48 protein-coding genes and 2 tRNA genes (2 of these 50 cut by a window edge) are annotated in these 57,671 nt (G+C 66.7%); 35 read left to right on the top strand and 15 right to left on the bottom strand.

Annotated elements, in window-relative coordinates:
* The 4 genes from M1D55_RS15975 to M1D55_RS15960 all read left to right on the top strand — a co-directional run.
* On the top strand, positions 1-881 hold the 3' portion of the coding sequence (locus M1D55_RS15975) for an aldo/keto reductase (RefSeq protein ID WP_456282571.1). Its footprint begins 178 nt before the window's first position; the window shows 881 of its 1,059 coding nt (coding positions 179-1,059); its start codon lies beyond the left edge, outside the window; its stop codon occupies positions 879-881.
* Between the two features lie 226 nt (positions 882-1,107).
* Positions 1,108-2,079, top strand: a complete 972-nt coding sequence (locus M1D55_RS15970) for an ABC transporter substrate-binding protein (protein ID WP_232205754.1) — start codon at positions 1,108-1,110, stop codon at positions 2,077-2,079.
* A gap of 199 nt (positions 2,080-2,278) precedes the next feature.
* The gene (locus tag M1D55_RS15965) at positions 2,279-3,175 is read left to right on the top strand and encodes an ABC transporter permease (RefSeq protein WP_023263787.1); all 897 of its coding nucleotides are present in this window, start codon (positions 2,279-2,281) and stop codon (positions 3,173-3,175) included.
* A 1-nt stretch (position 3,176) separates the two neighbouring features.
* Complete coding sequence (locus M1D55_RS15960; protein ID WP_006578408.1) at positions 3,177-3,971, top strand: ABC transporter ATP-binding protein; 795 nt, start codon at positions 3,177-3,179, stop codon at positions 3,969-3,971.
* A gap of 182 nt (positions 3,972-4,153) precedes the next feature.
* Here M1D55_RS15960 and M1D55_RS15955 read toward each other — a convergent pair whose 3' ends face one another.
* The 3 genes from M1D55_RS15955 to M1D55_RS15945 all read right to left on the bottom strand — a co-directional run bounded on the left by M1D55_RS15955 (position 4,154) and on the right by M1D55_RS15945 (position 6,624).
* Positions 4,154-4,426 (bottom strand): hypothetical protein, encoded by a 273-nt coding sequence (locus M1D55_RS15955; RefSeq protein WP_456282570.1) that lies wholly within the window; start codon positions 4,424-4,426, stop codon positions 4,154-4,156.
* Positions 4,423-5,835, bottom strand: coding sequence for a LutB/LldF family L-lactate oxidation iron-sulfur protein (locus M1D55_RS15950; protein WP_064573302.1), 1,413 nt, complete (start codon positions 5,833-5,835; stop codon positions 4,423-4,425). The genes M1D55_RS15955 and M1D55_RS15950 overlap by 4 nt, the downstream gene beginning before the upstream one ends.
* A 63-nt stretch (positions 5,836-5,898) precedes the next feature.
* Positions 5,899-6,624 (bottom strand): (Fe-S)-binding protein, encoded by a 726-nt coding sequence (locus M1D55_RS15945; protein WP_006578409.1) that lies wholly within the window; start codon positions 6,622-6,624, stop codon positions 5,899-5,901.
* Positions 6,625-6,875: 251 nt separating this feature from the next.
* On the opposite strand from M1D55_RS15945, the gene M1D55_RS15940 reads away from it, so the two are divergent.
* Positions 6,876-7,661 carry an IclR family transcriptional regulator gene (locus M1D55_RS15940; RefSeq protein WP_006578410.1) on the top strand — a complete coding sequence of 262 codons (786 nt, stop codon included), beginning with the start codon at positions 6,876-6,878 and terminating at the stop codon, positions 7,659-7,661.
* 117 nt (positions 7,662-7,778) lie between these two features.
* Positions 7,779-9,191, top strand: a complete 1,413-nt coding sequence (locus tag M1D55_RS15935) for an FAD-binding oxidoreductase (protein WP_064573300.1) — start codon at positions 7,779-7,781, stop codon at positions 9,189-9,191.
* Between the two features lie 130 nt (positions 9,192-9,321).
* Here the strand turns inward: M1D55_RS15935 and pbpG are convergent, their stop codons facing one another.
* From pbpG to M1D55_RS15920, 3 genes are all read right to left on the bottom strand, one after another.
* On the bottom strand, positions 9,322-10,551 hold the full coding sequence (pbpG, locus tag M1D55_RS15930; RefSeq protein WP_083492544.1) for a D-alanyl-D-alanine endopeptidase: 1,230 nt from the start codon (positions 10,549-10,551) through the stop codon (positions 9,322-9,324).
* Between the two features lie 403 nt (positions 10,552-10,954).
* Complete coding sequence (locus M1D55_RS15925) at positions 10,955-11,401, bottom strand: acyl-CoA thioesterase (protein ID WP_006578414.1); 447 nt, start codon at positions 11,399-11,401, stop codon at positions 10,955-10,957.
* A 52-nt stretch (positions 11,402-11,453) separates the two neighbouring features.
* Positions 11,454-12,329 carry a DMT family transporter gene (locus M1D55_RS15920; protein WP_456282569.1) on the bottom strand — a complete coding sequence of 292 codons (876 nt, stop codon included), beginning with the start codon at positions 12,327-12,329 and terminating at the stop codon, positions 11,454-11,456.
* Positions 12,330-12,906: 577 nt separating this feature from the next.
* Here M1D55_RS15920 and M1D55_RS15915 point away from each other — a divergent pair.
* From M1D55_RS15915 to M1D55_RS15905, 3 genes are all read left to right on the top strand, one after another.
* Positions 12,907-13,482, top strand: a complete 576-nt coding sequence (locus M1D55_RS15915) for a phasin family protein (RefSeq protein WP_043439695.1) — start codon at positions 12,907-12,909, stop codon at positions 13,480-13,482.
* Between the two features lie 282 nt (positions 13,483-13,764).
* Entirely contained in the window at positions 13,765-14,127 is a 363-nt protein-coding gene (locus M1D55_RS15910; protein WP_456282568.1) for a type II toxin-antitoxin system RelE/ParE family toxin, read from the top strand.
* Entirely contained in the window at positions 14,127-14,447 is a 321-nt protein-coding gene (locus M1D55_RS15905) for a helix-turn-helix domain-containing protein (protein WP_053821992.1), read from the top strand. Before M1D55_RS15910 ends, M1D55_RS15905 begins: the two co-directional genes overlap by 1 nt.
* 134 nt (positions 14,448-14,581) lie before the next feature.
* On the opposite strand, the gene lpdA is transcribed toward M1D55_RS15905, so the two are convergent.
* The 3 genes from lpdA to aceE all read right to left on the bottom strand — a co-directional run bounded on the left by lpdA (position 14,582) and on the right by aceE (position 20,952).
* A complete protein-coding gene (gene lpdA / locus M1D55_RS15900; protein ID WP_456282567.1) occupies positions 14,582-16,384 on the bottom strand; it encodes a dihydrolipoyl dehydrogenase in 1,803 nt (600 codons plus the stop codon).
* Between the two features lie 24 nt (positions 16,385-16,408).
* The gene (gene aceF / locus M1D55_RS15895) at positions 16,409-18,088 is read right to left on the bottom strand and encodes a dihydrolipoyllysine-residue acetyltransferase (RefSeq protein WP_456282566.1); all 1,680 of its coding nucleotides are present in this window, start codon (positions 18,086-18,088) and stop codon (positions 16,409-16,411) included.
* A 176-nt stretch (positions 18,089-18,264) separates the two neighbouring features.
* A complete protein-coding gene (gene aceE / locus M1D55_RS15890) occupies positions 18,265-20,952 on the bottom strand; it encodes a pyruvate dehydrogenase (acetyl-transferring), homodimeric type (RefSeq protein WP_006578225.1) in 2,688 nt (895 codons plus the stop codon).
* A 394-nt stretch (positions 20,953-21,346) separates the two neighbouring features.
* On the opposite strand from aceE, the gene M1D55_RS15885 reads away from it, so the two are divergent.
* The 6 genes from M1D55_RS15885 to M1D55_RS15860 all read left to right on the top strand — a co-directional run bounded on the left by M1D55_RS15885 (position 21,347) and on the right by M1D55_RS15860 (position 31,057).
* Entirely contained in the window at positions 21,347-23,980 is a 2,634-nt protein-coding gene (locus M1D55_RS15885) for a PAS domain S-box protein (RefSeq protein WP_456282565.1), read from the top strand.
* A 123-nt stretch (positions 23,981-24,103) separates the two neighbouring features.
* On the top strand, positions 24,104-24,736 hold the full coding sequence (locus M1D55_RS15880; protein ID WP_006578226.1) for a response regulator transcription factor: 633 nt from the start codon (positions 24,104-24,106) through the stop codon (positions 24,734-24,736).
* A 253-nt stretch (positions 24,737-24,989) separates the two neighbouring features.
* Positions 24,990-25,841: a bifunctional methylenetetrahydrofolate dehydrogenase/methenyltetrahydrofolate cyclohydrolase FolD gene (gene folD, locus M1D55_RS15875; RefSeq protein WP_456282564.1), complete on the top strand. Its 852-nt coding sequence runs from the start codon at positions 24,990-24,992 to the stop codon at positions 25,839-25,841.
* 147 nt (positions 25,842-25,988) lie between these two features.
* Positions 25,989-28,076, top strand: coding sequence for a M3 family metallopeptidase (locus M1D55_RS15870; RefSeq protein WP_023263712.1), 2,088 nt, complete (start codon positions 25,989-25,991; stop codon positions 28,074-28,076).
* Between the two features lie 104 nt (positions 28,077-28,180).
* The gene (gene xth / locus M1D55_RS15865; RefSeq protein ID WP_043437385.1) at positions 28,181-28,978 is read left to right on the top strand and encodes an exodeoxyribonuclease III; all 798 of its coding nucleotides are present in this window, start codon (positions 28,181-28,183) and stop codon (positions 28,976-28,978) included.
* 336 nt (positions 28,979-29,314) lie between these two features.
* The gene (locus tag M1D55_RS15860; RefSeq protein ID WP_083492513.1) at positions 29,315-31,057 is read left to right on the top strand and encodes a SulP family inorganic anion transporter; all 1,743 of its coding nucleotides are present in this window, start codon (positions 29,315-29,317) and stop codon (positions 31,055-31,057) included.
* 91 nt (positions 31,058-31,148) lie between these two features.
* On the opposite strand, the gene M1D55_RS15855 is transcribed toward M1D55_RS15860, so the two are convergent.
* Complete coding sequence (locus tag M1D55_RS15855; RefSeq protein WP_006579010.1) at positions 31,149-31,412, bottom strand: DUF1488 family protein; 264 nt, start codon at positions 31,410-31,412, stop codon at positions 31,149-31,151.
* Positions 31,413-31,625: 213 nt separating this feature from the next.
* Here M1D55_RS15855 and M1D55_RS15850 point away from each other — a divergent pair.
* A tRNA-Lys gene (locus M1D55_RS15850) sits at positions 31,626-31,701 on the top strand.
* Positions 31,702-31,803: 102 nt separating this feature from the next.
* On the opposite strand, the gene M1D55_RS15845 is transcribed toward M1D55_RS15850, so the two are convergent.
* Together M1D55_RS15845 and M1D55_RS15840 are read right to left on the bottom strand one after the other, a co-directional pair.
* Positions 31,804-33,183, bottom strand: a complete 1,380-nt coding sequence (locus tag M1D55_RS15845) for an 8-oxoguanine deaminase (RefSeq protein WP_456282563.1) — start codon at positions 33,181-33,183, stop codon at positions 31,804-31,806.
* 173 nt (positions 33,184-33,356) lie between these two features.
* Entirely contained in the window at positions 33,357-34,268 is a 912-nt protein-coding gene (locus M1D55_RS15840; protein ID WP_456282562.1) for a LysR family transcriptional regulator, read from the bottom strand.
* Between the two features lie 156 nt (positions 34,269-34,424).
* Here M1D55_RS15840 and M1D55_RS15835 point away from each other — a divergent pair.
* From M1D55_RS15835 to M1D55_RS15815, 5 genes are all read left to right on the top strand, one after another.
* Positions 34,425-34,500: transfer RNA gene (locus tag M1D55_RS15835), tRNA-Lys, on the top strand.
* A 236-nt stretch (positions 34,501-34,736) separates the two neighbouring features.
* Positions 34,737-35,729 carry a Bug family tripartite tricarboxylate transporter substrate binding protein gene (locus M1D55_RS15830; RefSeq protein WP_456282561.1) on the top strand — a complete coding sequence of 331 codons (993 nt, stop codon included), beginning with the start codon at positions 34,737-34,739 and terminating at the stop codon, positions 35,727-35,729.
* Between the two features lie 253 nt (positions 35,730-35,982).
* Complete coding sequence (locus M1D55_RS15825) at positions 35,983-40,842, top strand: NAD-glutamate dehydrogenase (protein WP_456282560.1); 4,860 nt, start codon at positions 35,983-35,985, stop codon at positions 40,840-40,842.
* Positions 40,843-41,051: 209 nt separating this feature from the next.
* Positions 41,052-42,860: an FAD-dependent oxidoreductase gene (locus M1D55_RS15820; protein WP_082928259.1), complete on the top strand. Its 1,809-nt coding sequence runs from the start codon at positions 41,052-41,054 to the stop codon at positions 42,858-42,860.
* Entirely contained in the window at positions 42,857-43,846 is a 990-nt protein-coding gene (locus tag M1D55_RS15815; RefSeq protein WP_456282559.1) for an aldo/keto reductase, read from the top strand. The genes M1D55_RS15820 and M1D55_RS15815 overlap by 4 nt, the downstream gene beginning before the upstream one ends.
* A gap of 49 nt (positions 43,847-43,895) precedes the next feature.
* Here the strand turns inward: M1D55_RS15815 and M1D55_RS15810 are convergent, their stop codons facing one another.
* Positions 43,896-44,174: a hypothetical protein gene (locus M1D55_RS15810; RefSeq protein WP_006576038.1), complete on the bottom strand. Its 279-nt coding sequence runs from the start codon at positions 44,172-44,174 to the stop codon at positions 43,896-43,898.
* Positions 44,175-44,294: 120 nt separating this feature from the next.
* On the opposite strand from M1D55_RS15810, the gene M1D55_RS15805 reads away from it, so the two are divergent.
* The 7 genes from M1D55_RS15805 to M1D55_RS15775 all read left to right on the top strand — a co-directional run bounded on the left by M1D55_RS15805 (position 44,295) and on the right by M1D55_RS15775 (position 47,437).
* Complete coding sequence (locus M1D55_RS15805) at positions 44,295-44,675, top strand: YkvA family protein (protein WP_231906246.1); 381 nt, start codon at positions 44,295-44,297, stop codon at positions 44,673-44,675.
* Positions 44,676-44,815: 140 nt separating this feature from the next.
* Positions 44,816-45,040 (top strand): DUF2188 domain-containing protein, encoded by a 225-nt coding sequence (locus M1D55_RS15800; RefSeq protein WP_023264595.1) that lies wholly within the window; start codon positions 44,816-44,818, stop codon positions 45,038-45,040.
* Between the two features lie 76 nt (positions 45,041-45,116).
* Complete coding sequence (locus M1D55_RS15795; RefSeq protein WP_006576036.1) at positions 45,117-45,326, top strand: DUF2188 domain-containing protein; 210 nt, start codon at positions 45,117-45,119, stop codon at positions 45,324-45,326.
* A gap of 58 nt (positions 45,327-45,384) precedes the next feature.
* A complete protein-coding gene (locus M1D55_RS15790) occupies positions 45,385-45,657 on the top strand; it encodes a DUF2188 domain-containing protein (RefSeq protein WP_456282558.1) in 273 nt (90 codons plus the stop codon).
* Between the two features lie 87 nt (positions 45,658-45,744).
* Positions 45,745-46,377 carry a sugar O-acetyltransferase gene (locus M1D55_RS15785; protein WP_456282557.1) on the top strand — a complete coding sequence of 211 codons (633 nt, stop codon included), beginning with the start codon at positions 45,745-45,747 and terminating at the stop codon, positions 46,375-46,377.
* Positions 46,361-46,969 (top strand): GNAT family N-acetyltransferase, encoded by a 609-nt coding sequence (locus M1D55_RS15780; protein ID WP_456282556.1) that lies wholly within the window; start codon positions 46,361-46,363, stop codon positions 46,967-46,969. Before M1D55_RS15785 ends, M1D55_RS15780 begins: the two co-directional genes overlap by 17 nt.
* Positions 46,970-47,002: 33 nt before the next feature.
* Entirely contained in the window at positions 47,003-47,437 is a 435-nt protein-coding gene (locus M1D55_RS15775; RefSeq protein ID WP_456282555.1) for a hypothetical protein, read from the top strand.
* A gap of 17 nt (positions 47,438-47,454) precedes the next feature.
* Here the strand turns inward: M1D55_RS15775 and M1D55_RS15770 are convergent, their stop codons facing one another.
* Positions 47,455-48,180 (bottom strand): acyltransferase, encoded by a 726-nt coding sequence (locus tag M1D55_RS15770; RefSeq protein ID WP_006576031.1) that lies wholly within the window; start codon positions 48,178-48,180, stop codon positions 47,455-47,457.
* Between the two features lie 425 nt (positions 48,181-48,605).
* Between M1D55_RS15770 and M1D55_RS15765 the strand changes: the two genes are divergently transcribed.
* The 4 genes from M1D55_RS15765 (at position 48,606) to M1D55_RS15750 (ending at position 53,332) form a co-directional block, all read left to right on the top strand.
* Positions 48,606-49,559, top strand: a complete 954-nt coding sequence (locus M1D55_RS15765; protein ID WP_456282554.1) for a glycosyltransferase family 2 protein — start codon at positions 48,606-48,608, stop codon at positions 49,557-49,559.
* 4 nt (positions 49,560-49,563) lie between these two features.
* Entirely contained in the window at positions 49,564-49,950 is a 387-nt protein-coding gene (locus M1D55_RS15760; protein WP_456282553.1) for a GtrA family protein, read from the top strand.
* Positions 49,943-52,009, top strand: coding sequence for a DUF6311 domain-containing protein (locus tag M1D55_RS15755; RefSeq protein ID WP_456282552.1), 2,067 nt, complete (start codon positions 49,943-49,945; stop codon positions 52,007-52,009). The genes M1D55_RS15760 and M1D55_RS15755 overlap by 8 nt, the downstream gene beginning before the upstream one ends.
* An 81-nt stretch (positions 52,010-52,090) precedes the next feature.
* Positions 52,091-53,332: an FkbM family methyltransferase gene (locus M1D55_RS15750; protein WP_456282551.1), complete on the top strand. Its 1,242-nt coding sequence runs from the start codon at positions 52,091-52,093 to the stop codon at positions 53,330-53,332.
* A gap of 107 nt (positions 53,333-53,439) precedes the next feature.
* Here the strand turns inward: M1D55_RS15750 and typA are convergent, their stop codons facing one another.
* Complete coding sequence (typA, locus tag M1D55_RS15745) at positions 53,440-55,260, bottom strand: translational GTPase TypA (RefSeq protein WP_023264592.1); 1,821 nt, start codon at positions 55,258-55,260, stop codon at positions 53,440-53,442.
* A 209-nt stretch (positions 55,261-55,469) separates the two neighbouring features.
* On the opposite strand from typA, the gene M1D55_RS15740 reads away from it, so the two are divergent.
* The 3 genes from M1D55_RS15740 to M1D55_RS15730 all read left to right on the top strand — a co-directional run.
* Positions 55,470-55,943, top strand: coding sequence for a MarR family winged helix-turn-helix transcriptional regulator (locus M1D55_RS15740; RefSeq protein WP_064577210.1), 474 nt, complete (start codon positions 55,470-55,472; stop codon positions 55,941-55,943).
* A 94-nt stretch (positions 55,944-56,037) separates the two neighbouring features.
* Positions 56,038-57,564 (top strand): AdeC/AdeK/OprM family multidrug efflux complex outer membrane factor, encoded by a 1,527-nt coding sequence (locus M1D55_RS15735; RefSeq protein ID WP_456282550.1) that lies wholly within the window; start codon positions 56,038-56,040, stop codon positions 57,562-57,564.
* A gap of 71 nt (positions 57,565-57,635) precedes the next feature.
* On the top strand, positions 57,636-57,671 hold the 5' portion of the coding sequence (locus M1D55_RS15730; protein ID WP_456282549.1) for an HlyD family secretion protein. 1,248 nt of this gene lie beyond the right edge of the window; the window shows 36 of its 1,284 coding nt (coding positions 1-36); the start codon lies at positions 57,636-57,638; its stop codon lies off the right edge, out of view.

Here is a 57,671-nt window from a genome sequence, read left to right as displayed (position 1 = left end):
AGACCTATGGCCGCACCGAGCAGATCGTCGGCAGCTGGCTCAAGCGCCAGCCGCGCGACCGCATCGTGCTGGCCACCAAGGTCGCCGGCCCGGCGCGCATGCCGTGGATCCGCAACGGCGGCGACCTGACGCCGCACAGCATTCGCGCCGCCGTCGACGAGTCGCTGAAGCGCCTGCAGACCGACTACATCGACCTGTACCAGATCCACTGGCCCGCCCGCAACGCGCCGATCTTCGGCCAGAAGCAGTTCGATCCGTCGCGCGAGCGCGCCTGCACCAGCATCGCCGCGCAGCTCGATGCGATGGCCCAGCTGGTGCGCGCCGGCAAGATCCGCTACGTCGGCGTGTCGAACGAAACGCCGTGGGGCATCGCCGAATTCGTCAAGCAGGCGGAGCTGCACGGGCTGCCGCGCATCGCGACCGTGCAGAACCCCTACAACCTGGTCAATCGCAGCTTCGAGCAGGGCCTGGACGAAGCCTGCTACCGCACCGGCGTCAGCCTGCTGGTCTACAGCCCGCTGGCGTTCGGCCAGCTGACTGGCAAATACCTGAAGGTCAACACCGCGCAGCCCACCTTCGACGCCTCGGCGCAGGGCCGGCTGACGCGCTTCCCGGCCGACTGGAGCCCGCGCTATCTGCGCCCCGAGACGCTGGCGGCCAGCGCGCGCTACGTCGAGCTGGCGCGCGCGCACGGCCTGTCGCCGGCCACGCTGGCGCTGGCCTGGTGCTATTCGCGCTGGTTCGCGCACAGCACGATCATCGGTGCGACCACGCTGGCGCAGCTGCAGGAAAACATCGATGCCTGGGGCGTGCGGCTGCCCGATGAGGTGCTGGCCGGCATCGAGCGGATCCACGCCGAGATTCATAATCCGGCGCAATAACACGTCCAGTGGATCGGCCCGGAAACCCGACCTCGGTGGGGGTTCGACACCGCGCCGCAACAAGGCACCGCGGGCCGGGGAAGTGGTATCCTCGCGGGCTTGACGCCGCCCCGCGGCAGGTGCGCGAACCGCGCGCGCCGGCCGGCGATCCACTGCAACCACCGAGGCACAGGGGCGGCCGACCCGAACGAAACCCACAACCAAATATTCGAGGGGAGATTCGACCATGACCATGCTGAAAACTTCGACCAAGACCCTGCTGGCCGGCGCCGTTGCGCTGGCCCTGCTGCACGGCGGCGCGGTGAACGCGCAGACCGTCAAGGTGCTCTCGATCGTCGATCACCCCGCGCTGGACGCGATCCGCGACGGCGTGCGCGCAGAACTGAAGACGGCCGGCTACGACGCGGACAAGAACCTGAAGTGGGAATACCAGAGCGCGCAGGGCAATACCGGCACCGCCGCGCAGATCGCCCGCAAGTTCGTCGGCGACCAGCCGAACGCGATCGTCGCGATCGCGACGCCGGCCGCGCAGGCCGTGGTCGCCTCGACCAAGACCGTGCCGGTCGTCTACTCTGGCGTCACCGACCCGGTCGCGGCACAACTGGTCAAGGGCTGGCAGGCCAGCGGCACCAACGTGACCGGCGTGTCCGACAAGCTGCCGCTGGACAAGCAGGTCGCGTTGATCAAGCGCGTGGTGCCCAAGGCCAAGACCGTCGGCATGGTCTACAACCCGGGCGAGGCCAACTCGGTCGTGGTGGTCAAGGAACTGAAGACACTGCTGGCCAAGGAAGGCCTGACGCTGAAGGAAGCCGCCGCGCCGCGTACCGTCGATATCGGTCCGGCGGCCAAGAGCCTGGTCGGCAAGGTCGACGTGATCTACACGAATACCGACAACAACGTGGTGTCGGCCTACGAGGCACTGGTCAAGGTCGCCAACGAATCGAAGGTGCCGCTGGTGGCCGCCGATACCGACAGCGTCAAGCGCGGTGCGATCGCGGCGCTGGGCATCAACTACGGCGATCTGGGCGTGCAGACCGGCAAGATCGTGGTGCGCATCCTGAAGGGCGAGAAGCCGGGCGCGATCCCGTCCGAGACCAGCGACAAGCTGGAGCTGTTCGTCAACACGACGGCCGCCGAGAAGCAAGGCGTGACGCTGTCGCAGGACCTGATCAAGGAAGCCAAGCAGGTCATCAAGTAATGACGCCATGACGACCCGCCGCCCGGCTGCCGGCACGCCGCGCAGCGGGCGGCTGGCCGGCGCCACGCCCTACCCGGCCACGCGCCGACGCCGCTGGTTGCAGCCTGCGGCCCGCCCAGGCGCTTGATCCGCCGGCGGCCGCCGCGCCAGTCAGCACGCCCGGCCACCGGCGGGCGCGCATACCGCAACAGGATTCACCATGTCCCTCTTCTCCCTTCTGGGCGCGCTGGAGATCGGCCTGATCTTCAGCCTCGTCGCCCTCGGGGTGCTGATCTCCTTCCGCATCCTCAATTTCCCCGATCTGACCGTCGATGGCAGCTTTCCGCTGGGCGGAGCCGTCGCGGCCACGCTGATCGCGATGGGCCAGGACCCGTTCCTCGCCACGGCGCTGGCCATCGTCGCCGGCGCGATCGCCGGCCTGATCACCGGCTGGCTCAATGTCCGGCTCAAGATCATGGACCTGCTGGCGTCGATCCTGATGATGATCGCGCTGTACTCGATCAATCTGCGGATCATGGGCCGGCCCAACGTGCCGCTGATCACCGAGCCGACGATGTTCACGGTGCTGCAGCCGGAATGGCTGCCCGACTTCATGCTGCGCCCGCTGGTGCTGGTGGTCATCGTGATCGTCGCCAAGCTCGGCCTGGACTGGTTCTTCTCGTCGCAGCTCGGGCTGGCGATGCGGGCCACCGGCGCCAATCCGCGCATGGCGCGCGCGCAGGGCATCGCCACCGGCCGCGCCACGCTGGCCGGCATGGCGCTGTCGAACGCGCTGGTCGCACTGGCCGGCGCGCTGTTCGCGCAGACTCAGGGCGGCTCCGACATCTCGATGGGCATCGGCACGATCGTGATCGGCCTGGCCGCGGTGATCATCGGCGAGACGATCCTGCCGGCCCGCCGGCTGATTCTGACGACGCTGGCCGTGGTGCTCGGCGCGATCCTCTACCGCTTCTTCATCGCGCTGGCGCTGAACAGCGATTTCATCGGCCTGAAGGCACAGGACCTGAACCTGGTCACCGCGCTGCTGGTGACGGTCGCGCTGGTGCTGCCGGCCACGCGCAAGAAGCTGTTCGGCCGCAAGGCGAATGGAGGCTGACATGCTGCGCGCACAAGACCTGAAGCTGACCTTCAATCCCGGCACGCCGATCGAGACGCGCGCGCTGCGCGGGCTGAGCCTGGAGATTCCGTCGGGCCAGTTCGTCGCCGTGATCGGCTCGAACGGCGCCGGCAAGTCGACCTTCCTGAACGCCATCAGCGGCGACCAGATGGTCGATGCCGGCACCATCACGATCGACGGCAACGACGTCACGCGCAAGCCCGCCTGGGACCGCGCGCCGCTGGTCGCCCGCGTGTTCCAGGACCCGATGGCCGGCACCTGCGAGGCGCTGACGATCGAGGAAAACATGGCGCTGGCGATGGCGCGCGGCTCGCGCCGGGGTTTTCGGCCGGCGCTGAACCGTTCGTCGCGCGAGCTGTTCCGCGACAAGCTGCGGCTGCTGAACCTGGGGCTGGAAAACCGGCTGACCGACCGCATCGGCCTGCTGTCCGGCGGCCAGCGCCAGGCGGTCAGCCTGCTGATGGCATCGCTGCAGCCCTCGCGCATCCTGCTGCTCGACGAGCATACCGCCGCGCTGGACCCGAAGACCGCGGCCTTCGTGCTCGAGCTGACCGCCCGCATCGTCGAGGAAAACAAGTTGACCACGATGATGGTGACCCACAGCATGCGGCAGGCGCTGGACTACGGCCAGCGCACCGTGATGCTCCACCAGGGCCAGGTGGTGCTCGACGTGTCGGGCGACGAACGCAAGGGCCTGGACGTGCCGGACCTGCTGCGCATGTTCGAGCGCAGCCGGCACGAGCAGCTGGACGACGACGCGCTGCTGCTGGGCTGATTTCGCCCCTGCGGCGCGACCAACGTCATTCCCGCGCATGCGGGAATCCAGCGGCTTTAAAAGTCACTGGGTCCCCGCATGCGCGGGGACGACAATGTGGATTGGCAAAACGAACCCCGGCCTTGGCCGGGGTTTTTTTGTTGCCGTGTGGATGGGAACTCAGGGGCTCAGGGGCTCAGCACTCAGGCCGTCGCCGCCTTCGCGAGCCAGCGCTCCAGCTGGTCCGTCACCGCGGAGCTGGAAAACGAGCAGCTGTCCTGGGCAAACACCGCCGACATCTCGAGGCGGCGCAGCAGTTCCTCCATCGCCTGGCCGAATACCGGCGGCAGCGTCAGTGCCGGCGCCTGTTCGCGCCACACGCGCACCAAGGCGTCGGCGGGCAACGTACCGGCACGATGGCGGTCCAGCGCTTCTCGCATCGCGCGCAACGGCGCCTGGTTGGCGGCATCGCTCATGCCTTCGCCCTCCTTTCCTTGTAGAGATCGCGGAAGGTACGGCCGCTGGGCGCGGGCATGTCGCGCGTATCGGTCCAGCCGCGGCCGCCCAGCGGCAGCTTGGCGATGCGTCCGTCGTTGCGGCCCATGCGCGACAACACACTGGCCCCCAGTCGCGTGGCCAGCGCATACAGCCCCGGCCGCTTGGCGACATAGCCCCAGGCGCGCAGCGCCCAGCGCTCCTGCCACGGCCGCATGCCGCGCTCCATCTGCTTCTCGCGCAGCTTGCGCAGCAGGTCCGACAGCGGGATCGAGGCGGGACAGACGCGGTTGCACTCGCCGCACAGCGTGGCCGCCTGCGGCAGGTCGATCGCGTTGCCCAGGCCGACATAGCTGGGCGTCAGCACGCTGCCCATCGGCCCGGGATAGACCCAGCCATAGGCATGACCGCCGATCTTCTGGTAGACCGGGCAGTGGTTCATGCAGGCGCCGCAACGGATGCAGCGCAGCATCTCCTGGAAGTCGCCGCCGATCAGGCCGGTGCGGCCGCCATCGACCAGCACGAAGTACATGTGCTCGGGGCCGTCCTGCTCGCCGGGCGCGCGCGGGCCGGTCAGCAGCGAGAAATAGTTCGAAATCGCCTGGCCGGTCGCCGAGCGCGGCAGCAGCCGCATCACGGTGGCCAGGTCCTCCAGCGTCGGCAGCACCTTCTCGATGCCGGTGACGGCGACATGCACGCGCGGCATCACCGTACACATGCCCTCGTTGCCCTCGTTGGTCACCACCGCGACCGAGCCGGTTTCCGCGATCAGGAAGTTGCCGCCGGTCACGCCCATATCGGCCGACAGGAACTCGGGGCGCAGCACCTCGCGCGCTTCCCGCGTCATGTCCGGGATCTCGGTCAGCCGCGGCTTCTGATGGACCTTGGCGAACAGGTCGGCGATCTCGTCCTTGTCCTTGTGCACCACCGGCGCAATGATGTGCGACGGCGGCTCGGCGTCGTTGATCTGCAGGATGTATTCGCCGAGATCGGTCTCGATGCTCTGCACGCCGAGCTCGCCGAGTACCTCGTTGAGCCGCATCTCCTCGGTCACCATCGACTTGCTCTTGATGACCTTGCGCACGCCGTGACGCTGCGCGATCTCGCCGACCAGCCTTGCCGCGTCGGCGGTCGTCTCGGCAAACAGCACCGTGGCGCCGCGGCGCGTGGCGTTCTCCTCGAAGGTCGCCAGCCAGACGTCCAGATTGGCGAGCGCACGGTCGCGGCGCTCCTTCAGCGCCTCCCGCGTGGCGGCGAAGTCGATGTCCTCGATCGCGGCCGCGCGCGCGGTGACGAACTTGGTCGACAGCTTCTTCAGGTTCTGCTGCAGGCGCTGGTCGGCCAGCTTCTGGCCGGCGCGCGCCTTGAATTCCATGCTGTGCACTTGCATGCGTGGTGGCCTCTTGCGTGGTGCGCGATCGATGCGGGAATGCCGGGATCGGGGATGCGGCGATCAGGCGTCGCCGGCCAGTACCTGCGCGATATGCAGCACGCGGGTGCGCGTATCGCCGGTCCTGCGCAGCCGGCCTTCGATGTTGAGGATGCAGCCCAGGTCGCCGAGCACCACCGCCTCGGCGCCGCTGGCCGCGATATTGGCGCACTTCTCGTCGACGATGGCGGTCGAGATATTGCCGTACTTGACCGCGAACGTTCCGCCGAAACCGCAGCAGGCCTCGCAGTCCTTCATCTCGGTCAGCTGCACGCCGGGCAGCTTGCCGAGCAAGGCGCGCGGCTGCTGCTTGACGCCGAGTTCGCGCAGCCCGGAGCACGAATCGTGGTAGGTCACGTGGCCGGCGAAATTGCTGTCCAGCGAGTCGATGCGGGCGACATTGGCCAGGAAGTCGGTCAGCTCGTAGACCCGCGTGCGCAGGCGCTCGTAGCGGCCGTTCAGTTCGGGATCGTTGCGCAGCAGGTCGCCGTAGTGATGCAGGATCATGCCGCCGCAGGAGCCCGACGGCACCACGACGTAGTCGAACATCTCGAACTCGCGCAGGAATTTCTCGGCCAGGTCGCGCGAGGCGGCGCGCTCGCCGGAGTTATAGGCCGGCTGGCCGCAGCAGGTCTGGGCCTCGGGGACCATGACCTCGTAGCCGGCCTTCTCCAGCAGCTTGAGTACCGAAAAGCCGATCTCCGGCCGCATCAGGTCCACCAGACAGGTGACGAACAGACCGACTCGCATGGGGATTCCTACCTTTTTCCAGACCCAAAACCTCGCAATTATGCGCTTTTGCGCAGCGGTTCCGCCACTGCGGCGCGCCGCCACCGGCGCTTTTGTCGGCCGCCGCCGGCCTTCCGGGGCCTTTTGGCGCCCCATTCTGGGGCGCATGGATGTGCAGAATGCCCGACTATGACATTTCACGTATTGAAATTTTCACGATGCGAGATAGAATCAGGCAGTCGCTTAATTTGCCGCATGGCAACAATTTCCCCATGGCTGAAGCAGAAAAGGAACCCGGCAAGACGTCGATCCAGGTGATCGAGCGGATGATGACGCTGCTCGATGCGCTCGCGCGGCATGCCGATCCGGTCAGTCTGAAGGAACTCTCCCAGGCTACCGGTCTGCATCCCTCGACGGCGCACCGCATCCTCAACGACATGGTCGCGTGCCGCTTCGTCGACCGCTCCGATCCGGGCAGCTACCGGCTCGGCATGCGGCTGCTGGAACTGGGCAATCTGGTCAAGGCCCGGCTGTCGGTACGCGAGGCGGCGCTGGCACCGATGCGCGCGCTGCACCGCGTCACCGGCCAGACCGTCAACCTGTCGGTGCGCCAGGGCGACGAGATCGTCTATATCGAACGCGCCTACAGCGAGCGCTCCGGCATGCAGGTGGTGCGCGCCATCGGCGGCCGCGCCCCGCTGCACCTGACCTCGGTCGGCAAGCTGTTCCTCGCCGCGGACGAGGTCGCACGGGTGCGCAACTACGCCACCCGCACCGGCCTGGCCGGACATACCCGTACTTCGATCACCGACCTGTCGAAGCTGGAGCGTGAGCTGAACTGGGTCCGCACCAACGGCTATGCGCGCGACAACGAGGAGCTCGAACTCGGCGTGCGCTGCATCGCGGCGGGCATCTACGACGACTCGCGCCGGCTGGTCGCGGGCCTGTCGCTGTCGGCCCCGGCGGATCGCCTGCAGGACAGCTGGCTGCAGAACCTGAAGGAAACGGCGTTGCAGATTTCGCGCGGCATGGGCTATACCGCCGATAGCGACGTGTAGCGACGTGTAGGGGCGCGTGTAGGGGCGCGCAGTCTTCCGCCGCCCCGCACGCCACGCCCCGGAGCGCGACGCCACGCGCCGCGCCCTTCCCGATTTCGACAGACAGCACACGACGAGATGCAAGACTCCGGTTTTCTGCCGCGCCTGCTCGAGGCGCTGGGACCCGATGTGGTGACCACCGATGCGCAGGCGATCGCGCCCTGGCTCAGCGACTGGCGCGGAATCTACCGGGGCGATGCCCAGGCCGTGGTCCGGCCCCGCAATACCGACGAAGTCGCGCGCTGCCTGGCGCTGTGCCAGCAGTGGCGCGTGCCGGTGGTGCCGCGCGGCGGCAATACCGGCCTGTGCGGCGGCGCGACGCCCGACGATCGCCCCGCCAACGTGGTGCTGAGCCTGGACCGGATGAACGCGATCCGCTCGGTCGATACCATCGCCAACACGATGGTCGCCGAGGCCGGCTGCATTCTCGGCAATCTGCGCCGCGCCGCCCATGACGCGGACCGCCAGTTGCCGCTGTCGCTGGCCGCCGAGGACTCGTGCCAGATCGGCGGCAACCTCGCCACCAATGCCGGCGGCGTCAACGTGGTCCGCTACGGCATGGCGCGCGAGCTGGTGCTCGGACTGGAAGCGGTGCTGCCGGACGGCGAGGTCTTCCACGGACTACGCACGCTGCGCAAGGACAACACCGGCTACGACCTGAAGCAACTGCTGATCGGGTCCGAAGGCACGCTGGGCGTCATCACAGCGGTCGCGCTGCGGCTCCTGCCGCGCACCGATCAACGCGCCGTGGTGCTGGCCGCGGTGGAATCGCCGCAGCAGGCGCTGCAGCTGTTCTCGCTGCTGTACTCGCGTTGCGGCGCACGGCTGCAGGCCTTCGAATTCTTCACCGGCCCCTGCCTGGATCTGGTGCTGACGCATGCGGAAGGCGTGCAGGAGCCCTTCGCCGACCGCCATCCGGCCTATGTGCTGGTCGAACTGGCCGACACCACCGACGAGGCGGGACTGAATTCGCTGCTCGAAGCGACCATCGGCGACGCGCTGGAACAGGGCCTGTGCCTCGACGCCGCGGTATCGGCGTCGCTGAGCCAGGTCCACGCGATGTGGAAGCTGCGTGAGGAAATCTCCGAAGCCCAGCGCGCCGACGGCCCGCATCTGAAGCACGACATCTCGCTGCCGATCGAATCGATCCCGGTGTTCATGGCGCGGATGGAGGCACGGCTGCAGCGGCTCGACGCCGCGATCCGCCCCTTCGTGTTCGGCCACTTCGGCGACGGCAACCTGCACTACAACCTGTCGCGCCCCGCGGGCGCACCGAAGGAGTGGGCGACGATCCACGGGGAGGCCGTCACGGCCGAGGTATTGGACGAGGTGATGCGCCATGGCGGCAGCATCAGCGCGGAGCACGGCATCGGCCAGCTCAAGCGCGAGTATTTCCACCGCTACAAGGATCCGCTCGAGCTGCGGCTGATGGTCGGCATCAAGCGGCTGCTCGATCCGGCGGGGATCATGAATCCGGGCAAGCTGCTGTGATCGGCTGAACCTCGCCGGTTGCTTGACCGCCTGGCCGACCCGGAAACGACGACGCGCCCTCGAGGGGCGCGTCTTTCGTTGCGGAACGGGCTTGCGTCCTGCGGTTCGGTTCAGCTCAGCTCAGGCCAGCTCAGATGCCGCGAGCCTGCTGCGACGTCAGCACGTAATGCGGCGAGTTGGCCGGACCTTGCGTCAGGTTCGGCGTGCTCGGGAAGCGGTTCGGCGCCGACGGCGGCGAATGCTCTAGCCAGTCGCGCACGCGGTTGGCATCGGCAAAGCGCGTCAGGTTGCCGGACGAGTCCAGGAACACCATCACCACATCGCGGCCGCCGACGCGTGCCTGCATCACCAGGCAGCGCCCCGCTTCCGAGATGAAGCCGGTCTTCTGCAGGCCGATGTCCCAGTTGCCGCCGCGCACCAGGCGATTGGTGCTGACGTAGTGCTGGGTGCGGCCAAGCACGTTGACCTCATGCTCGGTCTGCGTCGAGAACGCGCGGATGGTCGGATTGCGATAGGCCGCCTTGACCAGCCGGGCCAGGTCCAGCGCCGACGAGACATTGCTGCTCGACAGCCCGCTCGAATCGACGAAGTGGGAGTCGTTCATGCCCAGTTCGCGGGCCTTGCGGTTCATCGCCTGCACGAAGGCTGGCAGCCCGCCCGGATAGTGGCGGCCGAGGGCCGAGGCGGCGCGGTTTTCCGACGACATCAGGGCCAGCAGCATCAGTTCCTGCCGCGTCAGCTGCGTGCCGAAGCGCAGACGCGAGCTGCTGTGCTTCTCGGTGTCGCGGTCCTCTTCGGTGATGGTCAGCACCTCGTCCATCGGCAGGCGTGCGTCCATCACCACCAGCGCGGTCATCAGCTTGGTGATCGAAGCGATCGGCAGCACCGCGGCCGCGTTCTTCTGAAACAGCACTTCGTTGGTGTTCTGGTCCATCACCAGGGCGACGCTGGAGCGCAGCGACAGCGCATCGTCGGTATCGCGCAGTCCGAGCGCCTCGCCCAGCGACGGGCGCGACGGCGGCGTATAGGCGGCGCGCACCGGGGCGGCCTGACGCTGGACCAGAATGACCTTGCGCTTGCCATTCTTCGAAACGATGACCTTGCGGCTGCCGGTCTTGGCCACCGTCGAGCGCTTCGACACGCTGCCGGCCTTGGCGGACTTGGTGGACTTCGACGATTTAGCCGAGGATTTTTGGACTTTGACGACCTTTTCGGTCTTTTTAGCGGATTTAGACGACTTACTCGCCGCCTCCGCCATGGGCGCGGCAATCAGCGCCGCCGACACCAGCATGGTCGCTGCCACCGAGGGCAGAGGCAGGGTGCCGAGAAATCTCAGGAATGGGAGGTCGAACCGGGACATGATTCTCGGGCGCGCATCGGGAATGGCGCCAGTGTAGAAAAAAAAGAATTTGTTAGCAAGATTAATGACTTACACAGCGGACTTAAAGCTTCGATTACAGACATTTCCGTAATACGAAAAATAAGACGCTTGCAGCACATGAAAATCTGCATGACGCGGCCTCCCGGCCCGGCAATCTTCCGCCCTGCGCACGCGCATGCCTTACTAACGTCAGTTCTGGCGAGAAATTGAGTGGCCGGCGCAAAGTCGGCCGCGTCATCTGGATCAGCAACGCGCGGAACCGCGTTCCGGTTCACATCCGCACCGCAACATTCGCCGCGCGGCGCGCCGGCTGCCCTGCCCCCGATACCGGGCGCCAGGGACAGGCCGGTACGGCACCTGCGCGCGCTCACGTTCACGCTCCCTACCGATCCACAGCCGCCACCAGCAGCGGCTCGAGTGCCTTGCGCAACGGCTCGGGCAAGGCGACCGGGCGGCGCGTCTGGCGGTCGACGTAGACATGCACGAAGTGCCCCTGCGCGGCGGCGCTGTCATCGCCCTCGCGAAACAGCCCCACCTCGTAGCGCACACTGCTGTTGCCGAGCCGCGCGACGCGCAGACCCGCGATCACCGTTTCGGGAAAGCTCAGCGAGGCGAAGTAGTTGCACTGCGTCTCGATGACCAGCCCGATGGTGTCCCCTGCCTCGATGTCGAGCACGCCGCGCTCGATCAGGTAGCGATTCACCACGGTGTCGAAATAACTGTAGTAGACAACGTTGTTGACGTGGCCATAAACATCGTTGTCCATCCAACGCGTCGTGATCGGCAGGAAGTGGCGATAGCAGTCGCGGGTCTGGGCTTGCGGCTTCATGGCGGGGAAAGAGCAATAACGGTGAGCGGAAGGAGGGTTGCGGAGGGGCCGGTCAAGCGCGGCGCGACGGCGCCGCTGCGCCGCGCATCACCAGCGCGACGCCGGCCGCCGCGAGCGCCATGCCGGCCGCGGCCATCGGCGGAAAGCGTTCGTCGAACAACAGCCAGGCCATCACGGCGGTGGTCGGCGGCGTCAGGTACATCAGGCTCGATACGCTGGTGGCGGCGCCGCGCCGGATCAGCACGAACAGCAGCGAGATCGCGCCGATCGACAGGGCCACGATCGACCAGGCCAGCGCGCCGACCATCTCGAGGTTCCAGTCGACTTTGCGCGTCTCGAACAGGAACATCCAAGGCAGGCAGGCCAGCGCCGCCGCGGTGAACTGGATCAGCGACCCCATGCGCAGATCGAACACCGGGCAGCGATGCTTCTGATACAGCGTGCCGACGGTGATCGACAGCAAGGCGCCGACCGCGAGCAGCACGCTGAACGGCGTCGCCGCGCCGGCCGACAGCTTGCCGGCCACCACCAGGCCGACCCCGACGATGCCGAGCAGCAGGCCCAGCCACTGCCAGCCGCGCAGGCGTTCGCCGAGACGCAGCGAAATCAGCGCCGTCAGCAGCGGCTGCATGCCGACGATCAACGCGGCCATGCCGGCCGGCATGCCGAGCTTGACCGCGGCCCAGACCCCGCCCAGATAGCCGGTCTGCAACAGCAGCCCCGCCAGCGCAATGCGCCCGATCATGGCCCAATCCACATGGCCATCGCGACGAGGGAGCGGCACGCGCGCCAGCACGACGAACGGCACCATCAGCACCACCACGCCGGCAAAGCGCAGGAACAGAAAGGTCATCGGCTCGGCATGCGGCATGCCGTACTTGGCGACGATAAAGCCGGTGCTCCAGATCAGCACGAACAGCCAGGGCATCGACACCAGCCACGCATTGGTGCCGTCTGACGCGGTTCGGCCCGCGCTGGCCTCTGACGCCGGCCTCACGCACGCCCCTTCATGGGTGCGCCGATGTCGAACGGATTGGGACGCAATGGAATCGCGATGCGGACAAAACGGCTGCGGGAGGCTTGGCGGGACATCGGCAACAAGGGCGGAACGGGCGGGCCGCGCGGCGGTCAGGCATATCGCCCTGCCCGGCCATGCGTTGAATGGAATGCGCGATGGTAGCACCGGCCAGTTCGTCACGTCGCCGGAGGCCGCAAAGGTGATCGGGCAGTCGCAATGTGGCGAAGCGGCCCGGGGGTTTACCCCAGACCGGTTGTGCGATGCACAAAAACCGCTTGACACACCAAACATGGTCCATACAATACGGAATTGTTGCGACGCACCATGAATCGAAAAGACGGTTTCCGGCCGGCCAAATCGAGTCGTTGGAGCGCACGCACAAACCATTCACGCGCCTGGGCTGGCCACCGCAACGTCACGGCCTTGACATCTAGGCGACCTATTTTTTGAGTTCGCTTGAACTCGACTTCATTTGATGGAGACCAGCATGTCCTTTACCCCCGAACAAGTTGCCGCCGCCCACAAAGCCAATCTGGAAACCCTGTTCGGTTTGACCACCAAGGCCTTCGAAGGCGTGGAAAAGCTGGTCGAGCTGAACATGCAAGTGGTCAAGACCACGCTGGCTGAAAACGTCGAGCACGCCAAGCGCACGCTGACCGCCCGCGACGCCCAGGAACTGCTGGCGCTGCAGGTTTCGCTGATCCAGCCGGTCGCCGAAAAGGCCGTCGCCTACAGCCGCCACGTGTACGAAATCGCGGCCGACACGCAGTCGGAATTCACCCGCGTCGCCGAGGCCCAGCTGGCCGAAAGCTCGCGCAACGTGCAAAGCCTGGTCGACAACTTCGCCAAGAACGCCCCGGCCGGTTCGGAATCGACCGTGGCCATCGTGAAGTCGGCCATCTCGGCCGCCAACAACGCCTACGAGTCGGTCCAGAAGGCCACCAAGCAAGCCGTCGAAATCGCCGAAAGCAATTTCCAGGCGGCCGCCACCGCCGCGACCAAGGCCGCCCAGCAAGCGAGCGCCACCGCCCGCACCGCTGGCAAGAAGACCACCGCAGCCTGATCGCGCTGAACGGTGCCCCGCTCGCGGGGCACCCGGTCGACGCTGACCTCCGAAGCCCGGCATTGATGCCGGGCTTTTTATTGCCTCTGGCACCGCAATTAGCGCATTCGAACTTCAGCCCGGGATCGTCACAGTCGTACAACGTTCGGACGCCGCATCGCAACTATCATCGCCGCCTTTCGCAAGGCGATCCGGTTGCGCTTCGCAGTCAGTTTGTCATGGTGACGCCAGGGCGGCTGGTGCATCCGTCGCTTGCGATTTATATCCGAACAGGTATAATTCGTGCCCGACGAACGCAAGCTGTTGTATTGGGAAGGCTCCTCGAAAAAGGACTTCAAAGCATTCCCCATTCCGGTTCAAAAAGGCATGGGGGTAGCCCTGTTCGTCGTGCAGTTGGGGCGCACGCCTCCTTCAGCAAAGCCGTGGAAGGGCCTGGGTTCGGGCGTGTACGAACTGGTCGACGATCACTGCGGCGATACCTTCCGGGCCGTATACACGGTCTGCGTCGGCAACGCAGTCCACGTGCTGCACGCGTTTCAGAAAAAGTCCAAGTCGGGCATCGCCACGCCGCAACCGGATATCGCCTTGATCGAGAAGCGGCTGAAGGCGGTGCTCGCCAGATACGGAAAAAGCGGGAGATCGTGATGCCATGCAATCGCACTCGAACAGGCACGGACAATGTGTTGGCCGACCTCGGATTTGCCGATGCCGAAGAACTGTCGGCAAAAGCGCTGCTGGCGGTCAAAGTCAACGAAGTGATCGACAAGCGAGGGCTCAGCCAGGTCGAAGCCGCCCATATCGTCGGCATGAGCCAGCCAAAGGTGTCGCAGATCCGGCGCTACAAACTCGACAACATCTCTCTGGAGCGCCTGATGCAGGCGCTCGTCTCGCTCGATCAGCACGTGGAAATCGTGGTTCGGCCGGCTCGCCAGTCGGCAGCCGCAGGAATTTTCGTTACAGCCTGACCGCGCCCCGCACTTGTCAGCTCCAGCGCAGCTATATCTGTATTTCGAAAATAATGGCGGTTAATTGCATTCTCAAGTAAAACAAGGCCCGCCATCCCGGCGGGCCCTGCTCCTGTACTGCTACAACCGGCCGCTCAGCGCTTGCGCGGCGGCGGCACGTCCGTGCAGACGCCCTCGTAGATCTCGCCTGCCATGCCGATCGACTCGCCAAGCGTCGGGTGCGGGTGGATGGTCTTGCCGATATCGACCGCATCGGCGCCCATCTCGATCGCCAGGCACACTTCGCCGATCAGGTCGCCCGCATGCGTGCCGACGATGCCGCCGCCGATGATGCGGTGCGTTTCCTCGTCGAACAGCAGCTTGGTGAAGCCCTCGTCGCGGCCGTTGGCGATCGCGCGGCCCGAAGCGGCCCACGGGAAAACGCCCTTGCCGTACTTGATGCCCTGCGCCTTGCACTGTTCTTCGGTCAGACCAGCCCACGCGACTTCCGGATCGGTATAGGCCACCGACGGAATCTGCCTGGCATCGAAGTACGCCTTCTCGCCGTGCGCGGCTTCGGCGGCCACGTGGGCCTCATGCACGGCCTTGTGCGCCAGCATCGGCTGCCCGACGATGTCGCCGATCGCGAAGATATGCGGCACGTTGGTGCGCATCTGGCTGTCGACGTCGATGAAGCCGCGGTCGGTCACCGCGACGCCCGCCTTCTCCGCGCCGATCCGCTTGCCGTTGGGCGCACGGCCCACCGACACCAGCACCAGGTCGTAGCGCTGCGCCTCCGCCGGGGCCTGCTCGCCCTCGAACTTGACGTAGATGCCATCGGCCCTGGCTTCGACGCCGACGGTCTTGGTCTTGAGCATCACGTTGTCGAAGCGATGCTTGTTCATCTTCTCCCAGACCTTGACCAGATCGCGGTCCGCGCCCTGCATCAGGCCGTCGAGCATTTCGACGACATCGATGCTGGCGCCCAGCGTGCTGTAGACCGTGGCCATTTCCAGCCCGATGATGCCGCCGCCGATCACCAGCATGCGCTTGGGGATCTCGCGCAGTTCCAGCGCGCCGGTCGAATCGAGGATGCGCGGGTCTTCCGGGATGAACGGCAGTTTCACCGCCTGGCTGCCGGCCGCGATGATGGCCTTGTCGAAACGGATCACCGTCTTCTTGCCGGTGGGATCCTTGCCGTCGCCGCCGGTTTCCTGGACCTCGAGATGATGCGGATCGAGGAAGGTACCGATGCCGCGCACGACCTGCACCTTGCGCGCCTTGGCCATGCCGGCGAGGCCGCCGGTCAGCTTGCCGACCACGGATTCCTTGTACTTGCGCAGCCCGTCCAGATCGATCTTCGCGTCGCCGAACACGATGCCGTGCGCGGCCAACGCCTTGGCCTCGTCGATGATCGCCGCGTTATGCAGCAGCGCCTTCGACGGGATGCAGCCGACATTCAGGCAAACGCCGCCCAGGCTCGCATAGCGCTCGACCAGCACGGTGTTCATGCCGAGGTCGGCGCTGCGGAACGCCGCCGAATAGCCGCCAGGGCCGGCGCCCAGCACCAGCATCTCGCACTGGATGTCGGCGCCGCCGGCATGCGTCGCCGCAGCCGGTGCCGGTGCCGGCGATGCTGCCGGCGCGGGCGCGGGCGCCGCAGCCGGGCTCGAAGCAGCCGGAGCCGCCGCGGGCGCCGGCGCTGGCGCTGCCGCCGCGGCCTGCGCCTCGACCGTGCAGATCACCGTGTCCTTGGCGACCTTGTCGCCGACCTTGACCTTGACCTCGACGACCTTGCCGGCCGCCGACGACGGCACGTCCATGCTGGCCTTGTCCGACTCCAGCACGATCAGCGACTGCTCCTGCTCGATCGTGTCGCCGGCCTTGACCAGCACCTCGATCACCTCTACCGCGTCGAAATCGCCGATGTCCGGCACCTTGACTTCGATCACAATCATGCTTTGCTCCTGTGGCCGGGCCGCTTACAGCAGAATGCGGCGGAAATCGGCCAGCAGCTGACCGAAGTAGGTATTGAAGCGGGCCGCCTCGGCGCCGTCGATCACGCGGTGGTCCCACGACAGCGACAGCGGCAGCGTCAGGCGCGGCACGAACTGCTTGCCGTCCCAGACCGGCTTCTGATACGACTTGCAGACGCCCATGATGGCCACTTCCGGCGCATTGATGATCGGCGTGAAGTAGGTACCGCCGAGGCCGCCGAGCGACGAAATCGAGAAGCAGCCGCCCTGCATCTGGTCGGGCTTGAGCTTGCCCTCGCGCGCCAGTTTGGCCAGTTCCGCCATCTCCTGCGCGATCTCGATCACGCCCTTCTTGTCGGCGTCCTTGATCACCGGCACGACCAGGCCATTCGGCGTATCGGCGGCGAAGCCGATGTTGAAGTACTTCTTCAGGACGAGGTTGTCGCCGTCGAGCGAGGCATTGAAGTTCGGGAACTTCTTCAGCGCGGCGACCGTGGCCTTGATCATGAAGGCCAGCATCGTGACCTTGACGCCCTGCTTCTCGTATTCCTTGTTCAGCTGCACGCGGAACGCTTCGAGCTCGGTGATGTCGGCCTCGTCGTGATTGGTCACGTGGGGGATCATCACCCAGTTGCGATGCAGGTTCGCGCCCGAAATCTTCTTGATGCGCGACAGCGGCTTGCTTTCGATCTCGCCGTAGCGGGTGAAATCGACCTTCGGCCACGGCAGCAGACCGAGTTCGCCGCCGCCGGCACCAGCGGCCGCTTGCGCCGGCGCAGCGGCCTGCCCGGTCATGACGCCCTTGACGTAGCGCTGCACGTCTTCATGGGTGATCCGGCCCTTCGGACCGGAGCCCGGCACGCGCGACACGTCGACGCCGAGTTCGCGCGCGTACTTGCGCACCGACGGGCTGGCATGCGCGGCCTTGCCGCTGACGCCGGCCGGCGCGGCCTGTGCCGCCGGAGCCGGCGCAGGGGCCGCAGCGGCAGCCGGAGCCGCTGCTGGGGCCGGCGCGGCAGCGGCCGGCGCGGGAGACGGTGCCGCGGCAGGCGCGGGAGCGGGAGCAGCAGCCGGAGCAGCACCGGCGCCTTCCAGGATCACGATCAGTGTGCCTTCGGACACGTTGTCGCCGACCTTGACCTTGACTTCCTTGACCACGCCGGCCGATGGCGACGGCACGTCCATCGTGGCCTTGTCCGACTCGAGCGTGATCAGCGATTCCTCGGCATTGACGCTGTCGCCGGGCTTCACGTGGACCTCGATGACCGGCACGCCTTCGTAGTCGCCGATATCGGGCACCTTGACCTCGACGGTGCCGCCGCCGGCAGCGGCCGGGGCAGGCGCCGGCGCGGCGGCGGGAGCCGGTGCAGGTGCTGGTGCCGGAGCCGCGGCGGGCGCAGCGGCCGGGGCGGCAGCCGCCGGAGCCGGTGCGGGAGCGGCGGCACCCGCGGGGTCGAGCATCACCAGCACCGAGCCTTCGGCGACGTTGTCGCCGACCTTGACCTTGACTTCCTTGACCGTGCCGCCCTGCGGCGAAGGCACGTCCATCGTCGCCTTGTCCGATTCCAGCGTGACCAGCGCATCCTCGGCGTTGATCGTGTCGCCCGGCTTCACGTGGACTTCGATGACGGGAACGGCGTCGTAGTCGCCGATATCCGGCACCTTGATTTCAATCGCTTGACTCATTCAGTGTCTCCTGGACAGGACGGCGCGCGTGACAACGAAGCGTCGAGATTACTTTGACGCACGTGCCTTGTCACGCCGCGGCGCCCCGGCCATTTACTGGGCAACGCCCAGGCAAGGCCCGGGCGACCCGGGCACGGCATGGCCATGCCCGGGGGTTCGCGGGAGTGACAGCCGGATCAGACCGTCATCGGGTTCGGCTTGTTCGGGTCGAGGTTGTACTTCTTGATGGCCTCGGCGACCTTGTCGCGCGGGATGGCACCCTCGTCGGCGAGCGCCTTCAGGGCGGCCAGCGTGACCCAGTGGCGGTCCACTTCGAAGAAGTGGCGCAGCTTCTCGCGGGTATCCGAGCGGCCGAAGCCGTCGGTGCCCAGCACCACGTAGCGGCGCGGCACGAACGGGCGGATCTGCTCGGCGAACGCGCGCACGTAGTCGGTCGACGCGATCACCGGACCGCGCACCGACTTCAGGCACTGGGTCACGTGCGATTCGCGCGGCGTCTCGGTCGGATGCAGCAGGTTCCAGCGCTCGGCGGCCTGGCCTTCGCGCGCCAGCTCGGTGAAGCTCGGGCAGCTCCACAGATCCGACTCGACGCCCCAGTCCTTCTTCAGCAGCTCGGCGGCGGCGATCACCTCGCGGAAGATCGTGCCGGAGCCCAGCAGCTGCACGCGCGGCGCGTTGCTGTTCTCGGCGCCCTTGCGGAACGCGTACATGCCCTTGACGATGTCCTTCTCTACGCCAGCCGGCATTTCCGGATGCTCGTAGTTCTCGTTCATCACCGTCAGGTAGTAGTAGACGTCCTCCTGCTCCGCGTACATGCGGCGCAGGCCGTCCTGCATGATCACCGCCAGCTCGTACTGGAAGGTCGGGTCGTACGAGATGCAGTTCGGGATCACCGCGTGGAACACGTGCGAGTGGCCGTCCTCGTGCTGCAGGCCTTCACCGTTCAGCGTGGTTCGGCCCGAGGTGCCGCCCAGCAGGAAGCCGCGCGAACGCATGTCGGCGGCGGCCCAGCACAGATCGCCGATCCGCTGGATGCCGAACATCGAGTAGTAGATGTAGAACGGGATCATCTGCACGCCGTGCGTCGAGTACGACGTGGCGGCCGCGATCCAGTCGCACATCGCGCCGGCTTCGTTGATGCCTTCCTGCAGCACCTGGCCAGTCTGCGATTCCTTGTAGAACATCAGCTGGTCATGGTCTTCCGGCACGTACTTCTGGCCCTGCTGGTTCCAGATGCCGATCTGGCGGAACAGGCCTTCCATGCCGAAGGTGCGCGACTCGTCCGGGACGATGGGCACCACATGCTTGCCGATCTGCTTGTCCTTGAGCAGCGTGTTCAGGATCCGCACGAAGGCCATCGTGGTCGAGACCTCGCGGCCCTCGCCGGTGGCCTTGAGCAGCGCCGAGAACGCCGACAGGTCGGGCACCGGCAGCGGATCGGCCTTCTGGCGGCGCGTCGGCAGATAGCCGCCGAGCTCCATGCGGCGGGCGCGCATGTATTCGAGTTCCTTCGAGCCTTCCTCGAAGGTCAGGTACGGGACCTCTTCCAGCTTGTCGTCCGGCACCGGCAGATTGAACTGGTCGCGGAAGCGGCGGATCGCCTCGACCGGCATCTTCTTCTGCTGGTGGGTGATGTTCATCGCCTGGCCGGCATCGCCCATGCCGTAGCCCTTGATGGTCTTGGCCAGGATCAGCGTCGGCTGGCCCTTGTGCTCGGTGGCGGCCTTGTAGGCGGCGTAGATCTTGTGCGGATCGTGGCCGCCGCGGTTCAGGCGCCAGATGTCGTCATCGGACCAATCGGCCACCATCGCCTTGAGCTCGGGCGTATTGAAGAAATGCTCGCGCACATAGGCGCCGTCCTTGGCCTTGAAGGTCTGGTACTCGCCGTCGACGCATTCCATCATGCGCTTCATCAGCAGGCCCTTGGTGTCGCGCGCCAGCAGCGAATCCCAGCGGCTGCCCCAGACCACCTTGATCACGTTCCAGCCGGCGCCGCGGAATTCCGACTCCAGTTCCTGGATGATCTTGCCGTTGCCGCGCACCGGACCGTCCAGGCGCTGCAGGTTGCAGTTGATGACGAAGACCAGGTTGTCCAGCTGCTCGCGGCCGGCCATGCCGATCGCGCCCAGCGATTCCGGCTCGTCGGTCTCGCCGTCGCCGAGGAAGGCCCAGACCTTGCGGCCTTCCGTGTTGACCAGGCCGCGGCTCTGCAGGTACTTCATGAAGCGGGCCTGGTAGATCGCCATGATCGGGCCCAGGCCCATCGACACCGTGGGGAACTGCCAGAAGTCCGGCATCAGCCACGGGTGCGGGTACGACGAGATGCCCTTGCCATCGACTTCCTGGCGGAAGTTGTCGAGCTGCTCGGTGGTCAGCCGGCCCAGCAGGAAGGCGCGCGAATAGACGCCCGGCGCCGAGTGGCCCTGCACGAAGACCAGGTCGCCGCCGTGCTTGTCCGACGGGGCATGCCAGAAGTGGTTGTAGCCGACGTCGTACAGCGTGGCCGCCGACGCGTAGGACGAAATGTGGCCGCCGACGTTGGTGTGCTTGTTGGCCCGCAGCACCATCGCCATCGCGTTCCAGCGCGAGTACGAACGGATGCGGTGCTCGATGTCCTGATCGCCAGGAATGCGTGCCTGTTGCTCGACCGGAATCGTGTTGATGTACGGGGTCTCGGCGTGGAACGGCTGGGTGACGCCGTTCACGCGCGCATATTCGATCTGCTTGTCGATCAGGAAGGCCGCGCGCTCGCTACCTTCCGCGCCGATCACGCCCTGCAGGGCCTCGAGCCATTCTTGGGTTTCCTGCGGGTCGGCGTCATTGGCGCCGGCTGCGCCGAGGATCTGCTCTGGTACGGCTGACATGGATCGTCTCCTGTGGAATGCGTGCGCCAGCAACGGCCGCTTTTGTGGGTGGCTGGCCTGGCGCTGTCTGACGGGGGTGCGGAGCGAGGCGCGGATGGGCGGATGAGCTGGCCTGTGTCGCCGGCACTCGGACAAGGTCCGACCGCCTTCCTCCCGCATCGTTCGGTCGGCACCGATTCTATGGAAGGCGATTTCCCAGCACAAGGGAAATTTTCAAATTACGGTATCGTTTCTCATGATGCGAAATATTGCGGCAACGCACCACGGGACCGCCAGCCGCGCCACGATGCGGCCTGCGGGCAAACGGCCGGCGGCGCGTGCCGCATAGGCGCTTTCCCCAAGCGACGCACTGCAACATTCGAGCTACACTGCCCGGTCAGTCGTCAATCCCATCATGCTGTCCATCCACCGCCTCGCCGCCCGGCTGCTGCCGGCCCTCCGCCTGCCGATGATTCCCCCCGCCGCCGATGCCACCCGCGATGCCGGCGGTGCCGGAATCAGTGGTGGCGGCCACGGCGCGATCGACCAGTTGAGCGCGCTGACGCCACTGGACGCGCTCGAAGGGCTCGGCTCCGCCGACGAGGCCGCCGACGGCCGTCCCTTCACCGGTCCGCCGCGCGGCCTGTGGTGGCTGCGCTGGCGCAACCTGGTCGCGACCAGCTGGTTCATGTTCATCCCGCTGGTCGCGATCGTGCTGTTCTCGGGCGCGATGGGCGTGATCCTGTGGTCGTTGCACGAGACCGAGCGCCAGCAGCAGCGCGACGCGCTGTATCGCGACGCCGCGTGGGCGCAACAGCGCGTACGGCTGTCGCTGCTGAGCAACCAGGATCAGCTCGCCTCGCTGGCGCGCGACATCGCCGCCGCGCAGCTGGACCAGCGCGCCTATCGCACCGCCGCGCAGGAGGTGCTGCGCGAGAACCCGGAAATCGTCTTCATCAACTGGCTGGACGCGACGCGCCGCGCCCGCTGGTCGCTGCCGTCCACGTCGGAGTTCGCCGCGCGGCTGCGCGAGACGCCCGAGCAGCCGCTCGAACCGGAGGTGCTCGACACCTTCGATACCGCGCGCGAGACCCAGCGCGTGGTCTATTCGCGCCCGCTGGTCAACGAACGCGGCGACAGCTTCATGCTGATGCAGGTGCCGATCGTGCGCGACAACGAGTTCCTCGGCACGCTGGGCGCGCTCTATTCGATCAACGGCATCCTGACCCATCTGCTGCCGCCAGAGCTGACCGAGCGCTACCGCTTCTCGCTGATCGACAAGAACAACCAGCTGCGCGCCAGCACCTCGCTGCGTCCGGTGCCCGCCACCGCGCTGTCCTACGAGGTGCTGCTCGACCCGCCGGGCCACTCGCTGTCGCTGCGCGCCGATGCCTATCCGCCCGCATCGAATCTGCCCAACAACATGCTGCTGTGGCTGGTGGTCGGGCTGTCGTGCTTCCTGCTGTGGAGCCTGTGGAGCATGTGGCGGCATACCAGCCGCCGCTCCGAGGCGCAGCGCGCGCTGCTGGCCGAGACCTCGTTCCGCCGCGCGATGGAAAACTCGATGCTGATCGGCCTGCGCGCGCTGGACCTGAACGGACGCATCACCTATGTGAACCCGGCCTTCTGCCGCATGACCGGCTGGCAGGAACACGATCTGGTCGGCCGCGTGCCGCCCTTCCCCTACTGGCCGCCCAACGACCAGCAGGAGATGCAGCGCCAGATCGATCTGACGCTGCAGGGCAAGTCGCCGACCGGCGGCTACGAGATGCGCGTGATGCGCCGCGATGGCACCAGCTTCTTCGCCCGCATGTACGTGTCGCCGCTGATCGACAGCCGCGGCCGCCATACCGGCTGGATGAGCTCGATGACGGATATCACCGAGCCGAAGCGCGCGCGCGAGGAGCTGGCCGCCGCGCACGACCGCTTCACCACCGTGCTGGAGAGTCTCGACGCCGCGGTGTCGGTGCTCGCCACCGACAAGCCGGAACTGCTGTTCGCCAACCGCTATTACCGGCAGCTGTTCGGCTGGGAGCCCGAGGGCCATCTGAAGCTGGCCGGCGGCGAGGTCGAACAGGAACAGGTCACCAGCGACCACACCGATTTCGTCGACGCCTATGCCGGGCTGCCCGCCTCGGAGCTGATGCCTTATGCATCGGACGCGCGCGAGATCTTCGTGCCGGACATGCAGAAGTGGTTCGAGGTGCGGCGCCGCTATATCCAGTGGGTCGACGGCCACCTGGCGCAGATGCAGATCGCCACCGACATCACGGTGCGCAAGGCGGCCGAGGAAATGGCGCGCCAGCACGAGGAACGCCTGCAGTTCACCAGCCGCCTGACCACGATGGGCGAGATGGCCTCGTCGCTGGCGCACGAGCTGAACCAGCCGCTGGCCGCCATCAACAACTACTGCATGGGCGCGGTGGCGCGGCTGCGCTCGGGCCGCAGCACGCCCGAGGACCTGATGCCGATCCTGGAGAAGACCTCGGCGCAGGCCGTGCGCGCCGGCACGATCATCAGCCGCATCCGGGGCTTCGTCAAACGCAGCCAGCCGCAGCGGCGCGAGACCGCGCTGCACGATATCGTCGCCGACGCGGTGGGCCTGGCCGATATCGAGGCGACGCGCCGCCGCGTGACGATCCTGACCCGGCTGCCGGCCCCGCCGGTCACGCTCTATGTCGACCCGGTGCTGATCGAGCAGGTGCTGGTCAATCTGCTGAAGAACGCGGTCGAGGCGATGTCGGGCCTGCCCGCGATGCGCGCGGCCGGCGTGGTGCGGCTGCATGCCCGCATCGACCAGGGCGAACTGGGCCAGACCGTCTGCATCGACGTGATCGACCAGGGCCCGGGCGTGGACGAGGCCACCAAGGAGCGGCTGTTCGAGCCGTTCTTCAGCACCAAGTCCGACGGCATGGGCATGGGCCTGAATATCTGCCGCTCGATCATCGAGTCGCACCAGGGCCGGCTGTGGGTCGAAAACAATGCGGACGGCATCGGCTGTACGTTTAAAATCATGCTGCCGCTGGAGCCGGAGGTTGCCGATCAGTGAAGGCCGATCGTTGAGGGCCGATCGCCAGGCAACCGCCCCGCTGCCCCCGCCGTGGCGGGTGTGCGGCGCAGGCGGCCGGAGTTACACTAGCCGAATCGCACAGACGCAGCATCAGGAGACTTCATGACCGTAGCGCCAAACCCCACTCCCCACCGCGGCGAGACCGTCTTCATCGTCGACGACGATGAAGCGATGCGCGACTCGCTGACCTGGCTGCTGGAGGGCAATGGCTACCAGGTTCGCAGTTTCGCCAGCGCCGAGCAATTCCTGGCCGCCTACGATGCCAACCAGGTCTCCTGCCTGATCCTGGACGTGCGGATGCCGGGCATGAGCGGCCCGGAACTGCAGGAGCGCATGATCGCGGAGAACATCCATCTGCCGATCGTCTTCATCACCGGCCACGGCGACGTGCCGATGGCGGTATCGACGATGAAGAAAGGCGCGATCGACTTCATCGAGAAACCGTTCGACGAATCCGAGCTGCGCGCGCTGGTCGAGCGGATGCTGCAGAAGGCCCGGGCCGACCACTCGGCCGCGCGCGAGCAGCGCGCCGCGCAGGACCTGCTGGGCAAGCTGACCACGCGCGAACAGCAGGTGCTCGAGCGCATCGTCGCCGGACGGCTGAACAAGCAGATCGCCGACGACCTGGGCATCTCGATCAAGACCGTCGAGGCGCATCGCGCCAACATCATGGAAAAGCTGAACGTCAATACCGTGGCCGACCTGCTGCGGCTGGCGCTGTCGCGCAACAGCTGATCCGCGGCGGCAGATCGGCTCACGCCTGCCGCCTTCCGCGTTCCCCTCTTCCCGGACACCCCACTGGCCAGCGGCCGGCATCTCGCCGGCGCTGGCCAGTTCGTTTTGCACCGCCCCGTGGCGCCGTGCGAGGATGCCGCCGCAGCGCGACACCTTATAATGTCACCCCTGCGACCCGGCCGGCCCGTCCCGATGCGCCAGCCGATGGCGTCGCTCCTGATTTCCACCTCCCAGCCGCTCTGCGTCCCCGCCCATGTCTGCCCAATTGATCGACGGCAACGCCCTTGCCAAGCAAATCCGTTCCGAAGCCGCCCAGCGCGCCGCCCGCCTGACCGAACGCGGTCACCAGCCGGGGCTGGCCGTGGTCCTGGTCGGCGAGGACCCGGCCAGCCAGGTCTATGTCCGCAACAAGGTCAAGGCGTGCGAGGACAACGGCTTCTTCTCGTCGCTGGACCGCTATCCGGCCGATCTGTCCGAGACCGACCTGCTGGCCCGCATCGACGAACTGAATCGCGATCCGAAGATCCACGGCATCCTGGTGCAGCTGCCGCTGCCCAAGCACATCGACAGCCACAAGGTGCTGGAGGCGATCGCCCCGGAGAAGGATGTCGACGGCTTCCACGTCGCCAACGCCGGCGCGCTGATGACCGGGGCGCCGCTGTTCCGCCCCTGCACGCCCTATGGCTGCATGAAGATGCTCGAGTCGATCCAGTACCCGCTGCGCGGCGCACGCGCGGTCGTCGTCGGCGCCTCCAACATCGTTGGCAAGCCGATGGCGATGCTGCTGCTGCAGGCCGGCGCCACGGTAACGATCTGCAACAGCAAGACCCGCGATCTCGCGGCGCACACCCGCGAGGCGGACGTGATCGTCGCCGCGGTCGGTCGCCGCAACATCATCACGGCCGACATGGTCAAACCCGGCGCGGTGGTCATCGATGTCGGCATGAACCGTGACGACGCCGGCAAGCTGTGCGGCGACGTGGACTTCGCCGGCGTGCGTGAAGTGGCCAGCTATATCACGCCGGTGCCGGGCGGCGTCGGCCCGATGACGATCACGATGCTGCTGGTCAATACGCTGGAGGCGGCCGAGCGCGCGGCAGGCTGAGGCGAGCGCCGGTACACTCAGCGCAGACCGCGCCGGGACGCTGCCGGCAAGCCATCGGGGAAACCGCTGGAAAATCGCGGATATGCCCCAAGTTGCGGAATATCCGAACGTCAACGCGAACGTCAACGCCACGCCAACGAGAAAGCCATGGATCAAGCCGACAAGAACGCCGCCAACCCGTTGCTGGATTTCAGCGACCTGCCCCGCTTCGCCGAGATCCGCCCCGAGCATATCGGCCCGGCGCTGGACGTGCTGCTGGATGCGGCGCAACGTGCCGTCGCGCTGGTCGAGGACCCGGCCCGGCCCGCCAGCTGGGCCGAGACCGTCGACACGCTCGAGCAGGCCACCGAGCCGCTGGGCCGGGCCTGGGGCGTGGTGGGCCACCTGAGCTCGGTCGCCGACACGCCGGCGCTGCGCCAGGCCCACGCCGAGAACCTGCCTCGCATGACCGAGTTCTGGTCGTCGCTGGGCCAGAATCTGGCGCTCTACGAAAAGTACAAGGCGCTGGCCGCCAGTCCCGAGTACGCGACGCTGAGCCCGGCTCGCAGGCAGCTGCTCGACAACGAGCTGCGCGGCTTCCGCCTCGGCGGCGCCGAGCTGCCGGAGGACCAGAAGCCGCGTTTCGCCGAGATCCAGGAGCAGCAGGCCCAGTTGGGCAAGGCCTTCTCCGACCACGTGCTGGACGCGACCAACGCCTACTCGCTGGTGATCGAGGATCCGGCGCGCCTGGCCGGCCTGCCGCCCGACACGCTGGAGGCCGCTCGCGAGGCGGCGGCCAAGGACGGCAAGGAAGGCTGGAAGTTCACGCTGCATTTCCCGTCGTATTTCCCGGTGCTGCAGTACGCCGACGACCGCGCGCTGCGCCAGACGCTGTACGAGGCCAACGTCACGCGCGCCTCCGAGCTGAGCCCGCAGTACGGCACCGGACAGGCCGACTGGGACAATACCGCCAATATGCGCGAGCAGCTGGCGCTGCGCCGCGAAGAGGCCCGCATGCTGGGCTACGGCTCGTACGGCGAGGTGTCGCTGGTGCCCAAGATGGCCGATTCGCCGGCGGAGGTGCTGCGCTTCCTCGACGAACTGGCCGCCAAGGCGCGGCCCTATGCCGAGCGCGACTGGGCCGAGCTGCGCGAGTTCGCCGCCAGGGAGCTGGGCCTGGCCGAGCTCGCGCCGTGGGACGTCGCCTATGCCTCCGAGAAGCTGCGCCAGCAGCGCTATGCGTTCTCGGAGCACGAGGTCAAGCAATACTTCCCCGAGCCCAAGGTGCTGGAAGGCCTGTTCGGCGTCGTGCAGAAGCTGTTCTCGGTGCGCATCGCGCCGGACGAGGCGCAGACCTGGCACAAGGACGTGCGTTTCTATCGGGTGACCAGCCCAGACGGTGCACTGCTCGCGCAGTTCTACCTGGACCTGTACGCGCGCGAAGGCAAGCGCGGCGGCGCCTGGATGGACGACGCGCGCGGCCGCCGCGAGCGCGGCGACGGCACCGTGCAGACACCGGTCGCCTACCTGACCTGCAATTTCTCGGCGCCGGTCGGCGACAAGCCGGCGCTGTTCACGCACGACGAGGTCATCACGCTGTTCCATGAGTTCGGCCACGGCCTGCACCATATGCTGACCCAGGTCGGCGAGCTGGGCGTGTCCGGCATCAACGGCGTCGAATGGGATGCGGTCGAGCTGCCCTCGCAGTTCATGGAGAACTTCTGCTGGGAATACGAGGTGCTGGCCGACATGACGCGCCACGTCGATACCGGCGAGCCGCTGCCGCGCGCGCTGTTCGAGCGCATGCTGGCGGCAAAGAATTTCCAGAACGGCATGATGACGCTGCGCCAGATCGTGTTCTCGGCGTTCGACATGCATCTGCACACGGACTTCGATCCGGACGGCGACAAGTCGGTACTCGAGCTGTCGCGCGAGATCAACGACCGCATCCACGTGGTGCCGCAGTACCCGCTGTCGCGCTGGCCCAATACCTTCAGCCATATCTTCGCCGGCGGCTATGCGGCAGGGTACTACAGCTACAAGTGGGCCGAGGTGCTGTCCGCCGATGTCTACGCCGCCTTCGAGGAAGCCGCGCAGCTGACCGGCAGCGTGCTCGACAGCGAGACCGGCGCGCGTTATCACCGCGAGATCCTGTCGGTCGGCGGCAGCCGTCCGGCGATGGAGTCGTTCACGGCGTTCCGCGGCCGGCCGCCGCAGATCGATGCGCTGCTGCGCCACGGCGGGATGGCGGCATGAGCGGCGCGCCCGACGACCTGCTGGCCGGCATCGACGGCGCCGCGGCGGCGCCCGCGCCCGGCAGCACGCTGCCGCCGCCGCTGCCCGCCACCGCACCGTCCACGCTGCGGATCGCCTCGTGGAATGTCAACTCGCTGAAGATCCGGCTGCCGCAGGTGCTCGACTGGCTGATCGCGCAGGAGAACGCCGATACGCCGATCGACGCGCTGTGCCTGCAGGAACTGAAGCTGCCCGAGGACAAGTACCCGCTGGCGGAACTGGAGAGTGCCGGATTCCACAGCATCTTCGTCGGCCAGAAGACCTATAACGGCGTGGCGATCCTGGCGCGCAACACGACGATGCCGCCCGCCGCCGACGTGGTGCGCAATATCCCGGGCTTCGAGGACGAGCAGCAGCGCGTGGTCGCCGGCACCTATGGCGACGTGCGCCTGGTCTGCGCGTACTTCCCCAACGGGCAGGCGCCCGACAGCGACAAGTTCGCCTACAAGCTGCGCTGGCTCGAGGCGCTGACCGCGTGGCTGCGCGAGGAACTGCAGCGCTATCCGAAGCTCGCGCTGCTGGGCGACTTCAATATCGCGCCCGAGGATCGCGACGTGCACGACCCGGCCAAGTGGGAAGGCCAGAACCTGGTCTCGCCGCCGGAGCGCGCCGCCTTCCAGACGCTGCTCGAACTGGGCTTCGCCGATGCCTTCCGGCTGTTCGAGCAGCCGGAAAAGAGCTTCTCGTGGTGGGACTACCGGATGCTGGCATTCCGCCGCAATGCCGGCCTGCGCATCGACCATATCCTGCTGTCGCCGGCGCTGCGCGAGCGCTGCACCGACTGCACGATCGACCGCACGCCGCGCAAATGGGAACAGCCGTCGGACCATACGCCGGTCGTCGCGACGATGCGGCTGGGCTGAGCTTCAGCGCTTCCGGCACATCGCCCGCCCCGGGCGAAGTTTTTCGAATGGCGGCGGCATCGCTTATCATGCGGGGCAGAGACACCAGCGACGCACCGGCCCACGAGCCGGTGCGCAGCCCCTCCCGCCCGCCATGCAAGCCGTGCAACCGTTCCCTTCCTTCGCCTTTGCTCCCGCCTGCCTGACGATCGGCGCCGGCGCCCATGACCTGCCGCGGGACATCGTTCCCGCGACCACCCGGTGACCGCGCCCGCGGCGAACCGCCCCGCCCGCGGCTGGCAACGGCTGCTGCCGGCCTGGCGCCATCGCGTCAGCGCAGCGACGCTGCGCGCCGACATGCTGGCAGGCCTGCTCGGCGCGGTGCTGGTGCTGCCGCAGGGCGTGGCCTTCGCCACGCTGGCCGGGCTGCCGCCGCAATACGGCATCTACGCGGCGGTGGTGCCCTGCATCGTCGCCGCGCTGTTCGGCTCGAGCTGGCACGTGATGTCGGGCCCCACCAACGCCAATTCGCTGGCGCTGTTCGCGATGCTGAGCCCGATCGCCTTCGCCGGCAGCCCCGAGTACATCAATCTGGCGCTGGTCGTCACGATCCTGGTTGGCGTGCTGCAGTTCGCGGTCGGCACGCTACGGCTCGGTTCGCTCGCCAACTTCATCTCGCCGTCGGTGCTGCTGGGTTTTACCTGCGGCGCGGCGTCGTTGATCGCGCTATACGCGCTGAAGGATCTGTTCGGACTGCAGGTGCCGACCGGTACCAGCGCGTTCGGCGTCGTGCGTCACCTGTTCGAGCAGGCCGCCACGATCAACTGGAGTGCGGCGGCGGTCGGCGCAGTGACGCTGGCCGTCACGCTGGCGGTCAAGCGTGTCTCCCGCCGGCTGCCGTTCATGCTGCTGGGGCTGCTGGCCGGCTTCCTGTGCGCCTGGCTGCTGAATCGCAGCGGCTGGGGCGGCGCCCACCATGTCGACGTGGTCGGTCCGATTCCCGCCGCGGTGCCGCCCTTCCGCATTCCGGATATTCCGTGGGACCGGCTGTCCGATCTGCTCGGCATCGCGTCGGCGCTGACCATCGTCGCGCTCGGCCAATCGATCTCGATCGCCAAGGCCGTCGCGCTGCGCTCGGGCCAGCACATCGACGCCAATCGCGAATTCATCGGCCAGGGGCTGTCCAATATCGCCGGCGGCTTCTTCTCGGCCTATATCTCCTGCGGCTCGCTGAACCGCTCGATGCCGAATTTCGAGGCCGGGGCGCAGACGCCGCTGGCCAGCGTGTTCTCCGCCCTGCTGCTGGTCGCGCTGGTCGCGGTCAGCGCGCCGCTGCTGGCGCAGATTCCGCTGGCGGCGATCGCCGCGATGCTGCTACTGGTGGCCTGGGGCCTGTTCGATTTCGCCCGCCTGCGCCGCATCGCGCGGCTCTCGCGCACCGAGTTCGCGATCGCGCTCGGCACCTTCGCCGCCACGCTGGTAATCCGGCTGGAAATGGCGGTGCTGCTCGGCACCGTGCTGTCGCTGGTCGCCTATCTGTACCGCACCTCGCGGCCCGCCGTGCGCACGCTGGTGCCCGACGCCGACGATCCCGACCGCCGCTTCACGCCGCTGGACGAACTGCGCCGCCCGCAGCCCGAATGCCCGCAGCTGAAACTGATCCGGATGGAAGGCGCGATCTTCTTCGGCGCGGTGCAGTACGTGACCGACCGGCTGCACGAGGCGCGCGCGCAGATGCCGACGCAGACCCGGCTGCTGGCGATGACCAAGAGCATGAACTTCATCGACCTGGCCGGCGCGGAAATGTGGGAGGCGGAATTGGCCGAGCGCCGCGCGCTGGGCGGCGATCTCTATTTCCATCGCCCGCGCTCGCAGGTGCTGCAGACCTGGGCGCAGACCGGCTTTATCGCCAAGCTCGGCGAGGACCATATCTTTGCCACCAAGCGGCACGCCCTGCACAGCATCGTGCCGACGCTGGACCCTCGCATTTGCGCGACGTGTACGGTGCGGGTGTTCGAGGAATGTCCGCATGATCCCGCGGGGGGCGCGGTGGAAGCGGTGGATGCGATGGAAGCCGTGGAAGCGGTGAAGCGGAAATGAAAAACGCCGGCATGAAACCGGCGCCAGACTGGGTCCAGCCGCAGCGCGCCCTGTTGCCCGGACCGTAGCGGCCCGGTGCGGGCGCCCCTGCTCAGACGGGCGCCACGTGCGCGCGCTTGACCACGATGGGCTGCGGCACGCCCTGTTCGATCAACACGACTGCGGCGCGTTCGATGGTATCGCGACCGGCGCGGAATGCTTCTTCGAGCGACAGCACCTGATCGGCGCTGAAGCCTTCCCACAATGCCTCGCGCGTGACCACGCAGGTCACCTTCTGGCCGTCGACAATGGCGTGAAACAGCAAGCCTTCGTTATTGATGTCATAACGATCTTGCTCCTGGAATTTGATCTCCATCGGTACAGCCCTCCATTGCAAGTGAGTGGGCATCCTAACATGGGTCCCGCCGACGTCGCAGAAAAGTCCTTTGCGGCAATCGGTCATCTGCGAGACTGCCGCCGCCATGCCGAGTTCCGTCGGCGCGCGCAAATTTCGTCACGGGTACCGAAGGGAGTTTCCGTGCCAGCATTTGACAACTTTTCAAATGATGCTAGAATCTCGGACTTCGTTGGGGCGTTAGCTCAGTTGGTAGAGCAGCGGACTCTTAATCCGTAGGTCGAGTGTTCGAGTCACTCACGCCCCACCAGCGAATATTGTAGAAAAGGCCGGGCTGCTTCGCAGCGCCGGCCTTTTTGTTTTGGGGCGCGAATCGCGGGAGCCATGTCGTCGCCGCGGCCAGCGCCGGCGTTCAGCGCCGCGCCGCCGCCAATTCCCCCGCCATGCGCCGATGCTCGGTCAGGACCGTCGGCAGATCGGCGCTCAGCAGCACACCGTCGCGCACCACCACCCTGCCGTTGATCACGCTGGTCGATACGGTTCCCGGCGTGCAGAACACCAGCGCGGCGACCGGATCGTGCCCGGCGCCGGCATAGCCGACCGCCGACATGTCGAAGGCGACGAAGTCGGCCGACATGCCCGGCGCCAGCGCGCCGATATCGTCGCGGTTCAGCACCCTGGCGCCGCCCAGCGTGGCGATCTCCAGCGCCTCGCGCGCGCCCATCGCCGCCGGCCCATAGCCCACCCGTTGCAGCAGCATGGCTTGGCGCGCCTCGCCCAGCATGTGCGCGCCGTCGTTCGATGCGCTGCCGTCGACGCCGAGTCCGACCGGCACGCCGGCGTCGCGCATCGCGCGCACCGGCGCGATGCCCGAAGCCAGCCGCATGTTCGAGCAGGGACAGTGCGCGATGCCGGTACCGGTGCGCGCGAACAGCGCGATGCCGTCCGCGTCGAGCTTGACGCAGTGCGCGTGCCAGACATCGTGTCCGACCCAGCCCAGGTCCTCGGCGTACTGCGCCGGCGTCATGCCGAAGCGCTCCAGCGAATAGGCGACGTCGTTGTCGTTCTCGGCCAGATGGGTATGCAGCGACACGCCATAGTGACGCGCCATCGCCGCCGACTCGCGCATCAGTTCGCGCGATACCGAGAACGGCGAGCACGGCGCCAGCACCACGCGCAGCATCGCGTGGCGCGACGCATCGTGGTACTGCTCGATCAGCCGCTGGCTGTCGCGCAGGATCGCCTCCTCCTGCTCGACCACCGCATCCGGAGGCAGCCCGCCCTTGCTGCGTCCCACACTCATCGAACCGCGCGCCGCATGGAAGCGCATGCCCATCTGTGCCGCCGCCTCGATCGCGTCGTCCAGCCGCGAACCATTCGGATACAGATAGAGATGGTCGCTGGTGGTCGTGCAGCCCGACAGCATCAGCTCGGCCATCGCGGTGCGGGTCGACGCGGCAATCATCGGCGGCGTCAGGTTGGCCCACCGCATGTACAGCTCGCCGAGCCAGCCGAACAGTTCCGCATCCTGCGCGGCGGGCACCGCGCGCGTCAGGCTCTGGTACATGTGGTGGTGGGTGTTGACCAGGCCGGGCAGCACCACATGGCCGCGCATGTCGAGTACCTGTGCGCTGCCATCGTCGATGCGTGCGCGCCAGGCGGCCGGCAGATCGGCGGTCGCGCCGACCCACTGGATTGCCGGCCCGTCGGCGACCAGCGCGCCGTCGGCAATCTCGCGGCGGTTCGCGTCCATCGTCACCAGAACGTCGGCATGGGTCAGGATCAGCGTCATAGCGGGGGTCTCCTTGGCGGGTCGGACAGCGGGCGCCAGTCTACGGCGAGCGGCCGTGGCGCGATAGCGCCGATTTGCGCCTACGGTGTGCACATTGCGTGCACACCGGTGCGATCCCGCCAATGCGAAGGGAGGCTAATGCGAAGGGAGGCTATCGGCGACCGAGGGCCTCGCTAGCGCCGGGCGTCGCCCGACAACGCCTTCAGCGCGCCCCCGATCCGCTCGGCCATCAACGCCGCCGCCGAATCGAGCGTGCCCCGTGCCCGCGCGAACAGCGTGAGCCGTTGCAGCGGCAAGGCCGGATCGCGCAGCGGCACGAACAGCAGCGTGCCGGCCTCCAGTTCGTCGATCGCGTCGAGCGGATTGAGCAGCGCGATGCCGCTACCCAGCATCACGAGCCGGCGCATCAGTACGGTGGAACCGGCCTCGACCGCCGGCGGCACCGGAATCGCCGCACGGACGAAGGCGTCGTCGAGCAGGCCGCGGATCGACATCGACGCGACCGGCAGGATCAGCGGATAGCCGACGCACTCGGCGAGCAGCGCCGACGACTGCTCGGCCAGCGGGTGCCCGGGCGCGACCACCGCGCCGATCGGCCATTCGCCCGCGGCGAGCGTCGCGAACGCCGGGGTCGGCGCCAGGTCGTAGCCCAGCCCCAGGTCGGCGTCGCCCTCGGCCAGCGCGGCAACGATCTCGGCCACCGGCAGGTCGAGCACGCGCACCACGATACCGGGATGGCGGCGGCGGAAATCGTGAATCAGCGTAGGCAGCAGCGAGCCGGCCAGCCCGGCGGTAGTCGCCACCGTGACGATGCCCTGCTGTCCTGCGTTGTACGCCGCGATCCGCTCGCGCAGCGCGTCATGCTCGCGCAACGTCTGCCGCACGTGGGCCAGCACCATCTCGCCCAGCGGCGTCAGCCTCAGCCGGCGCTGGATCCGCTCGAACAGCGGCGCGCCCAGCTCCGCCTCCAGATCGAGAATCTGCCGGTTGATCGCGGTCGGCGCGACGTGCAGCGCTTCGGCCGCCTTGCGGATGGAACCGCGGCGGACCACTTCATCGAGATAGCGCAACACGCGGGCATGCATCGGACCAGGTCTCCGGAGAACGGCGGCGCGGCGGCGGGCCGCGCGGACAGCGGGGCATTGTAGCCGCGTACGCGTTGCCGGCCCTGCCAGGCGCCGCCGGCATCGCTTCGGTGCTTGCAAACCCGCAAGGTCCACGCTAGAATAGCGGACTTCGTTGGGGCGTTAGCTCAGTTGGTAGAGCAGCGGACTCTTAATCCGTAGGTCGAGTGTTCGAGTCACTCACGCCCCACCAGCGAAATTCCTCGAAAGGCCGGACTGCATCGCAGCCCGGCCTTTTTGTTTGCCTCCTTCCTTTCATCGGCCATCCGGGTACGCACCCTGTTACGGGTTGTTACGGATATCCCCGCCACGCCTTTCCGGGTTGAATGCCGGTCCGGGCATATTACGAAACCAAGTTCCGCAATACGGAACCATGCCCGAACCCGACCGGCGCCCTGCCTTTGCGCGGCGCGCCGGCCAACGCAACAGATGGAGGCATTCTTGAAATCCGCATTGACCGCCAGCGTGGCAGCCTGCCTGGCCGCATTCGGCCTGACCCATGGCGCCGCGCATGCCCAGGGCAACTATCCCAACAAGCCGGTGCGGCTGATCGTTCCGTTCGCCGCCGGCGGCACGACCGATATCGTCGCCCGCGCCGTGTCCGATGCACTGGGCCGCGCGCTGGGCCAGGTCGTGGTGGTGGAGAACCGTGGTGGCGGCGGCGGCGCGATCGGCGCCGACGCGCTGGCCAAGTCCGCGCCCGACGGCTATACGATCGGCATCGCCACGGTCAGCACGATGGCGACCAACCCCGCCACCAACCCGAAGAACCCGTACGATCCGCTGAAGGACTTCGCGCCGATCACCAATCTGGTCAACGTGCCGAACGTGCTGACGGTCAATCCGAAGGTCCCGGCCAGGAACCTGAAGGAGTTCATCGCGCTGCTGCGCGCCGAGCCCGGCAAGTACAGCTACGCGTCGGCCGGCAAGGGCAGCATCTCCCATCTGGACGGCGAGCTGTTCAAGCTGACCACCAAGACCGACATGGTTCACGTGCCGTACCGCGGCTCGGGCCCGGCGCTGAACGACACGCTGGCCGGCCAGGTCAGCGGCCAGTTCGACAACCTGCCGTCGTCGATGCCGCATATCCAGGCCGGCAAGCTGCGCGCGCTGGCGGTGGCGGCGCCCAAGCGCGTCGAGGGCCTGCCCGATGTGCCGACCTTCGCCGAGGAAGGCATGAAGGACAACAACAATATGGCCTGGTACGGGCTGGTCGCGCCGGCCGGCACGCCGCCCGCGATCGTCGCGCGCCTGCACGAAGCCGCGGTCAAGGCCCTGCAGGACCCGGCCGCCAAGCGCCGGCTGACCGAGAGCGGCGCCTACCCGGACGGCAACACGCCGCAGCAGTTCGCCGCGCAGATCAAGCGCGAACTGGAACTGCGCAAGAAGATTGCGCAGGAGCAGAAGATCACGCTCGAGTAATTCCGGGACTGTCCAGCACCCGGGCATACCCGGACGTAGCTGGACGTATCGGCGGACCGCCCCCGTCGGCGGCGGTCCGCCCGCGCGATTCGGTCTTCCCGCGCCCTCCTTCCTTCCCTCGCTCTCCGCTTCCCCGCCACCGCCGTGTTTTTGCTCTACATTAAGAGCAGGCGCCGGCACTCGCTTCGCCCTGCGACTGGGCGCGGCGCATCGCACCGAAACGACGGGCGGCGGCTTCCCCCGAGGAGAGATCATGCAAGCGGACAGCGAAGAACGCGTCGAACAACGACTGGCCGATCTGGTGGAGTTCGCGCGGGCCCGCCTGCCCGAGACGACCTTCGCGATCGCCGAGCCGCTGCTGCGGCACTACTACGACGTGTCCGATGCCGAGGACCTGGCCGAGCGCGATATCGCCGATCTGTACGGCGCCGCGATGGCGCACTGGCAGACCGCGCAGCGCTTCGTGCCGGGCAGCGCCCAGATCCGCGTCTACAACCCCAATCTCGAACAGCACGGCTGGCATTCGGACCACACCGTGATCGAGATGGTCAACGACGACATGCCGTTCCTGGTCGACTCGGTGACGATGGAGATCAACCGGCATGGGCTGACGCTGCATTCGGCCTTCCATCCAGTGTTCCGCGTGTGGCGCGGACCGGACGGCGGCATCGCGCGCATCGCGCTGGGCGGCGACAAGGCGCCCGACCCCGAATCGCGGCTCGAATCGTTCATCCACTTCGAGGTCGATCGCTGCAGCGAACCGGCCCAGCTGGAAGGCCTGCGGGCCGGCATCACGCGCATCCTCGGCGATGTGCGCGCCGCGGTCGAGGACTGGCCCAAGATGCTGGACATCGCGCGCGCCAGCATCGCCGACCTGCAGCGGCTGCCCGGCGGCAACGAGGGCGACACGGCCGAAGCCTGCGCGCTGCTGCAGTGGATGGTCGACGACCACTTCTGCTTCCTCGGCCATCGCGACTACCAGCTGGTCGAGCAGGACGGACGCTTCTTCCTGCGCGGCGTGGCGGGCTCCGGCGCCGGCATCCTGCGCGAGAGCCGGCGCGCGCCCACAGCCGAAGAGCTGACGCCGCTGCCTCCTGCCGCGACCGCAATCATCCAGGGCGAATCGCCGATCTTTTTGACCAAGGCCAATTCGCGCTCGACCGTGCACCGGCCAGGCTATCTCGACTACATCGGCATCAAGCTGGTCGACGCAGACGGCAAGCTGTTCGGCGAGCGGCGCTTTCTCGGGCTCTACACCTCGACGACCTATATGGTGTCGACCAGCGAGATTCCGCTGGTGCGCCGCAAGTGCGCCCATATCCTGGCGCGCGCCGGCTTCCTGCAGCGCGGCCATCTGTACAAGTCGCTGGTCACGATCCTCGAGCAGTACCCGCGCGACGAACTGTTCCAGGCCAGCGAGGACGAGCTGTTCGACATCGCGCTGGGCATCCTGCGGCTGCAGGAACATCAGCGCATCCGGCTGTTCGTGCGGCGCGACCGTTTCGACCGCTTCGTCTCCTGCCTAGTATTCGTGCCGCGCGACAAGTACAACACCGACCTGCGCCAGCGCATCCAGAAGCTGCTAATGCAGGCGTTCGGCGGCACCAGCTGCGAGTTCACGCCCCAGCTGTCCGAATCGCCGCTGGCCCGGATCCACCTGACCGTGCGGGGCGAGCCAGGCACCATGCCCGAGGTCGATACGCGCGCGCTGGAGGAACGGATCGTCGCGGCGACGCGCCGCTGGCAGGACGACCTTTCGGTGGCGCTGCTCGACAAGGCCGGCGAGGAACAGGGCAACCGGCTGCTGCGCCGTTACGGCGACTCCTTTCCGGCCGGCTATCGCGAGGACTATCCCGCGCGCACCGCCGTCCGCGATATCGAGCTGATGGAGCAGGCGCGCCGGCGCAGCGGCCTGTCGATGAACCTGTACCGGCCGATCGAGGCGCCGCCGGGCGCATTCCGCTTCAAGGTCTACCGTGCGGGCGAGCCGATCGCGCTGTCGCACAGCCTGCCGATGCTCGAGCATCTGGGCGTGCGCGTGCACGAGGAACGTCCCTACCGGATCGAGCCCGACGAGGGCGCGCCGCTGTGGGTCCATGACTTCGGGCTCGAACTGGTCGGCGGCGCCGAGCTCGACATGGCGCGCGCCAAGGACCTGTTCGAGGACGCCTTCGCCCGCGCCTGGGATGGCGCGATCGAGAACGACGACCTGAACCGGCTGGTGCTGCTGGCCGAGATGCCGGCGCGGGACGTGACGATCCTGCGCGCCTACGCCAAGTATCTGCGGCAGGTCGGCTCGACCTTCAGCGACGCCTATATCGAGCGCGCGCTGACCGGCAATCCGCGCATCGCGGCGCTGCTGGTGGCGCTGTTCGCCGCGCGCTTCGATCCGGCGATCGACCCGGGCTCGGCCCCGGCGCGCGAGGCGCGCTGCGCGCAGCTGCTGGAGGCGATCGGCGCCGCGCTGGACCAGGTGCCCAATCTCGACGAGGACCGCATCCTGCGCCAGTTCCTCGGCGTGATCGAGGCCACCACGCGCACCAACTGCTTCCGCCAGAGCGCGGATGGCACGCCGCGCCCCTGCCTGTCGTTCAAGCTCGATCCGGCCCGCATCGCCGGCCTGCCCGAGCCGCGGCCAATGTTCGAGATCTGGGTCTACTCGCCGCGCGTCGAGGGCGTGCATCTGCGCGGCGGCCGCGTCGCGCGCGGCGGCTTGCGCTGGTCCGATCGCCGGGAGGACTTCCGCACCGAGGTACTGGGACTGATGAAGGCGCAGATGGTCAAGAACACCGTGATCGTGCCGGTCGGCTCCAAGGGCGGCTTCGTCGTCAAGCGGCCGCCCTCGCCCACTGACCGCGATGCGTGGATGGCCGAAGGGGTGGCCTGCTATCAGACCTTCCTGCGCGGGCTGCTCGACGTCACCGACAACCTCGCCGGCGGTGCCGTGGTGCCGCCGCCGCAGGTGGTGCGCCACGATGACGACGATCCCTATCTGGTGGTCGCCGCCGACAAGGGCACCGCCAGCTTCTCCGACTATGCGAACGCGATCTCCGGCGAATACGGCTTCTGGCTCGGCGACGCCTTCGCCTCGGGCGGTTCGGTCGGCTACGACCACAAGAAAATGGCGATCACCGCGCGCGGCGCCTGGGAATCGGTCAAGCGGCATTTCCGCGAGCTCGGCACCGACATCCAGTCGACCGACTTCACCGTCGTCGGCATCGGCGACATGTCCGGCGACGTATTCGGCAACGGCATGTTGCTGTCGCCCCATATCCGGCTACTGGCCGCGTTCGATCACCGCCATATCTTCCTGGACCCGGACCCGGATCCGGCCGCCAGCCTCGAAGAACGGCGCCGGCTGTTCGCGCTGCCGCGCTCGAGCTGGGCCGACTACGATGTGGCCAGGATCTCGGCCGGCGGCGGCGTCCATCCGCGCAGCGCCAAGACCATTGCGCTGACGCCGCAGGTGCGCGCCGCGCTCGGCATCGAAGCCACGGCGCTGACGCCCGCCGAGCTGATCCAGGCGATCCTGACCGCGCCGGTCGACCTGCTGTACAACGGCGGCATCGGTACCTACGTCAAGGCCACCGACGAGACCCACCAGCAGGTCGGCGACCGCGCCAACGACGCGGTGCGCGTCAATGGCGCGGCGCTGCGCTGCAAGGTGGTCGGCGAAGGCGGCAACCTCGGCTTCACGCAGCTCGGCCGCATCGAATACGCGCGCGCCGGCGGCCGCATCCATACCGACGCGATCGACAACTCGGCCGGCGTCGATTGCTCCGACCACGAGGTCAACATCAAGATCCTGCTCGGGCTGGTGGTCGCCGACGGCGAGATGACGGACAAGCAGCGCAACAAGCTGCTGGCCGAGATGACCGACGAAGTGGCCGCGCTGGTGCTGCAGGACAACTACTACCAGACCCAGGCGCTGTCGATCGCCAACCGGCGCGCGGCCGAGCTGCTCGATGTCGAGGCGCGGCTGATGCGCGCGCTCGAACGCGCCGGCCGGCTCAACCGCGCGCTCGAATTCCTCCCGCCCGACGACGAGATCGTCGAACGCAAGGCCGCCGGGCTGGGACTGACCTCGCCCGAGCGCGCGGTGCTGCTCGCATACAGCAAGATGTGGCTGTACGACGCGCTGCTCGCCTCCGACGTGCCGGAGGACGCGACGGTGGCCGGCCTGCTGGCCGACTACTTTCCGCAGCCGCTGCGCGCGCGTTACGCCGACACGATGCAGCGGCACCCGCTGCGGCGCGAGATCCTTGCCACCTATCTGACCAACACGCTGGTCAATCGCGTCGGCCCGACCTTCGTGCACCGGATGATGGAGGAGACCGATGCGCGGCCCGCCGATATCGTGCGTGCCTGCCTGACCGCGCGCGACGTGTTCGGACTGCCCGGGCTGTGGCACGCCATCGACGCGCTCGACAACCGCGTCGCCGACGAGGTGCAGGCCGGCATGTTCGGCGGGCTGGCCAGGCTGCTGGAGGGCGCCACGCTATGGCTGCTGCGCCGACGCCCGACCAACGGCGCGCCGGCCGGCGTGCGCCCCGACTACGCCGCCGCGGCGGCCTGGCTGACGCCGCGGCTGCCGACGCTGCTGGCCGAGCACGAGGCCACCGCGCTGACGCAGCGGCGAGAGTCGCTGACCGCGCTCGGCATCGACGACGCGCTGGCACTGCAGGTCGCGGCCGGCGATATCGCCGTCGCCGCGCTCGATATCGCCGAGGTGGCCTCGGGCTGCGAGCGCAGCCTGGCGCAGGTCGCCGACGTCTATTTCGCGCTGGACCGGCATCTGAGCTTCGGCTGGCTGCGCGAACGCGCGCAGGCGCTGCCGGCGGACACGCATTGGGATCTGCTGGCGCGCACCACCACGCTGGACGATCTGGACCGGCTCAAGCGCGCGCTGACCGTCAGCGTGCTGCAGCAGGCCGGCCCCAGCGTGCGCGAAGACAGCGCCGATGGCCTGATCGAGCGCTGGCGCGAGGCGCGGCACGCGCCGCTGGAGCGCTTCGGCCGCATGCTGGCGGACCAGCGCGCGGCCGGCGCCACCGGGCTGTCGATGCTGTCGGTCGCCACGCGCGAGATCGGCATGCTCGAACACGCGGCCTGAGGCGATTGGCCAGCGCGGCGAAGACCGCTTCGCGTGCTGGCACGCTCTCTTGCGCAGCGCAACACTGCGTGTGGCAACGCACGGACGCCCGAGAACCCGAACCCCTAGATTGGGCGTGTCGAACCGGCCCATGCCTTTCGCGCCCCACCCGGGCGTGCGGCAGGCCGTCCCGCGTCATCCCGTGATCGCCAGGCTGCCGGAGAACCCCCATGGTACTGCGTCCCCCCTCGCACCAAGCGAGCTTGCGTACGACCGTCTGCGTGGTCGGCTCAGGGCCGGCCGGCATCACCTGCGCGATGGAACTGGCCCGGCGCGGCATTGCGGTGATGCTGGTCGAAAGCGGCGGCGAGACGTTCCAGGACGAAGCACAGGCGATGTGCGACGCCGAGATCGCCGATGCGTGCCGCCATGCGACGATGCAGGACGCGGTGCGGCGCGCGTTCGGCGGTACCTCGTGGCTGTGGGGCGGGCGCTGCATCCCGTTCGATCCGATCGACTTCGAAGCACGCGACTACGCGCCCGACACCGCCTGGCCGATACGTTACGAAGAGCTGGCGCCCTACTACGCGCGCGCCTGCGAGTACGCCAATTGCGGCCAGCCCGCCTTCACGCTCGATCGCCTCGCCGCCGAATCGGCCGGCCGCCCCATCACCGCACGCTTCGAGCCGGGCGACGTGATCGCCTCCGATCTGGAGCGCTGGAGCGGCGAACCGAATTTCGCGCGCCGCTATCGCGACTGGTTCGAACGCGATCCCACCGTGCAGCTGTTGCTGGGCGCAACCTGCGTCGATATCGAACCCGCAGACGACCGCGAGCATGTCGGCAGCATCGTGGTGGCCCGCGGCACGGCGCGCACGCGCATCGTCGCCGACCATTTCGTGCTCGCATGCGGCGGACTGGAAGCGACGCGGCTGCTGCTGAACGCCAATGCGCGCCGCGCGGACCGCCTGGGCAACCGCAGCGGCCTGCTGGGCCGGCATTACATGGGCCACATCTCCGGCAAGATCGCCAGCGTGCGGTTCGACTCGGAGGCGGCGCGCACCATCTATCATTTCGAGCGCGACGCGCAGGGCTTCTATGCGCGCCGGCGCTTCACCGTGCCCGCGCGCGTGCAGCGCGAGCAGCGCCTGCTCAATACCGCGATGTGGCTGGACAACCATCCGCCGGCAGATCCCGCGCACGGCAACGGCATCCTGTCGTTCGCCTACCTGGCGCTGTGCACACCGGTGATCAGCCGCTTTCTGGCGCCGCCCGCGATCGCCAAGCTGGTCGCCAACGCCAGCGCGCGCAAGGACCGCGGCGCCCATGTCCGCAATGTCTGCAAGGACCTCGCCAAGATCGCGACCTTCGTGCCACCTTTCGTCTATCGGCGCTACTTCGCGCGGCCGCGGCTGCCCGGGTTCTTCCTGCCGAGCCCGAACAATGTCTATGCGCTGCATTACCATGCCGAGCAGCTGCCCTCGCGCGAGAGCCGTGTGACGCTGGCCGACAGTACCGACTGCCACGGCATGCGGCGGCTGCGCATCGACTTGCGCTATCAGCAGGCGGATGCCGATTCGGTGGTGCGCTGCCATGCGCTGCTGGACCGGCATCTGCGCAAGACCGGCGCGGGCCGGCTCGAATACTGGATGCCGGAAGCCGAGCGCATCGACGCGGTGCTGGCGCAGGCCGCCGACGGCTTCCACCAGATCGGCACCGCGCGCATGGCGGCGCACTGGCGCGATGGCGTGGTCGACCCGCGCTGCCGCGTGTTCGGCACCGACAATCTGTACGTCGCCAGCAGCGCGGTCTTCCCCTCTTCGGGGCAGGCCAACCCGACGCTGACCATCGTCGCGCTGTCGGCGCGCATTGCCGACGACATCGCGGCACAGTTGGCAGACGATGTCGCGAACCGAAACGACGACCGCATGACTAACGACATGGCGACCGACGCCACCCCCGTGGCGGACCGGATGCCCCCGTCCGTCGAACCGATCGACGAGCCCGTTGCCGTAGCGACCGCAGGAGCGCCAAGGTGAGTGAGCATTCCCAGGAACTGTCGGGCCGATTGGGCTTTGGTTGTGCTCCCATGCTGGGCCGGGTGGGAAGGAAGGCCTCGCTGCGCGCGCTGTCGATCGCGTATGACAACGGCATTCGCCATTTCGACGTCGCCCGCTCCTACGGCTTCGGCGAGGCGGAGGCACTGCTCGGCGAGTTTTTGGCGGGCAAGCGCCAGCACGTCACCGTCACCAGCAAGTTCGGCGTGGTGCCGCCGCGCAATACGCGCGCGCTCAGTTTAGCCAAGAGCCTCGCGCGGGGCTGGATCAAACGCATGCCGGGGGGCCGTCGAATGGTGCATGCCGCCTCGCGCGTCGCGCTGTCGCAGCGAAACTATGAGGTCGGCTATGCGCGCAGCTGCCTCGAACAATCGCTGCGTCAATTGCGCAGCGAGCGCATCGACTACTACCTGATCCACGAACCGCATTCGCCCGAGGTGCTGACCGACGAACTGCAGCGCTTTCTGGATGGCGCGCAGCGCGATGGCAAGATCGGCCAATGGGGCGTGACCATCGATGCGCCGGAGATCATGGCGGCGCCGCTCGTGCAACAGGCGCCGGCCTGGCTGTTCGAGGCCAACCTGAACGTGCTCGACCGACTGCACACCGGCATCGGCGCCGGGCGGCAGCGCTTCCTGTCGCGGCCCTACGGCGGCGGGCCAGACAGCCTGGCGGCGGGCGCGGCCAGCCGGCCGGTGCGCGAGGCCGTCGACAAGCTCGGGCTCAATGAGCTGAGCGAGCAGGAGCTGGCGATGCATTTCGCGCTGAGCCTGGCCGGCGAGCATGGCATCGTGATCACCTCGATGTTTTCCGAGCAGCATATCCGCCAGAACCTGGCGCTGCTCGAGCGGTATCGCGCGCTCGGCGAACGCGGGCGCGCGCTGGCGCCCACCATCCTCGGTGGGGCTTCGCCACGGCCTTGCCGCAACGGGCCCTGCAACGATATGCCGGCGCGCGAGCCGGCATGAGGCGGTGATGGTGCGCCGGCTAGCCGCCGGTGCGCCGACTCCACGCCGATCAGGACGCCGGTGCGAACGGATCCTGCGGCGCCGCGGGGTTGTCGGACAGATCGAACTCGTCGCGCACCTTGTCGACCACGGCGCGGATCGCGCGCTCATGGCCCCGAACATGGCCGAAGCCCTGCATGTCCCAATTGCGGCCGCGCGCATCGCGCGGATGCGGCTGCGGCACGGGCACCCGCACCTTCAAACCTTCGTCGACGATCTCGTCCAGTCGCTGGATACGCCGGCTGACTTCGTCCTGCAGCGCACGTGCGGGCCGTTCGCGCTTGGCCATGATGTTCTCTCCCGTGACCTCGATCGGGCCATGCTAGCATGCGCGCTGCCTTGCCAACGTGCGATATCCGCTCCAGCGCCCTTGATTCCCGCCAGTTCGGCGATGTCCGCGATCTCTTCCATGCTCGACGCCTTGCGCGCGTGGGCCGCACGACTGCGGCGCGACGTGCTGACGCTGTGGTTCGCCTGCCGCCATCCGGCGACGCCGTGGCTGACTCGCGGCCTGTGCGCGTTGATCGTCGCCTATGCGTTCAGCCCCATCGACCTGATTCCGGACTTCGTGCCGGTACTGGGCTACCTCGACGAAATCGTGCTGCTGCCCGCGCTGATCTGGTGCGCGCTGCGCACGTTGCCGGCGCCGCTGGCCGACTCCTGCCGCCAGCAGGCCCAACACTGGATCGAGCAGCGGCGCGGCAAGCCCCGCAGCTATTGGGGCGCCGCAATCGTCGTGGCCCTGTGGCTGGCGGCAGCGCTGCTCGCGTGGCGGTGGTGGCAGCGCTGACGCGGGCCGCCACCCGCGGCATCCACGCTGCTTGATCGCCTGTGCCATCCGGCGTCCGGCTCACTGTCGGACAGCCACCGATACCACGCGCCCCGCCCCCGCTCTAGAAAGAAAGAAAACCCTGATCAAGAGGTGCCACCATGGCAGGACGCAATATCCATGTGACGCCGCACGGCAACGGCTGGAATGTCAGCCGCGAAGGCGAACCGGTCGCCAGCTCGCATCACGACACCCAGGAAGAAGCGATCGAAGTCGCTACCGACGCGGCGCGGCGCGACCGCGTCGAACTGCTGGTCCACGGCCGCGATGGGCAGATCCGCATGCGCAACAGCTTCGGCCACGATCCCGCGGCCTCGAAGGGCTGACGTAGGACGAACTCGCATACTGGGCGATATCCCGATGCACTACGATGCAAGTTCCCTCCGCTCTCGACCGAAGACCATGCCCCGCAACTTCGTATTGAAAGCCACCCATACCGGATGGGAATTGACCGTCGAAGGCCAGGCGCAATCGATCCTGCGCTACGACGCCCGCGATGACGCGCTGCAGCTGGCGATGGCCGCCGCCCGGCGGCGTGGCGTCGGCCTGCTGGTCCAGGAGGCCGACGGCGAAATCCGCCGGCTGACCGAACAGGAAAGCCTCGCGGCTTGACCATGGGCAGCGCGGTGGCCCTGCGGCTGCCGCCCGCTGCCCGCCATGGAAGACGACCATGAACCGTACCGTCCACGTGCTGCCGTCCGACCGCGGCTGGGCGGTGACCGTCGAAGATACCGACGGCGCCACCTCGCACTACCCTTCGCAGGAAGAAGCGGTCGCGGCCGGACGTGAAAAGGCCAGCAAGGACCAGGTCGAACTGGTGATTCACGGACCGGATGGCCAGGTCCAACAGCGCACGCGCTATGACGGTGGCGATGGCCAGGGCCATGATGGCGATGCGGGGGACGGCGGCGGTGATGGTGGCGGTGGGGACGGCGGCGATTGACTCGCTTGCTGCTCGGCGGAGCCGGCAGAGTCGGCAACCGACGTCCTGATATGATCGGCCGCGCGACAACGAACCATCAGCATCCCCATGTCGAGTACCGACACCGAAACCGACGCCGACTCCGACAAGATCGACCATCGCAGCCAGAAGGAAAGAATGCTTGCCGGCGATCTCTATATCGCCGAAGACCGCGAATTGCAGGCCGCATCGCGCCGCGCGTATCGCCTGTCTCGCGAATACGAGACGCGCTATGCCGTCGATCTCGACAGCGCGCAGCAGGTCCTGCATCAAATGCTTGGCGCCGTCGGACCGGACGTCAATATCAAGCCACCGCTTTACGTCGACTACGGCAAGTACATCACGGTCGGCGCGCGGACCTTCGTCAACTACGGATTGATGGCGCTCGACGTCGCGCCGATCACGATCGGCGAAGACGTGCAGATCGGGCCCAACGTCCAATTGCTGACGCCGACTCATCCGATCGATCCCGAGCTGCGGCGGCAGAAATACGAAGCCGCCAAGCCCATCGTCATCGGCAACAACGTCTGGCTCGGCGGCGGCGCCATCGTGCTGGCGGGCGTCACGATCGGCGAGAACAGCGTGATCGGTGCCGGCGCGGTCGTCACGCGCGATATTCCGCCGAACGTGGTCGCGGTAGGCAATCCGGCGCGCGTGATCCGGGAGATCGCTCAGACGCCGAACGATGGCGCCGGCGCATGATGGCGTCGCGCGCTCGCAGCATGTTCCGGCAATGGCGGCGCTGATCCGGCCCGCAGAGCGCAGCGACGCCGCATCGCTGCCCGAAATCGAACGCTCCGCCGCCGAACTGTTCCGTAGCGTGCCGGCATTGGCGTGGATCGCCGAGGACGAGGTGCTATCCCCCGAGGTCCACCTGCGCTTCATTGCCGCCGGCACGGCCTGGGTTGCCGTCGACGACACCGGCAAGGTGCGGGGCTTTCTCAGCGCCGAGCGCTTCGGGCAAGCGCTGCATATCTGGGAGCTTGCCGTTCATCGCGATTGGCAAGGCCAGGGCCGCGGCCGCGCGCTGGTCTCGCAGGCCATCGAACATGCCCGTCGGCAACGGCTGGCGGCCGTCACGCTGACCACGTTCCGCGACCTGCCCTGGAACGAGCCCTTCTACCGCCGGCTGGGCTTCGACGCGATAGAAGGCGATGCACTCGACGAACGGCTCACCGCGGTACTGCAGCACGAACGCGAACTCGGCTTGCCCGTGCATCTGCGCTGCGCGATGCGGCTGGCGCTGGACGTGCCGCGCTCCGGCACCGAGGCCGCCGTGCCGGCGTCGCCGTAGAATCGCCGATATTCCAACCCGACGAGACTTCGTATGGCACGCTTGAACCGACCGCATCGCGCCCTGCTCGCCGCCCTGTTCGCGACCGCGGCCTGCGCCGCCATCGCGCAGGACAACAGCCCGCTGACCGACTCCCAACGTCAGGCACTCGACCGCGCCATCGGCACCCTGCGCACGCCCGCCGACCGCAACGTCGGGAGCCAATGGAGCGACGCCAAGAAAGTCGCCGAGGTGATGTGCCGCCCGCTGGCCCTGCAGGAATTGAAGCGCACCGACGCCAAGGTCGACCGCGTCTTCCTCGGCGACGACACGCCGCAAAGCCTGACGCTCAAAGGCAATACCGTGCTGGAAGGAAAGGGCCAGGCCCGCGGCCGCAAGGGCTGGCGTAATTTCACGTTTACCTGCGCGCTCGACGCGGAAACGGCTCGGGCCACGGCGTTCCAGGCAACGTTCGCAGACGCCAGGTAAAGGCCCGCGCCACGGGATTAAGGCGCGATCACGGGTTCTTGGTCCAGGTGCGACAAGGCATCGACGGACCAGGAGATGCCGGTCCTCACCACCCGTGCCGGGTTGCCAACCGCTACGCAGGATGCGGGGATATCTCGCGTGACGATCGAACCCACGCCAATCACGCTGCCTGCGCCAACGGTCACACCTTTGAGAATGCGGACGTCAGAGCCGACCCATACCTTTTCGGCAAGCCTGACCGGTGCCGGCATATTGATCCGCTGCCCGCTTTCGATGTCGAAGATCGGATGCCAATCGCTGGTGCGGATTTCGATGTTCCACGAGAACAGGCACCACGGACCGATTTCGATACGACTGTGTCGCTCGACGGCGAACAGCTTCGCTTCGATGATGTTTGTCCCTTCGCCGATTTCCACGGAGACGCAGTCGCCTCCGAGAATGATCTGTCCCTGGGAATATTGAACGCCTCGTCCGATACGGGTCCGCGTCAGCTTCACCGCATTCCGGCCGGCGCGGTCGACCCAGGCCTTGATGATGGCGTTCGTTACACAGCAATCTTCGTCGAACTCGATCACGTTGTCGTCGCCATGGATCTCGATGACGACATTGCTCAGGCAGGACCGTCCAATTCGAACCGTGTTTCCATTGCCGATGAATGTGATTTTTACGTTATCGAGGATGGCGTCCTCGGGATGCTCGATGCTGTTGCCTTGTCCGTTGTTCTGGAGGTCAATACCGGTCATGCGTGGGCCTAGTCTTGAGTAGCCGACATGATACTCCGTTCGCGTGCTCGACCCGGTTGAACGTCTTCTAAATCACAATTAAAGCGACGGCCTACTGCAGTAGGTTGACCGGTGCCAACAAAGACGCACAATTCTCTTTTTTGTGCCAGTCGATAAATCGAGGGGCATTTTTCCTCTGCTACGATCCACCGGCAACCACAAGAAAATCCGCCCCGATCGGATACGGCCTGATTCGAACGAGGGAAAAACAAGCCGGATATGCGCTTTGGCAGTCAGGTTCGCCAAAAGCAATCCAAAGTCACTGCCGTGGCTCCAACACCCTTCGCGCGGCATGGCCGCAGCAGTCCGTTCGTCGGCGGCTTCACCGCAGCAAAATGGCCTCGCCAGTCGCGAGTGTGCACAACGCAATAGTCAATTCTCGGAATATGTCGATCCCTTTATTGTCATTGGTAGTGCCATTCTTTAACGAGGAAGAAGCGATTCCCGAATTCTTTAGCCGTGTGATTCCGTGCCTGGAAGCGATTGACAATATCGAGTTTGAAATTGTGTGCATCAATGACGGAAGCACCGATCGCACGCTCGAATGCCTGATCTCTGCCGCGGATACCGATGAGCGCGTGCGCGTCATCGACTTGTCGCGAAATTTCGGCAAGGAGGCGGCCATGTCCGCCGGGCTGGCAGAAGCGCAAGGCGACATCGTCGTACCGTTCGACGCCGACCTGCAGGATCCGCCGGAAATCATCGGCCAGTTGGTGGCCAAGTGGCGGGAGGGATATGACGTGGTACTCGCCCGACGGGTGGACCGTACAACCGATACCTTCCTCAAGCGTTTCTCCGCCTCGAACTTCTATCGGCTTCACAACAAGCTGGCCGATGTCAAGATTCCCGACAACGTCGGCGACTTCCGGCTGATGACGCGCGAGGTCACCGACGCGGTCAACTCCCTTCCGGAATCCCGCCGTTTCATGAAAGGCCTGTTCGCGTGGGTCGGATTTCGGACCGCGGTCATACCGTACTCGCGCGATCGCAGGGTGGCCGGCACGACCAAATTTTCGGGCTGGAAGCTATGGAACTTCGCATTGGAAGGCATCACCAGCTTCAGCAGTCTCCCGTTACGCATCTGGACCTACTTCGGCCTGCTTGTTTCGGCATTGTCCTTCCTGTATGCGGCGTACCTTGTGATCCGGACCCTTGTTCATGGCATCGATGTTCCGGGCTACGCTTCGATCTTCGTTTCGATCCTGTTTTTCAGCGGCGTACAGCTGATCGGCATCGGCATCCTCGGCGAATACATCGGACGCATCTACATGGAATCGAAACGGCGCCCGCTGTACCTGATCCGGGCCCAGTACGGCAGAAAGGTCAAGCATGCCCGGTAGTGCGATGCTGCAACGGCTGGTCAAGTACACGATCATCGGCGCGGCCGGCACCGTCGCCCACTATGTCGTCCTGGTCGGCCTGATCGAACTCGGCCTGCTCGCCAGCCCCGTCGCGGCCTCTTCGGTCGGCGCCGTGGTCGGCGCGCTGATCAACTACTTCCTGAATTACAGGTTCACGTTTCAAGCCAGCAGCAGCCACCTGTCCACCCTTCCCAAGTTCCTGATGATTGCGGGAGCCGGCGTGGTGCTGAACGGCTTCGTCATGGCGATACTGACGCATCTGGCGACCTGGTTCTATATCGTCAACCAGCTGATCGCCACCGCCGTAACGCTGTTGTTCACCTTCGCCGTCAATTCCGCCTGGACGTTCAAAGAAAAAAGACATGGCTAAGCCCGCAAGAACCGGAGATTCCTGGATTGCCGTACTGATCGGTCTGGCGATCTTTGTCGCATTCAGCGGCGGACAAATCGTCAATCCGGCCAATGTCGACTGGATCATGGCAAGCGGTGGCGACCCCATTCAGCACTACATCGGCTGGAATTTCTTCCGCTACGGCGATTTATTGCAATTCCCAATCGGATTGAACACCAAGTACGGCGAAGCCATCGGCAGCTCCATCGTATTTTCCGACTCGATCCCGCTGCTGGCGATCCCGTTCAAGTTCCTCCGCGCCGTGCTGACGCCGCAGTTTCAGTATTTCGGCATCTGGATTGCCCTGTGTTTCGCACTGCAGGCTTTTTTTGCCTGGCGCATCCTGTCGCTGTTTACCGACGGCATTGTGGTACGCGCCATCGGTGCCGCACTGCTGACGCTGTCTCCGCCGATGCTGTGGCGGCTGCTGGGGCACGAAGCATTGATCGGCCACTGGATCCTGCTGGCGGGTCTCTATCTGTATCTGCGAGGGCTTGCCACGCCCTTCCAATGGATTGTGCTGCTGTGCGTGGCGGCGCTGGTCCACCCCTATTTGCTGGCAATGAGCCTGGGCCTCTGGACCGCGGATCGGTGGCGTGCCTTGAGGGCGCGGGAAGTGACCGGGAAATCGCTGACGATGGAGATCGGCCTTGCCTTCCTGTTGCTGGCCGGCACGATGATTTCGGTGGGCTATTTTGCGGTCCGGGGGGTCGGGTCGGAGGGATACGGGTACTACCGCTTCAACATCACGTCGCCACTACATCCGCTCGACATCTGGTCCATCTGGCGGCAAACGCCATATGTCGGCGGCAATTACGAAGGCTTCAGCTACCCGGGCGCGGGCATGTTCGTCCTGGCTCTGCTGGTCGTGGCCTTGCTGGCGTTCCGATGGCGGCATGCCCGGTTCGCGTGGCGTCCAGCGTTCCCGCTTGTTGCAGTCTGTGCGATCTTCTATGTATATGCGCTCTCCAATCGCATAGCGTTCGGCGGGCACGAACTGATTCAGTTTCAGGTACCGGCCATTTTCGAGAAGGTCGTATCGACGTTCCGCTCCACTGGCAGATTTATCTGGCCGGTCCTCTACGCCGTGGAGATACTTCTGCTGGTACTGCTGCTGCGGCTGTCGCCAAAACGGCTGCTGGTGCCAGCGCTCGCCGTGATCCTGCTTTTTCAGGCCACCGACCTGTTGAATGCGTCCGCCTTCTTTCGTGCCCGATGGGCGCAGCGTTGGGACAATCCGCTGAAGTCGGCGTTCTGGAACGACGTTCCGAAGCAGTACAAACGCATTGCATTCGTGCTCCCGCTCGACGGCGGCGAGCGGTACGCTCCCATTGCGTTCCTGGCCTCCAATGCGCGAATGAGTATCAACGGTGGATATTTCGCCCGTGTCGACTTCGACAAGCTGAAAGCGATGGAAGACGAGCTGCTGGCCGCCATCGAGACCGGCAACTTCAGAGAGGACACGCTCTATATCTTCAACAAGGATACGTACTGGAACAAGGCCCGCGGCACCCTTGGGGGCAACGGTTTTGCGGGGTACGTGGACGGGTTCCGCGTGCTGGCGCCCGCATGGCGCGGATGTACGCAGACATGCGCATTCCGCTCCGAAATCGCCCGTGTCGATTTCAGGGACGCGGCCAGCGAGCGTTTTCTGAAGCGAGGCTGGTCGACGACGGCCGGCGAAGGTGGCCGCTGGACCGACGGGCGCGAAGCGGAGTTGTCGATTCCGCTGGGTGACGAATCCCTGCAAGAACTCTCCGTCCGCCTGCGTTTTATTCCGTTCATCAAGCCGGGGCAGGAACAGCAACAGGTTGTCGTTGTTGTTGCCGGGAAAGAGATTCAGCGCTGGCGGCTCACAAGAGAGCAGGTCGAGACCCGAGAATTGCGCGTACCGGCGTCGGTCCTGAAATCGACGCCTGGATCCCTGGATGTCAGACTCGAGTTTCCCGACGCACGGTCGCCGGTCGAGCTCGGCATCAGCGACGATACGCGTGTACTGGCATTGAACGTCGATTCGATGGAGATCCATGGGCGGTAGCCAGCGGTAGTCGGCGGTAGAACCGTGCACGCGTCAACGCCCGACCTTTGTATTGAAACAATATGAAAGGAGACGTCAACCGTGCCCAACGCCTTACCGTATTCCACGCTGGGACAGCTGATCGCTTCCGGCATCGTGGCAATCGATTACGAGAAGCTGCTGGAATCCCACTACAAGAAATGGCTGCGTCCCGGCGACGTGGTGGTCGACATCGGCGCCCATAGTGGCAGGCACCTGCGGCACTTCCTGACTTCGGTCCGCAATACGGGCCGCGTATTCGGCTTCGAGCCGCTGCCGGATCAATACGCAAGCCTCGCCAAACGATTCGATGTCCATAACGCCAAGCTGCACAATATGGCGCTATCGAACTGCTCTGGCACGGCGGAATTCACATACGCGGAAGGCTCGCCGCAGGAAAGCGGTCTGCGCCAGCGGATCTACAACGATCCGGATTCGGCACGCCCACGCACGATCATCGTTGCGGTCGAAAGCCTCGATGCCTTCGCAGACCAATTGGAAGGGTTGAGCTTCATCAAGATCGATATTGAAGGCGCCGAAATCGATTGCCTGCAGGGCGCACAGGCCGTTCTCGACAAGTACCGGCCCTTGATCAGCGTCGAATACGGCATGCAGGGTTATAGCGTCTATGGCAACACCAAGTGGACACTGTTCGAGTTTTGCCATGCGCACGACTACGTGCTGTACGACATGTTTCTGAACCGTCTTGCCTCGCGACAGGCCTGGGGCGCTGCCGTCGACAGTATCTACTGGGATTACTTCATGGTGCCACGGGAAAAGGAGGACGTCTTTCTCTCCCGCCTTTGCCCCCACGACACGACGAGGCCCGATGGGTATTCCTTGATCACGTCCCAATCGCTGACGATTGCGGCCGCCCCGACTCTTGCCCTTCTGCAAGGATTCTCAAGCCCGGAACAGTGGGGATACTGGACCGATGGCTGGCATTCGTCCCTGCGCCTGACGCTGCCGGATCCGCCCGACAACGATCTGCTGCTCGTCATCGAAGCGCACGGATATGTCAACGCCCATCATCCTGAAACCGAGGCCACGGTCTCGGTCAATGGAAGAGAGGTCGGCAATCTGGCGTTCGCGCTCAGCAACCTCACGTCGGACGCCGATGTCTTCGAATTCACGGTGCCGATGCAGCTTTGTCGGGCAAACGCGCTCGTGATCGATCTGATGATTCACGAGCCCTGTTCGCCTTCACAGTTCGGAATATCCGACGATCCCCGGCATCTGGGCATCGGGCTCCATCACATCTCCGTCTATGAACGTCTGGGCGAACGTCTCGCCGCACAGGCTTGAGCCGATCCTCGCTCGCGAACGTCCCCCAATAAAAAAAGCCGAGCCCCGTTCACCACAGGACTCGGCCCTTCCCCTTCCGGGGCAGCGTATCGCTGACGCTTATGCGCTTATGCGCCTTCGCGCGACGCGCGCTTGCGCTCGTGTTCCTTCAGGAAGCGCTTGCGCAGGCGGATGCTCTTCGGCGTGATTTCGACCAGTTCGTCGTCGGCGATGAATTCCACCGCGTATTCGAGCGTCATCTGGATCGGCGGCACCAGGCGCACCGCTTCGTCGGTGCCCGAGGCGCGCACGTTGGTCAGCTGCTTGCCCTTGATCGGGTTGACGACCAGGTCGTTGTCGCGGCTGTGGATGCCGATGATCATGCCTTCGTACAGCGGGTCGCCCGGCTTGACGAACATGCGGCCGCGATCCTGCAGCTTCCACAGCGCGTAGGCCACGGCCTCGCCGTCGTCCTGCGAGATCAGCACGCCGTTGTGGCGCTCGCCCAGGCCGCCCTCGCGCACCGGCGCGTAGTCGTCGAAGATGTGCGAGATCAGGCCGGTACCGCGCGTCAGCGTCAGGAATTCGCCCTGGAAGCCGATCAGGCCGCGCGCCGGAATGCGATATTCCAGACGGGTACGGCCCTTGCCGTCCGACGCCATGTCGAGCAGTTCGCCCTTGCGGCGGCCCAGCTCTTCCATCACGGCGCCCTGGTGGCCGTCCTCGACGTCCACGGTCAGCAGCTCGTACGGCTCATGCTTGACGCCGTCGATTTCCTTGAACACCACGCGCGGACGCGACACGGCCAGTTCGTAGCCTTCGCGGCGCATGTTTTCCAGCAGGATGGTCAGGTGCAGCTCGCCGCGGCCCGATACTTCGAACACCGTGTCGTCGCCGGTCTCGGCCACGCGCAGCGCCACGTTGGATTTCAGTTCGCGGTCCAGGCGCTCGCGCAGCTGGCGGCTGGTGACGAACTTGCCTTCGCGGCCGGCCAGCGGCGAGGTGTTGACGCAGAAGTTCATCGTCAGCGTCGGCTCGTCGACCTTCAGCATCGGCAGCGCGTCCTGCGCGTCGGGCGCGCAGACGGTGCAGCCGATACCGAGCTCTTCGATGCCGTTGATCAGCACGATGTCGCCGGCCTCGGCCTCGGGCACGATCTCGCGCTCCAGGCCACGGAACTTCAGCACCTGGTTGATGCGGCCCTTGATCGGGTTGCCCTCGGGACCGAACTTGACGACCACGTCCTGCAGCGGACGGGCACGGCCGCGCGAGATGCGGCCGACGCCGATCTTGCCGACATAGCTCGAGTAGTCCAGCGAGATGATCTGCAGCTGCAGCGGGCCATCCGGATCGTCATTGCGGACCGGCACCTTGTCGAGCACGGTCTCGAACAGCGGCTTCATGTCGCCGTCGCGCACGTCCTCGGTCAGGCCGGCGTAGCCGTTCAGGCCCGAGGCGTAGATCACCGGGAAATCGAGCTGTTCGTCGGTCGCGCCCAGCTTGTCGAACAGGTCGAAGGTCTGGTTGATGACCCAGTCCGGACGGGCGCCCGGGCGGTCGATCTTGTTGATCACGACGATCGGCTTCAGGCCCAGCGCCAGCGCCTTGCGCGTGACGAAGCGGGTCTGCGGCATCGGGCCTTCGACGGCGTCGACCAGCAGCAGCACGCCGTCGACCATCGACAGCACGCGCTCGACCTCGCCGCCGAAATCGGCGTGGCCCGGGGTGTCGACGATATTGATATGGGTGCCGTTGTACTCGACCGCGCAGTTCTTCGCCAGGATGGTGATCCCGCGTTCTTTTTCCAGGTCGTTCGAGTCCATCACCCGCTCCGCAACCTGCTGGTTCTCACGGAAGGTGCCTGCCTGGCGCAGGAGTTGGTCCACCAGGGTGGTCTTGCCATGATCGACGTGGGCGATGATGGCGATATTGCGGATTGCGCGGGTCATTGCGGCTCTCGCTTGCAGCTGGGCATCAAAATTTAACCCGCCATTCTAGCATGTTGCGGCGCAAAACTGCGGGACACGTCTCGGCCTGTCTTTCGTCTTGCTGCAAGGCCTTGCGGCGCACTATTTCGCAATCCGCAATGACAAATTGACGTTCTTGTTGTTTCGTCAATCGCCGCATATATTTGCCACGACAAAGATTGCATAGGCAAATGATGAACGCGCCCGTCACCGACGATACCTACCCTTTCGACCCCGCCTCCTATCGGATCTGCGACAGCGTCGGCTATCTGATGGCACGCGCCAAGGGCGAGCTGTCGCGCGATGTCGAGCAGGAGGTCGGCGCGCTCGATATCACGCACGCCCAGGCTTCTTGCCTGGTGATGCTGGCGCATGACCGCGCCCGCACGGTGACCGATCTGGGCCGCGAACTGAACACCGATATCGGCTCGGTCACGCGGCTGATCAGCCGCATGGAGAAACGCGGCCTGGTCGAGCGCCAACGCAGCGACGCCGATCGGCGCATCGTCGATCTGCAGGTCACGCCGGCCGGCTGGGCGCTGGTCGAGCAGTTGCCGACGATCTTCTGCCGCGTGCTGAACCGGCGCTTTCGCGGCTTCTCGGAGGCGGAAGTGGCGCAGTTCCGCGACATGCTGCGACGGGTGATCGCCAACAACTCCGGGTAGCGCTGCTGCCGCAGTCCCGTACGTCCCGAATCCATCGGCGGCCCGTGCCATCCGGCACCGGACCGCGGCATCCGTTTTTCGTTGTCGCCATCCCATGAACCACCAACTTTCGACTTCCCGCCGTGCCGTGGCACGGCAACCGGCCCGCCGCCTCGGCTCCTTCGCGCTGACTGCGCTGGCCGCCGCCGCACTGGCCGGCTGCGCCGCCTTCGGCAATTCCCACACCACCCAGGTCATGACCGAGCCCGCGCAACTCGCGACGGCGCAGACGCTGCCCGGCCAGCATGGCCAATGGCCGTCGCAGGACTGGGTCGACCAGTTTGGCGATCCTCAACTGCGCGCGCTGGTCGACGAGGCCGTGCAGAGCAGCCCGAATCTGCAGGCAGCGCTGGCGCGGGTGCAGGCCTCGCGGGCGATGGCCGATGCCACCCGCAGCGCGCTGTACCCGCATATCGACTTCGATGCGTCGCTGTCGCGCCAGCGCTTCTCCGAGACCGATCTGTACGAAGGCACGCCGCGCGCCGGCTCCTGGCAGAACCTGTCGCGCACGCAGGCCGGCCTGTCCTGGGACCTCGACTTCTGGGGCAGGAACCGCTCGGCGCTGGAAGCGGCGCTGTCGGACGACCGCGCCGCCGAAGCCGAAAGCCAGGCCTCGCGGCTGCTGCTGACCACCGCAGTGGCGCGCAACTACGCGCGGCTGGCCGCGCTGTTCGCGCAGCGCGATGTGGCCGAGCGCGCGATCGCCCAGCGCGGCGACCTGACCGAGCTGTCGCGCCAGCGCCTGTCGGCCGGTCTCGACACTCAGGTCGAAACCACGCAGGCGCGCGCGACGGTGGCCTCGGCCCGCACCGACCTGCAACGGATCGACGAAGAGATCGCGCTGGCGCGCAACCAGATCGCCGCGCTGCTCGGCAAGGGTCCGGATCGCGGGCTGGCCATCGCGCGCCCGACGCTGCTGGCGCATGCGACGCCGACGCTGCCGGACAACCTGGCGATCGACCTGCTCGGCCGCCGGCCCGACCTGGTGGCGGCGCGCTGGCGCGTCGAGGCCTCGTCGAAGGACATCGACGTCGCGCGCGCCGAGTTTCTGCCCAATGTCACGCTGAGCGCCTTCGCGGGCCTCGCCTCGCTCGATCCGTCCAACCTGCTGCTCGGCATCAGCCGCCAGTTCGGCTTCGGCCCGGCGGTGCGCCTGCCCATCTTCGAGGGCGGCCGGCTGCGCGCGAACCTGAAGGGCAAGCACGCGCAATACGACCTGGCCGTAGCGAACTACAACCAGACGCTGGTCGATGCGCTGCGCGAGACCGCCGATACGGTCACCAGCATCCGCAGCGTCGATCAGCAGATCCAGACGCAGCGCGAGGCGCTGGATCTGGCCGAGCACGCCTATGCGCTGGCGACCACGCGCTACAAGGCTGGCCTGGGCACGCAGCTGACCGTGCTGAATGCCGAGAGCAACGTGCTGCAGCAGCGGCGCCTGGCCACCGATCTGCAGGCACGGCGGCTGGATCTGCAGATGGCGCTGGTCAAGGCGCTCGGCGGCGGTTATCAGCAGCCGGACGAGGCCAGCGCTTCCCGGCCGGCACAGGCCGCCAGCCCCGCCACGCCGGCGCACGGCTGAAGCGCCCGACCACCAGCCATACGACATCGAAGAACAACGACAACGTCCGAACCGTTCAAGCGACCGACATCATGAGCGACCAACAACAGAACGCGGCCACCCGCACG

The sequence above is a fragment of the Cupriavidus sp. JZ107 genome (genome assembly GCF_053903255.1).
The sequence above is the reverse complement of the archived record's forward strand: the minus strand, read 5'-3'. Positions and strand labels throughout refer to the sequence as shown.

Coding starts and splice junctions, on each gene's coding strand:
- M1D55_RS15965 (WP_023263787.1), top strand. CDS start 2,279: ATGTCCCTCTTCTCCCTTCTGGGCGCGCTGGAGATCGGCCTGATCTTC.
- M1D55_RS15840 (WP_456282562.1), bottom strand. CDS start 34,268: ATGCATGCCCGCGTGTTGCGCTATCTCGATGAAGTGGTCCGCCGCGGT.
- M1D55_RS15795 (WP_006576036.1), top strand. CDS start 45,117: ATGCCCCGCAACTTCGTATTGAAAGCCACCCATACCGGATGGGAATTG.
- M1D55_RS15925 (WP_006578414.1), bottom strand. CDS start 11,401: ATGAAGCCGCAAGCCCAGACCCGCGACTGCTATCGCCACTTCCTGCCG.
- M1D55_RS15880 (WP_006578226.1), top strand. CDS start 24,104: ATGACCGTAGCGCCAAACCCCACTCCCCACCGCGGCGAGACCGTCTTC.
- pbpG (WP_083492544.1), bottom strand. CDS start 10,551: ATGTCCCGGTTCGACCTCCCATTCCTGAGATTTCTCGGCACCCTGCCT.
- M1D55_RS15920 (WP_456282569.1), bottom strand. CDS start 12,329: ATGCCCTGGCTGTTCGTGCTGATCTGGAGCACCGGCTTTATCGTCGCC.
- M1D55_RS15765 (WP_456282554.1), top strand. CDS start 48,606: ATGTCGATCCCTTTATTGTCATTGGTAGTGCCATTCTTTAACGAGGAA.
- M1D55_RS15780 (WP_456282556.1), top strand. CDS start 46,361: ATGGCGCCGGCGCATGATGGCGTCGCGCGCTCGCAGCATGTTCCGGCA.
- M1D55_RS15860 (WP_083492513.1), top strand. CDS start 29,315: ATGCTGGCAGGCCTGCTCGGCGCGGTGCTGGTGCTGCCGCAGGGCGTG.
- M1D55_RS15970 (WP_232205754.1), top strand. CDS start 1,108: ATGACCATGCTGAAAACTTCGACCAAGACCCTGCTGGCCGGCGCCGTT.
- M1D55_RS15820 (WP_082928259.1), top strand. CDS start 41,052: ATGGTACTGCGTCCCCCCTCGCACCAAGCGAGCTTGCGTACGACCGTC.
- typA (WP_023264592.1), bottom strand. CDS start 55,260: ATGACCCGCGCAATCCGCAATATCGCCATCATCGCCCACGTCGATCAT.
- M1D55_RS15855 (WP_006579010.1), bottom strand. CDS start 31,412: ATGGAGATCAAATTCCAGGAGCAAGATCGTTATGACATCAATAACGAA.
- M1D55_RS15940 (WP_006578410.1), top strand. CDS start 6,876: ATGGCTGAAGCAGAAAAGGAACCCGGCAAGACGTCGATCCAGGTGATC.
- M1D55_RS15870 (WP_023263712.1), top strand. CDS start 25,989: ATGGATCAAGCCGACAAGAACGCCGCCAACCCGTTGCTGGATTTCAGC.
- M1D55_RS15825 (WP_456282560.1), top strand. CDS start 35,983: ATGCAAGCGGACAGCGAAGAACGCGTCGAACAACGACTGGCCGATCTG.
- M1D55_RS15915 (WP_043439695.1), top strand. CDS start 12,907: ATGTCCTTTACCCCCGAACAAGTTGCCGCCGCCCACAAAGCCAATCTG.
- M1D55_RS15790 (WP_456282558.1), top strand. CDS start 45,385: ATGAACCGTACCGTCCACGTGCTGCCGTCCGACCGCGGCTGGGCGGTG.
- M1D55_RS15845 (WP_456282563.1), bottom strand. CDS start 33,183: ATGACGCTGATCCTGACCCATGCCGACGTTCTGGTGACGATGGACGCG.
- M1D55_RS15735 (WP_456282550.1), top strand. CDS start 56,038: ATGAACCACCAACTTTCGACTTCCCGCCGTGCCGTGGCACGGCAACCG.
- M1D55_RS15955 (WP_456282570.1), bottom strand. CDS start 4,426: ATGAGCGATGCCGCCAACCAGGCGCCGTTGCGCGCGATGCGAGAAGCG.
- M1D55_RS15905 (WP_053821992.1), top strand. CDS start 14,127: ATGCCATGCAATCGCACTCGAACAGGCACGGACAATGTGTTGGCCGAC.
- M1D55_RS15935 (WP_064573300.1), top strand. CDS start 7,779: ATGCAAGACTCCGGTTTTCTGCCGCGCCTGCTCGAGGCGCTGGGACCC.
- lpdA (WP_456282567.1), bottom strand. CDS start 16,384: ATGATTGTGATCGAAGTCAAGGTGCCGGACATCGGCGATTTCGACGCG.
- M1D55_RS15810 (WP_006576038.1), bottom strand. CDS start 44,174: ATGGCCAAGCGCGAACGGCCCGCACGTGCGCTGCAGGACGAAGTCAGC.
- M1D55_RS15785 (WP_456282557.1), top strand. CDS start 45,745: ATGTCGAGTACCGACACCGAAACCGACGCCGACTCCGACAAGATCGAC.
- M1D55_RS15775 (WP_456282555.1), top strand. CDS start 47,003: ATGGCACGCTTGAACCGACCGCATCGCGCCCTGCTCGCCGCCCTGTTC.
- aceF (WP_456282566.1), bottom strand. CDS start 18,088: ATGAGTCAAGCGATTGAAATCAAGGTGCCGGATATCGGCGACTACGAC.
- aceE (WP_006578225.1), bottom strand. CDS start 20,952: ATGTCAGCCGTACCAGAGCAGATCCTCGGCGCAGCCGGCGCCAATGAC.
- M1D55_RS15800 (WP_023264595.1), top strand. CDS start 44,816: ATGGCAGGACGCAATATCCATGTGACGCCGCACGGCAACGGCTGGAAT.
- M1D55_RS15760 (WP_456282553.1), top strand. CDS start 49,564: ATGCTGCAACGGCTGGTCAAGTACACGATCATCGGCGCGGCCGGCACC.
- M1D55_RS15740 (WP_064577210.1), top strand. CDS start 55,470: ATGATGAACGCGCCCGTCACCGACGATACCTACCCTTTCGACCCCGCC.
- M1D55_RS15950 (WP_064573302.1), bottom strand. CDS start 5,835: ATGCAAGTGCACAGCATGGAATTCAAGGCGCGCGCCGGCCAGAAGCTG.
- M1D55_RS15770 (WP_006576031.1), bottom strand. CDS start 48,180: ATGACCGGTATTGACCTCCAGAACAACGGACAAGGCAACAGCATCGAG.
- M1D55_RS15960 (WP_006578408.1), top strand. CDS start 3,177: ATGCTGCGCGCACAAGACCTGAAGCTGACCTTCAATCCCGGCACGCCG.
- M1D55_RS15755 (WP_456282552.1), top strand. CDS start 49,943: ATGGCTAAGCCCGCAAGAACCGGAGATTCCTGGATTGCCGTACTGATC.
- M1D55_RS15830 (WP_456282561.1), top strand. CDS start 34,737: ATGGAGGCATTCTTGAAATCCGCATTGACCGCCAGCGTGGCAGCCTGC.
- M1D55_RS15885 (WP_456282565.1), top strand. CDS start 21,347: ATGCTGTCCATCCACCGCCTCGCCGCCCGGCTGCTGCCGGCCCTCCGC.
- M1D55_RS15945 (WP_006578409.1), bottom strand. CDS start 6,624: ATGCGAGTCGGTCTGTTCGTCACCTGTCTGGTGGACCTGATGCGGCCG.
- M1D55_RS15805 (WP_231906246.1), top strand. CDS start 44,295: ATGCTCGACGCCTTGCGCGCGTGGGCCGCACGACTGCGGCGCGACGTG.
- folD (WP_456282564.1), top strand. CDS start 24,990: ATGTCTGCCCAATTGATCGACGGCAACGCCCTTGCCAAGCAAATCCGT.